Below are 57,671 nucleotides of genomic sequence, written 5' to 3'. Positions count from 1 at the left end.
ATCAAAAACATAACTGTTAGGTGCTTTAGTCCAGTCTCTGCAGTCTACAGCATTAATAGTTGCACTTGTCACAGAGGTACACCCATCGCTATTTTTAATCATAATCTGATAAGTTCCTGCCTGTAAACCATTCTTTGTATTTGAAGTCTGGTAAGTTACACCTCCGTCAAAGCTATACTCCATGCCTAAAGCCGGAGAAGTTACCGTAATACCTCCTGTACTAACAGTACATGTAGGTTGGGTAATTGTAATCACCGGTATCATAGGAACGGCAGGAGCAGAATTTATAGTAACATTTGTAGCTTGTGAAACAGTACCCTGCTGATTTTTCACTTTTACCTGATAATTTCCTGAAGATAATCCTGAAATAGTATTTGATATCTGGAAAGTATTTCCATTATCAAAACTGTAAGTAACTCCCGAAAGTGGAGAGGTTACAGTAATAGATCCTGATGAAACACTACAATTAGGTTGTGTAGCAGAAACTACTGGTGCATCAATCTGGCTGGTCTGAACATAATTATCAATTTTCAATGATGAGATCAAACTATTGCCATAATCTGCACTTAATTCCGCATAATGATTCCCCACTGTAGAAAATGCTACAACAGGATTGTTTTGAGTTGAAGTAAGTACATTAGCTCCATCCCCGAAATTCCATAAAGTTGATATCGGCGTACCTTGTGAAAGATTAGTAAACTGCACATTACTTCCTGTAAAAGTGGAAGTAGGTGTTGCAGAAAACTCAGCAATTGGCGAAAACGTAAATCCATATCCGAAATTTACATTGGCATTAACATCTATAGCCTGTCTCTGACCTGTATTATTAGTATAGGACTTTACTTTTATATAGTATTTTCCAGGAGCCAAAGGATAATTAACAACTTCCGGGCTTCTGGAATTCAGCCAGCCCTTAGCTCCGTCACTCATCCAAGTGGTAGCTGTAATTTGAGTATCCGTTTCTGTTCCGTCTGCATTTTTTTTCACCAGATACGTCCAGTTTCTAACAAAAGATAATGATCTTAAGTTCAAAACGGCAGTTGACACTCCTGCAGGTATCTCAAACTCTTTACTTACATAATAGTGATCTCCGGTTATCACATTATTCCCTGTGATCCATCTTGTAATTCCTGCAATACCTCCTGTTGATGCCGAGGACCAGCCTGCTGCAGTTGCTGCATAACGTGTAACAGGTGTACTCACAACCCCATTCGGATCTGTATAAGTCCAGTCGGGATCAGGAATGCTTGCATCAGACATTAAAGTTCCGTCATCGTTTCTTCCGGAACCTAAATCTAGAATATTTGCTGCTGAAACCTTTATCGTTCTTACAGAAACTGAACTTCCTGAAGCATTGGTAACAGTAAGTTTAGCGGTATATATTCCTGCTGCGGAATATGACACATTGGGATTTGAAATGGTTGAGGAAAACGGGTTACCTCCTGTAAATTCCCATAAAAATGAGGTAGGATTCCCATCACTCGTACTTGAAAAATTCACCATATTGGCTCCTGAAGCCACGGCATTAAATCTGGATAACGGACTTTGTGCATAGATATGCCCTATCAACATTAATCCGAAAAGAAGAATAATTTTTTTCATATGTTTTTTTATTGATTTTTAATATTTCTACGAAAGAAGTATTTTTATTTAGACTTAAAAGTATTTAAGCCTTTGCTTTATTTTTTAAGGTGGTTTCCAGCAGAGATTTCCACCTTACGTTTTTAAGTTTTTTTCCATTTTGTTTTTTTATTTCTGTATAAATCCATATTGATCACGACAAAACATGTCGTAAAATTGCATATCATTACCTCACAAGATCAGAACAACCAGAGTGAAAGTTATAACTGCTTATATTACTACCAGCTAAAATATTTTATCGTCCGCTAAAAATTTTTGAAAAAACCATCTTTCAGAATAGAGAATTAGCAATTGATCTCGTTTCAAAGCTTCCAGTAAAATTTGATTGAAATTTGGTCTGCAAGAAAATAACCAATAGGTCTCCTGACTCCATTTTTGCGATAAGCAGCATGACTTAAATTAGAACCATCAGCAACAGTAAAAGGCATACTTCCTGCTATATTTTCTACATTATTAGTCGCTTTGTTGCTTCAGCCACGAGTTCTATAGCTGTGCTTGAATTTGTAGTGTAGCAATAATACCTCGGGAATGTACAGGATTTCCATTCTTGTTGTGGTCATAAAGACATGTTCCCCACCCAGTAAGAAGCCTTGGATTGACCTAAGCATTCAGGTTGCTTAAAAACAAGCAGACTGAAAGTAAATAAATTTTTTATCATTAGTTAATAGTTAATTCAAAATTGTGCAATTTATTTCATCGATGAAAATTTTATATGTGAGAAATTCAGAAATTATTTTCAAAATTGAATAAATTGGTAAAAGTGATAGGTAATGAATAATGTGATTTTAAGTAACAACTAGATAAACAAAATATACACATCTATGCGACTCTTTTAGCTTTGTTTCGTGAAAAAACTATATTAAAATTTACAATGAAGCTAGAGACTCTTTGCGATGGCAAGGAAAAGAGAAACAGAAATATTATAATGTATGATTTATAAATCATAACTATCATGATAAGTTTTCATCTAGGAGCTCACAACAGATTAAGTATTGATTAATTCAATTAATTATCAGAACTTTGAAATAAAATTAATATTCTACCTATGAAAAAAAATAATTTCTTGGTATTTGTCGTATTAAGCATTATATCTAATTTTTTAACCGCACAGGAATACCGTAAACTTGCTGTTAATAATTCAGCTTTTCAGGACGTAAATGATAACGGGGTTGCTGTTTCATTCGGACTTATTTATAATTGGTCAACTAATACTTATGTAGTAAAAGAGCCTATAGTTTATCGATTGAGAGGTACTAATAATAATGGAGACTTTATAGGAAGTATAACAAGCGGAGGCTTTAGATTACCTGCCTATAAATTAAATGGCAGCACTACATGGACTACTATTCCATTTCCGGCAAATACAACCACTACCTCCACATTTCCGGAAAGTGTTCCTTACCAAATATCTGACAATGGCAGATATATTGCCGGACAAATGGGAGTCTTCGACCAAATTGCTAATAGTAATTATGTAATTCCCTTTGTTCATGATATACAAACAGGTATCACAACCAGGGCCAGCAACAATGATTTTGTAAATGGTACTTTTTATACCGTTAATAATACAGGTAAAGTTGCGGGATGGGTAGATATTCCAACACCGTCAACCAGACGTGTACCAACATTGTTTAGTGAAACGGGCGTTTTTAAATATATTACAAAAAATGGTAATTTGCCGGTATCTACCAGTAGCGAAGTTCGGGCCATAAACGAAAGCGGTGTGGCAGTGGGTACTTTTGATAATCTCCCTTTCATATATGATCCTGCTTCAGATTCTTACACCGAATTTGCAAACCCCGATCCGTCTATATACGCCGGAGGATCGTTTGGAGGAATATCAAATGACGGAACAGTAGTGGGAATGTGGTATAAACCAGCCAATACGAATAGATATACAATAATATACAATCCTGCATTAGGCACAGTTCCCATAGATTTCAAAACCTATCTTACAAATTTGGGAGTCACGGTTAATTCAACCTTAGATTCTATGGGAGCAGCTTACGCAATTTCTCCAAATGGTAAATACATAGCCGGGTTTGAAGATGGCCCGGCAATAGTTGCATATGGCTGGATCGTCTATCTTCCAACCTTGGTTTTGGCTAATAATGAGATCAAAAGTGAGTCCGCTGTGCAATTTTACCCTAATCCCGTCATTGATGATATCCATATTTCATTAAAAACATCAAAAACCGGAACTGCTAACATGCAACTGTACGCTATGGACGGGAAATTATTAAAGGCTGAAAATATAACTTTAAACAAAGGCAGTAACAAGTTCACATTCAATATTAGCAATTCAGTGAAAGGTACGAAGAACGCAATTGTTGTAATTATTACCCCGGAAGGTAACAGAATCACAAAAAAAATAATGTTGAAATAAGCAAATGAATGTACTTGATGTACGCCATTCTTTTGTTTAAAGTTTATTTATTAGTTTACTTATAAATACAATTCAGTACACCAAATTATAACACCTAGATTTTTTAGACCGTAAAATAGAACAAGTTAACTATATGGTCAACTTGTTCTATTAAAATTGTTTTTATTAGGAAATTATTTTAAGTGATTTTAAAAAGAGTATTATCACTAAATCTGACCTGTAATCTGACTATTGCCACCAGTTCCAAATTGGAGTACGGAAAAGATGGTTCTATTAATCTTATTTGAATTTAGAATTATATTATACCAACGATAACAATTTCTATCGAATCAAGGGACTAGTGGAATTTGTTTATAATTATTATTTTTAGATATGAAGAAAAATTACAACCTTTTAACAAATTATAATTCTTTTTTGAAAAACATTATCATTATTTTCTTTTCTGTTCTGTCTCAATTTTTATATGCTCAAATAGACGAAAAGCGGCAACAAGAGATTCAGAATTTATGGAATAATTCTGATAAGTATATACTTAGGGATGCTGTAAGCTCAATGAGATATGCCAAGCAGGCTTCCATACTCTCTGAAAGATATGGAGATTCCTTTAATAAGGCAAAATCCTACCTGATACTAGGCAAGTGCCTTCTTTCGATTGATATGCACAGTGAAAGTTTATTTTATTTGGACAAGGGACTCAAAGAACCGGCAACTGCTGACCATCATGTTTTAAAAGTTCTTTTTAAAGAATTTAAAGGCGACAATTATGGGAAAATGGGCTTACCTGAACAAGAATTCAATGAATATTCTGATATTTTATCTTTTGTTCCTAAAGATGAAAAAAATCATGAATATCAGAGAATGCTATCCCGTACCTATGCAAGAATGTCTGCCAACCTTGGCGGAAGGAAGCAATATGATAAAGCTGATAAATACATTAATAAGGCAATAAAAATACAAGAAAAGTTTTCAGATTCTGAAGGGGAAATATATAATATTTACATGATAAAAGGAGATATATGCCTTAAAAGAAAAGTGTATGATTCTGCTTATTATTTTTTTAATAAAAGTTATAATCTAGTCAGAAAAGATCTGGAATATCAATATATGAGTTTGAAATCATTTGGAGATTATTATAGAGCGATTGGAAATAAATCTAAGGCAATTTCATTTTATCAACAAGCTCTGGATGATATAATAAAATTCAAAATAGATAATGTCTCAAATAAGGCGGAGCTCTACAAAAATCTGTCCCAGCTCTCAGGGGAAACTGGTAATGATCTCAGGAAAAATTATTATTCAGAACTTTATCAAAAAGAGTATGAAAAACTGCAAAATAAAAATAATAAAGATATTCAGTTTGCTGTTAAATCCATATTGAATCAGGAAAAACAGGAGAAAAAATTGTTAGAAAAACAAAATTCCACTACGGTGCTTTCTATTCTGGGAGTTTTCTCTGTACTTTCAGCGATTTTTTATTTTCAGTTTATTAAAATGCGTCGGAAGAAAAAAGAATTAAAGATAAGGTTTGAAGAAATTGTAAATGAATTGGAAGAAAGAAAAAAAAGACAGGAAGAAAATAATTTGGGGAATGCTGGTCATTCATTATCAGGAAAAGGTGAAGATTTTAAAATCTCCATTAAGACAAACACAAAGTTAATTTCTAATGAAACTGAGAAAGACCTTCTGTCTAAATTAATGAGTTTTGAAAATGGAACAGCGTATACCGAAAAAGGCTTTACACAATCCAATCTTGCGACAATCCTTGAAACCAACACAAAGTATCTTAATTATATACTAAAAATTCATCGCAACAAAAGTTTTAATGACTATATAAACGGACTTAAAATAAATTTTATTGTAGATAAGATTTATAACCATCCGGAGCATTTGAATTATAAAATCAGCTATTTATCAGAAATATCAGGATTCTCATCTCAAAGTCGTTTTACACATATCTTCAAACAGGAACAAGGTATGTCCCCATCAGAATTTATAACCCAACTTTCACAAAAACAAAACAAGAATACAACTAAATGATTACCAACAATATAAAAAATAAATTTTGTTGTTTTCCGGAATTCTGCCAATGAAAATTTAGGATTCGATATTGCTCGCAGATATCTTTGTATAGAATTAAAATCATATTAGAATGATTATTTAGGTCTGGAGTTTTATTACAGTAAAACAAGCTACAATCATCTAATCTTAGCGTATTATGAACAAACAGAAGTTTACCTATACGATTTATAACGGCGTGATCTCAATGAATTTCAGCTAAGAATTCAAATTTAAGGATCGTCACGATATGGATATATTCAACTGCAATATAAAGCTCTGGGAATTTATGTACTTAAACTTGTATTTGAAAAAAGTATTTAAATATTAAAACACAATGTCATTATAAATAAGTAGATAGGAATATAAAAATCCTGATCGAAAAAATTACAGAAAATGGGACAGAGCTGTCCCGATCTGTAATTTGTCACAATAAAAACTGAAGCAAAATAAAACGTTTAAGTACAAATTCTGTTTGTTTACTTTGCCATCTTGTACGTTTCAATATTGAATTTTCATAACAAAGATTCTAAACCAAAATAACCAACTATTTAAAGTGATCATCTTAGGATTTATATTTTGATAGATTTTTACAATAGAAACAATTTTGTCACCTCAATAACAACCTCTACAAAAAATGGATCAGGAAGAGTTCTTCTATTCATTGCTAAAATTTTGGATCTCACAATTCAAAGTGAAAGAATGTAGAAAAAGCATATTCTTGCAAGGTAAAAAGCATAATGCTCTAGAATCAATTTTTGATCTTTTCAAGTCCTGGAATAAAGCATTAGATTTAAATACTTTTTTTAACAATGTTAGAAAATACTTGGAAATAAAACTGCTTCTCATTTAATCACATTGATATATGAGGTCTTTTAGCAAATTCAAATCCCCACTCATCCACAAAACATATAAAGCCCTATATATCAAAATATTAATTAAAAACAGTAATACTTAAGTAGTGCTTTTTTTGTAGCTAGACAGATAAATCTCAGTAATTTGTATCCAGATTATTTAGATGGAAAATCGAAAGTCAGTCAGATAGTATTAAGAATTTTTTTATTTATTCTGTCCTTAACTGGATCAACTACCATTTTAGATCTTTCTTAGAATAAATACTGAAGTAATACCATGATTTATATGAATTGTGATTTCTCTATATCGTCATCCATATAAGTTAATTATTCAGAGTAATAACCCAAACAATTACAACTAGAAAATTTAAGATAATAATTAAAATATACTAAATAGAAAAACAATGAGAAAAACAATTATTTTTACATTTACGCTACTTTCATCTATTGTATTTGCTCAAGTAGGCATCAATACAGAAAATCCAAAACAGGTATTTCATGTCGATGGAAACAAAGACAATCCAACTACAGGAATGCCTAATTCAACCCAGCAAATTAATGATGTGGTGATTACTAGTAATGGACAAATAGGAGTAGGAACTGTAACTCCTGTTGCAAAATTGGATGTCGCAGGAAACATTTCTGTGAACACAAACTTGACTGGAAGTGCTTCATCCATTAACTTCTACGAAGATTCCTCAAATGGTACAAACTCGGTATCTTTGAAAGCCCCCTCCAATTTGAGTACCGACCGTTCAATTATCTTGCCTTCCAATGCGCCTTCAAACGGTTATGTATTAAAAACTAATGATTTAGGAGCAACAGAATGGGGACCGGTCAATCCTGCTTCTGCAACATTGGCATCAATCTCTTTAAGCAACGCATCATCAGGTATCACTTTTATAAACAATGGGGGAATAAGCGGAACAGCAGTAAATCAAAGATTTTTTCAAAAATTTGATAACACAGTTACCGACCCTAATAACAGATTTGAAGTCAGCACAGGTACCTATACGGTATCTCAGTCAGGCATCTACCTCATAACCGCCTACATTATGCCAAATGCAGCACCCGACAGGAATGAGACGGGATTTTATTATCCTGTAAACCTTGAAATCAGAAAGAACTGTGGAGGAAACCCTTCAGGAGGCACCAATATAATGGACAATGCAACAATCAGATGGGCAACACCAGGACAAGCAATCCTACGTTATTCCGTGGTAGTGACCGGCATGGTTACACTAACATCAGGTGATACATTAAATACAGTCATTTATCTGAACGGAACCAATGCCTTTGCATCAAGCAGTGCAGGCATATCTTATCCATCAAATTTTACATATGCGAATATTTCCGACTTTAAAGCTTTATTTAGTGTTACAGCTCTGTAAGATCACTATAAAAAAAATACCATGTGCAACGGTTTCAGGTTGAAATAGTAGTGAGATCAATAAAAATGGAAAGGTCCGGAAAAAGTGTATTTTAACCTTATCACTTAAACTCCGGGCTTCCATTTTCTACAACAGTAGAAATATGGTTGCGATGTAGATATTTTTTAATACTCAAAAAAGCGGTATTTAAGTGTCTGCTTTTTTTAAGAAGAAAAGCCTTTCAAATTTTGATTGACGATTAATTTTTAGATGACCATCATCTAATCCAAAAGCTGTTAATTAACAACATCATTTTTTTCAGCAAAATGGCAGCTCTTATTTTAAATTACTTGGGAATCGCCCTATGCACACTATGACAACAATATTGAAAATCATATTTGGTATTCTTTGTAATGAATGTATATATCGTTTCATAGCTCAGGAAGAAGATAAAATGTTTATTTCTATTAGAAGTGCATCTTTAAATCAGACTACGACCTTTCTAAATTGAGAGAACAGCAAAAATTAAAAAATAAATAAATAGCTAAAAATCAATGTTTTAAATTTTAAGTTTTTGCATATTTCCAGAATTCTGCCAATGTAAGTTTAGGATAACACCTTTTAATCATCATAGTTTTGCAGTATTAAAGTCAAGAGTTAGACGAATTAGTTTCGTGATAAATTTCTGGACTGCATAAAATTGAATACTAATTTTAAAAATTTATTTTGATGAAAAAAATGCTTATCGTCTTAGCTTATGGAGTAAGTTTGATGATGTTCGGACAGGTAGGAATCAAGACAGAAACACCACATGCAAGTTCAGATCTAGAACTTGGCTCCAACAATAAAGCTCTATATCTAAATAGAGTGGAAAATCCTGAGAATAATATATCTTCTCCCCAAAATGGGATGATACTGTACGACACTACTAAGAAATGCGTACGTGCCTATCAGGCTGATGCTTGGTCCAACTGCCTTGGTCTTCCAGTTGAAAATGAGGGGACAGTTCTATCTTTGGAATGCAGTTCGGCTACTCATTCTGGAACTATTTACAATGGTACAGTATACAGTTCTGGAATAGAAACAAGTGTTCCATACTCAGGAGGAAATGGAGGATCATATTCTGCCATGGCAATCAATTCTACAGGAGTTACGGGATTGGTCGCAGGGTTACAGGCCGGAACTTTCAACAATGGTTCTGGAAATCTAGTCCTTCAGATTACAGGCACTCCATCAGGAGCTGGCAATGCATTATTTACTCTCAATATAGGAGGTAGAAGTTGTAGTTTTACCCGTATTGTGGAGCCGTCTTCATCTACTATCGGGACGGTAACTTCCCTGGACTGCAATGCAAAGCTAAATCCAGCCAACTTGTTTGTGGGCGAAAATTACTCTGGCGTATTAAGAATCCCGTATACAGGTGGTAATGGGGGATCATATGATGCAGATACATTTACTGTAAAAGGACTTACATTCACACGCAGTGCAGGTAATTTTTCTGTAGGAAATGGCGAAATTATTTACAATGTCTCAGGGATTCCTGATTCAACAGGTAGTATAATAATCACCGAACTAATCATTGGCGGACAATCGTGTACATCATTGAATGTCGGTATGATAACAGGGCTTACTTTATATTGTGGCACAGGGGCATACCAACCGGTTTTAAACCCTGACAATCTGATAGCAGGCCAAACTTACACTGGAACTTATACCATAAAGTATTTTACAAATTCCGGAGGTTTTTATGATGGGACAGCCTATCCCGGGGAGAGCTTCACAGCCAACGGACTCACTTTTTCCCGTTCGGCAGGTACTTTTACAGGAGGATTAGTAACGGATATAGTTTATAGTGTAACCGGAACTCCAACCACTAGTGGAAATATGGACATCACCGTCAATTTAGCTGATAAAAATTGTACAAAACCTGTAACTGTAACAGCAACACCAACAGCTTGTATAAATAATGATTACATAATACATAACGGACAAAAATCAGTAAGGATTTGTGGACAAATATGGATGCAGCATAACCTAGGAGCGAATACCAACCTAGATCCCAATGCCAATCCTCAATCACAAGCTCTGATTGGTAATTACTATCAATATGGAAGAAATGCGGTAGTTGCTACTGGATATACTTCTCCAGGTCCTATAACAGGTTTTGATACTACCTGGCCTGTACCAGCAAATCCTACTCAAAGATGGAATACAGGTACAGAAACCTCACCTGTAAAAAATACAACTTATGATCCTTGTCCTTCCGGATTTCGTTTACCTACTTTAACGGAATTTCAGGAATTAGCTGCAAATACAACGCTGGAAGCCTATGGGAATGACTGGAGTGCAAATGATAATAATTATAATAATGCTACAATTTTCAAAAGTGGAAGTGTACAAGTTACTTTTCCTGCAGGAGGATTTAGAACAGTAAATGGTCCGGGAAATCTTCAAGGAAGAGGTCAAGGGGGGGCTTATTACACAAGCACTATAGGTAATGTAAAACCTTATAATACAAAACCTGCTTCTTTTGGTCAATCAGGTCTCGGGGGTGGAATGCAGGCTGGTAATAGAGCATTTAATGTAAAGTGTATTGCGCAATAACTATTAATAAATGCAATTACATAAAAGAATAGCAAAGCCCGGATATTATTATCTTAAAAACGGATCCATCCTATGAGCAATCCGGGCTTCCATTTTGCTCAGATAAAAACTAATAATTATCACAAAATTCATATTGGCACTTTAATTAGCCAAAAGGTTACAGAGCTCGGGATAGATTCATCCCGAGTTCTGTTTTTTTTAAGGTTAAGCAATGACAATTTCCAACACTTTGGATAACCAAACATTTCTAAAAAGAACTTTTCAGGATCTTTTAAAAGTTTCTTTGGATTCCTCAAAACAAGGCCTTCGTAATTTTTTCTTTGTGCTTAAGTTTTTTTTTCAAATAAGAATTTTCAAAGCAATTAGAACAATTGAAGTCCAATGGTATAACCTATTTGGAAAGTAAATCTTTTACCAAAAATAGATTTCTGTATATGTTTTGATATTTAAATACTCATAATCAATTGTTTAAAGAAATAAAGTAGTCGTTAAGTAGTTGTTTTTTTGTACTTGACTGAAGAAATTTGGTCATTTGCAGCCGGATTATTTCTGAAAAAAAATGCCAAAAAGATTCAAATAATTTTTCCATCAACAACATACTTGTTGGATAGATCATTATTCTTTGTCTTGGGGGCTATTTTAAAAAAAAGAACACAATAAAAACAACATAAATTTTTACACAAATGAAAAAATACGTTATTGCCTTATCTGCATTTACCTCTTCTTTGGTTTTCTCCCAAGTTGGTATAAATACAGAAAATCCACATGCCACATTAGACGTCAGCTCATCTGCCTCTGATCCTACCAAGACTGATGGTATTATTGCTCCAAGACTAACAGGAAATGAACTGAAAGCCAAAGACAGGCTTTATACGAGCCAACTGCAGGGAGCTATTATCTATGCAACATCCGCGGCAAATCCTACCACCATCAAAACCGTGAACGTCACTCAGGAAGGATACTATTATTTTGATGGAAATATCTGGATCAGATTCTCTTCCGAATCACCAGTCGGAAGTGGTGATGACATTAGCATCTATAAGGATAATGGCAGCCTGACAGGTAACCGTAATGCAAACCTGAACGGATTTAATCTGGCATTCACCGGAACGGGGAATTTCGGAATTGGAACTACCGCCAATCCTGTGGAAAAGTTGGAGGTTGTCGGAGATTCCCGTATAAAAGGTAAAGTTGTCATCGGGTCAAGTTCAACCAACAGTAAAAATGCGGCTTTGGCTGTACGTAACATAGATTCAACGGAACCTATAGTCCGATTTACGAATGTGAATGGCTTCAGACAATTTTCAGTTACGGATGCCGGGAATGTTGGAATTGGACTGGGAACAATTGAACCCACTGAAACACTGGATGCAAGCGGGAACGTAAGATTTAGAAATGTGCCTCTAGAGACAGCCATCGATACGACAGACAGAATAATGGTTTTGAGAAGTGACGGAACGGGTAAGAAGGTATCTTCCTCCACCCTTAGATCCGAGATTGACACCAACACAAATATCTACACCAACAACGGAAGTTTGTCCGGGGACAGGACTGTAACGTTAGGCGGAAATAATCTGAATTTTGCAGGAAACGGTTCAGTTGGCATTGGCGTGGCGACGCCCACACAAAAACTCGATATCGCCGGAACGGCACGTCTGAGGAATGTGCCCAATGGCAATGTAGATGACAATAAAATACTGGTAATAGACAATGACGGGATTGTCAAGAAAAGTTCACTTCCTCCAGCTAGTTCTTTTGTCTTGTATGATACTACAGGTAATACTGTTACTCATAGTACAGATAATACACACAGACCTTTGGCCTTTCAAGGAGAACCTGATAGAATCTACACCGACTACATTGAAAAATTGAATAATACCACTTACCGTGTGAAAAAGAGAGGCGTGTATACGGTTGATTTAGTTACAATTTTTGAAGATATTGCGATTGGAGATAATGGTACTGTAGGTTGCATCACAGCTCTAAAAACTGGAAATAAGTCATTAAACAGAATTGGAGATCGTTGGAATGGTGGTAGTGGGACAACTTCAATTACTCGAAGTGTGATTCTGGATTCAGGAGCTGAAATACGTGTATCAACTGCATGTTTGAAACCAGGAAATACAACTTATAAAACAAGTTCAGGGTCTACAATTTTTATAACCTATATGCCTTTGTGATATTACTTTTAAAGATTGGCATAAAAACGTTTGCAAGATTACGCTATGTGTTATGCTGATTTTATTCTTTCATTTATAAGTATTGTTTGAAAAAGAATTAAAGGCAAATACAACTTCAGGATTGTCTAATCTAAACAAATCCTTATGCTTGCGGATATGTTCTAAATTTCAATTGGTAAGAACTACTTGATGTACTAATTTTGGTCTGAAGCTGTCTTCTTAGACGGCTTCTTTTGATAGGCTAAAAATAAAATTATAATTGGAAGAAATCGAAATAAATAATAACATATTTTAGTTTCCACTGTATTTGCCAGTGCCCTGATTTTGGGTTATTGCAAATATTATTAACATTAGCCATAGTATAAATATATGAGAAAGTCTTCAATCTCAATATTTGTATTGCACCTTGTTGGTCGTACTAGTTATTTTTTAATAATACATTGTTTGCAAATAAAATGCTATATGATTGATATAAAAATCAATTAAGAACAAACAGTAGAAGGTAAAGCGAAATTTTAAAGAACTATATTTGCAACAAATGAATTTGAAAAAAAATCTCAGAATTGCTATGAAAGTACCTATCTTATTTTTATTCTTCTGTTTTTTTTCTGGACTTGTCTTTGCGCAAAAGAGTAATTCAGATTCCTACATTACTTATATTGATAAATATGATAGATCATACTACAAATATGAATATTTAAAAGCACTGGAATATGCTAAAAAAGCAAATCAATTGGCCGTCAGGGCTAATAACTCGAAACAGATAGCTAATTCCTATCAAAAATTAGCGACAACTTGCTTACGTCTAGGACTTTTCAACGAGAGTTTAATCTATGCTAACATGGCGTTAGATCAAGACTATATCAGGTCCGATCTTAAGATGCAATTAGATCTTCAAGAAATAGTTGGACTTGTATATTCTAACTTGAACCTTAAAGACCAGGCTATTAAAAGTTTTACGGAAATACTCAATACAATACCAAAAGAAACAAGAGATGTTGATTTAAAGAAACGACGGGCCGCGACATATTTTTACATTGGTACAAGCTTCGATTATGAGCCTGAATATGTTGATTCCATTGAGAAGTACATGAGAATATCGACAGGAATATATGAAGAATGTCCACAAAAAGATGTGTATGAAGACCTGTACTTTTCCTATTTGGCTATGGGGGGCAATTATCTTGAATTGAAAAATGATAAAGATTCCGCAAAATTCTACCTTCAAAAGGCATATGACATTATGCAAAAATATGATCCAGGTTACTTGATGATCGATTACAATATTCTTCAAGGACGCTATTATTTTCTCGCAAAAAATTATAAAATAGCCTTGATCTATTATATGATGGCGGTAAACGAATTAGAAAAACTACCTCATGACAAAGACAATAATATTAGCGTGGTTTATAAAAATATATCTGAAATTTATGATATTCTTGGAGACTATACCAAATCAAAAGAATATTTGGAAAAGTTTTCACAAGTAAGCATTAGAATTCTTGAAAAGAATAAAAAAAGTACTGAATATGCTTTAAAGCATATTTTGAATATAGAAAATAAAAAAAAGAATACAAAAATCAGAAATTATATATTTATTTTAGTTTTAATTGTTCTAGCTCTGTCAGTAGTTGCTCTAAATTATTATTTTAAAGAAAAAAAGAAAAATCATAAAGTATATAGAAAAACACAAGATGTATTAAATGAGAAAGAAAATATAATAATACTACAAGAAAAGGAAGCCATAGAATTAAAGCAAAAAGCCAATACGTCCTTCAATGAGATACTTGAGCTCGCAAAGGAAAATAATCCGCATTTTTTGAAAAGATTTCAGGAAGTTTATCCAGAATTTTACAATAAGATTTTAAAGATCAATCCAAATCTTAAGCCTTCGGAAATTTCCCTCTCCGCTTACATTTCTCTTGGTTTTTCAAATAAGGAGATAGCAGAATATACTTTTAAATCTATAAGAACAATCGAAAGTAATCGGTATAACCTACGCAAAAAATTAAATCTTTCAACAGAAATAGATTTCTTTGTATGGCTGAATTCAATGAAAGACCTCTAATTTAATACATTCTTCATTGAATGTTTTTCTATACTCTGAAGATCACCTCCTCCCCCCTTGCTGGAAATTTTCACTCCCGGGAGAAACTGATATTTCCGGTGATATGGTTCGCTTACCAGCAAAACATATCCCATTATGGGTAGGTCATACTTTATTCGTAACATACTTTACTCTTTCAAACCCATATTGGCGGATCATCAAATGATCCAAATTCCCCGCAAGAAGACAATCCTTGAATGAAAGGCAGGCAGATCTTGCAGAAATTTCCCAGCACAAGGAGTTTATATCAAAAGCAAGAAGATACTTACTTGCTGGAAAAATAGACTTTGGAGATTTTAGAGATACAAAAAAACATAATTTGATTATGTTTTTTTTAAATGATAGATTACAACATCTTACTAAAAAATTGAGTGCATTTAACTCTGAACACGCAGATGTATGGTCACATAAAAGGATTAATATTTAATCCTATAATACTATAAATTTCGCAGGGAAAAGGTTCATCACAAGCATGTTTACACCCGTGGAAATAAGTATATCCAAAGCAGGCTTTAAATCTATCCAAATAAATCCTGCTCTAAAAAAATAGTGCAAGATGGCACAGTCAAAAATAAAATTGACAAACCATTAAAAGAAGCACCAATGCTGCTGCTGAATCTTTCAATGCTAAAATTAAAAATTCAGGATGCAACTCAGAGGCGTGAAAGACAGAACATTTTTTCTCTTCAGATTAGCGAATCTTTTTGCTTAGCCCCCAACTTTTGCTCTTGATCCGAAAAAGGTCATATAAATCATGACCTTTTTTGATTTTTTTTGATACTAGCGCAAAAACAAAAAACGCTGTAAACATTGATGTTTACAGCGTTTTAGCTTATTTTTGGCCTCTGACCTTGCGGAGAGAGAGGGATTCGAACCCCCGGACCTGTTACAGTCAATAGTTTTCAAGACTATCGCAATCGACCACTCTGCCATCTCTCCTGAATAACGGCTATACCGTTGTTTTCAGTGGTGCAAATATAAAACGATTTTACAGTTCTGCAAAACTTTTCCGGAAGAAATTTTAACGAAACTTAATAATAGACTTAAAATCAGACAAATTATTTTTCTAGAACACCCTAACCTCTTCCCTGTCTACTATGGCAATAAAACTGTTTTTTATAAGATCTGATGGATACACAAACTGATCCCCATTTTCTCCCTTCACTACAATGGCCGCCTGTTCATCGTTCAGGCATTTGTCCAGTTGGCTTTGCATTTCATTCAATCTTCCATCCGGAATATCAATAGTGTAGGTTCCTGTGACGTGTTTTATTTTTATAATTTTGTTGTGCATATTATTTTTTTTGATTGGGATTTAAATTTAAGGATTTTACTTAAAGTAGCTAAGTGTTTAACGAGCTTTTGTAACTTTTGTGGTAAAAAAGAAGCCAAAATACAACAAAAAAAGCGCACCCACCGGGTACGCTTGTATGATAACAAACTGAATATTAATGTAATTCAGCAAGATATTTTTCTGCATCCATAGCCGCCATACATCCGCTTCCCGCAGCGGTGATTGCCTGCCTGTAGATATGATCCTGAACATCTCCTGCAGCAAAAACTCCCGGAAGATTCGTTCTTGTAGATCCTTTTTCAGTAAGGATATATCCGTTTTCATCAAGATCAATCTGTCCTGCGAAAATATCTGTATTCGGCTTGTGTCCAATGGCTATGAAGATACCTTCTACATCAACGGTAGAGATTTCCTTTGTTTGATTGTTGATGATCACAGCTCTTTCTACAAGGCTGTTTTCACCTTCAATACCAATCAGCTCATGATTGAATTTCACTTCAATATTCGGCGTGTTTTCTACTCTGTGGATCATTGCTTTAGAAGCTCTGAACACATCTTTTCTTACCAGCATCGTTACTTTTCTCGTAAGCTTTGCAAGATAAGTCGCTTCTTCTGCCGCTGTATCTCCTGCTCCTACTACTACCACGTCTTTTCCTCTGTAGAAGAATCCGTCGCACGTAGCACATGCAGAAACACCGCCACCTGCATATTTCTTCTCATCGTCAAGACCCAGATATTTTGCAGTAGCTCCTGTAGAGATAATCACTGTTTTAGCCAAAATCTCCTTATTTCCTGCATATAATTTGTGAACACCACCGTTTTCCTTAGAGAATTCAGCTTTGGTGATCATTTCATAGTGAACTTTAGTGTCGAATCTTTCTGCCTGCTTCTGCAGGTCCATCATCATTTCAGGTCCTGTAATCCCTGCCGGATATCCTGGAAAGTTATCCACCTCCGTAGTTGTTGTTAATTGTCCGCCCGGCTCCAAACCTGTATAAAGCTCAGGTTTTAAGTCTGCTCTTGCTGCATATATTGCCGCTGTGAAACCAGAAGGTCCGGATCCAACGATCACACAATCTAAAATATTTTGTTCCATAAATTTACTTTGTTCAAAAAGATTTTAATTCAGTCCGCTAATTTCGTAATTTTTAATGTTTTATTAAAGTATTTTTAATGATACTTGTCAATATCAAATATGTGAACTGTCGATGAATTGTTCGCTTATTCTCCAATCCTAAACTCTCTTACTCTCCCACTCCACTTCATTACACCTTCATCTTAATCTTATCCACATTGATAATCTTATACACCAGCTCCTTGATCAGTTCAGCTTCTCCCATATTAACTGCGCCAAGCCCCTTCCCTTTCATATCAAACTCCCTTAAAATAGAAATGACCCTTGTAGCATGTTTTAAAGGATATAATCTTGCACTTTCTGCATAATCTTTGATAAAATAAGGATTAACCCCCATCTGCGAAGCAATAACCTGTGGAGGCTGTCCCGTCATGGTCTGGTAAATGATCACATTGGAAAAGTAGCTGTACAGATTGGCCAACATCATGACAAATGGGTTGTTTTTTGGATTTTTACCCATAAAATGGGCAATCCTGAAAGCGGCATCAGCATTTTTGGTTCCTAAAGCTTTCTGAAGCTCAAAAACATTGTACTCTTTACTGATTCCGATATGATTTTCTACGATCGTTCCGTCCAGGATTTCGCCTTCTTTAAGGATGATCTTTAGCTTGTTCAGCTCGTTGGCAATTCTTGAAAGGTCGTTTCCGAGATATTCTGCAAGAAGGTGGGCAATATTCGGAGCCGTTTTGATTTTCAATTGTGTGCATTCGTCTGCGATCCATTTGGGAAGATTGGAATCTCTTACCGATTCGCTTAAGAAAAGTGCTTTTGCTTTGTCTAAAGCTTTTGTCGCCTTTTTCCTACTGTCCAATTTCTTATGCTTATGAGCAAAAACCAGCACGGTAGACGGTACGGGATTTTCAACATAGGTTTCCAGAACCCTGTTTTCCTCTTCATTAAACTTCAGATCCTGAGCTTCCTTGACGATGATCACCTGCTTGTCCCCCATCATCGGGAACTGTCTTGCCAGGGAAAGAATTTCCTGATAGGAAGTATCTTTTCCGTACACCACAGTCTGATTAAAAGCTTTTTCATCTTCCTCCAGAAAGTCATGTTCCAGCACTTTTACGGCAGCATCAATAAAGTAGGGTTCTTCTCCGTGGAAAAAATAAATAGGTAAAACTTCTTTATTTTTAATATTTTTGAGGATTAAATCTAATTCTTTCATCTTATTAATGGAACTTCCAAAACTGAATTTTCAGGAAACTTTTGATTTTAAATTCAAGAAAGACAAAGATAAGTTTTTTATTTATGACTTGATCCGTAAAACTTATCTTCTCCTTACCCCCGAGGAATGGGTAAGACAGCACTGGGTACACTATTATCTTACCGTAAAGGCCTATTCTCCGTCCGCTCTTATTACCGAAAAAAAGATCCTTCTGAACGGCCTTACCAAAAGAATCGACCTGCTGGTTACCGAGAAAACAGAACCCATTATCCTGATTGAATGCAAAGCGCCCCAAATTAAGCTTACAGAGAAAACATTTGAACAGACGGCGCGGTACAATTCCATTATCGGAGCGAAAGAAATTATCCTGACCAATGGCCTGCAGCACATCAATGCGTATTATGAAAACGGGCAGTATCAGTTTTATAAACCGGAGTAAACTTTCTAACCACCAATTTTTAATTGACCGGGATCACATTCCCCTCCACTGGAGGGGTGGCGAAAATTTAAAGAATTTTTGACGGGGTGGATTAAAAAAATACATATAAGTCACAAAAGCTTTTGAAACACTTAAGTGTATTTAAGTTGAATACATTGCGCAAAGAAGTACACTTAAATTTTCATGAAAATCTCTGATTTTCTCCTTATATGATCTTATTATTTTCAGCCTGCTAAAACTAAAGTGCTTTAAAGTGTTTAAAATTAAAAACTTTTGCGACTTTTGTGGTTAAATAAAATTAAAAAAGTTTAAAACATATATGGAAATTAAGAATATCATCTTCGATTTTGGAGGCGTACTAATGGATTGGAATCCCAGATATTTTTTCAAAGATTATTTCAATGATGATGAAAAAATGGAATACTTTCTTGAAAACATTGCCCAGCCGGAATGGAATGAAGAACAGGACCGCGGAAGAAGCCTGGCAGAAGGCACCAATATCCAGGTGAAAAAATTCCCTGAATGGGAAAAAGAGCTCAGAGCTTATTATGATAACTGGACCGTGATGCTGAAAAGTGATATTCCGCAGAACGTAGAGATTTTAAGACGTTTAGGAAATACAAATTATCAATTGTTCGGGCTGACGAACTGGTCTGAGGAAACTTTTCCTTATGCACTGGAAAATTATGACTTCTTCCAGCTTTTTAACGGAAAGATCGTGGTTTCGGGAGCGGAAAAAATGATCAAACCAGATCCAAGAATATGGCATGTTCTGCTGGAAAGATATAATCTTAAGGCCAGCGAATCTGTCTTCATCGATGATAATCTTAAAAATATCGAAATGGCCAATTCACTTGGATTTATGACCATTAAAATAGACCCGGATACTGATCTGGAAAAAGAGTTGGCAGATCTGGGAATCCAGCTCTGATCATCTTTGTTTTTACAATATTTTCATCCTCAATATAAGTTATTTCTGTAATTTAGTTGAGGATTTAATTCACCTGAATTCGGGAATAAGAAAATGCCTGAAAACAATTGTATTCTTATCGCAAAGGCAGACAAAGTAAATTTTCTTGCATGTCAATAAGGAAAATAAGGATTTATTCAGAAAGGTAATACAATAAATATACAGTGATACGGCTTTTGTTTATCTTAAAAATCAGCTGAATGCTTTGTAAAAGCCTTGTTTATCATTGCGTTTAATCTTTATCGCGAACTTAGGTGAATTCATAATAAATCCTTCTTTACTAAATTACAGAATATGATACGCAACCTTTTATTAACAGCATGCATGATAAGTGCAGGAACCGTTTTTAGTCAAAAATTAAAACCTGTTTCCTATCAGGACGGTTCTCAGAAACTCAACGGATTAGTCACTTCGAATGCCGGAAAAAAACTTCCGGGTGTCCTGATCCTTCCGGCCTGGAAAGGGATCGACGATGAAGCTAAAACTGCTGCTGCCGATCTTGAAAAGCAAGGTTATATTGCCTTTATTGCTGACATTTACGGTGAAGGAAATATTCCGGCTGACAATGCTTCTGCCAGCAAAACTTCCGGATATTATAAACAGAATTATGATGCTTATCAAAAACGGATTTCCCTGGCTTTAGAACAACTGAGAAAGAATGGAGCAATTGCTGATAAAATTGCCGTGATCGGATACTGTTTCGGCGGAACGGGAGCTTTGGAATCTGCGAGAGGAAGTCTTCCGGTAATGGGCGTTGTTTCCATCCACGGAAGTATAGGAAAAGATCAGACCAGAAAAAACAGTCCGATTTCCGCAAAAATATTAGTCGAAAATCCTGCAGATGACCAAGGAGTTACCCCGGAAGATTATAACAATTTAGTCAAAGAGATGAACGAAGGCAATGCAGACTGGCAGATCATCACTTATGCCCATTCAAAACATACATTTACCGATCCGAAATCGCCAGATTATAATGAAGTAATGGCCAAAAGAGCCTGGAATCATACATTGCTATTCCTGAAAGAAATACTTAAGTAAATTTATTTTAATGTAACAGTATAGCAGTGTAACAATATAACAATAATTAAACCGAGTGATTGGTACACTGTTACACTGCTATATTGTTATATTTATTCTTCCTCCCTGTTTACCAGATCCATCGAAAACGCTGGAAGACAGATGGCAATATATTCACAAGATTCTGAAAACGGGTTGCTGTAACGTACTCTTGCTCCTTTTTCTATCAAAATACTCTGTCCTTTTTCAAGAATGATGATGTCTCCGTCTATCTCAAACTGCTTTTTCCCTGAAACAATAAGGGTAAACTCGTCGAAATCCGGAGTCTGATGCGGCTCACTCCAGCCCGGTGGCGCTACCATGTGGGCAATAGACACGTTTGAATTTCCTGTAGAATTTCCCCAGTGCTCTTCAATCAGCTTTCCGTCTGTAGTAGGCACTATAAATGGTGATTTCTGGATTTTGTATTTCATGAATGTTCTTCTTTTTTTATTTCATATACAAAATTAGTTCTTGTAGGCTCTGCAAAATAAGCTACCTCCTCTTCTGCAATCTTCTTGCCACCGATTCTTTCCAAAGCAGTCTGGGAACGGAAATTCTCTTTTCCGATATGGAAATGAACCTTATCTACATACTGGAAGATATAATCAAGCATCAGCTTTTTCACTTGAGGATTAATTCCCTTTCCCCATGATTTTGTTCCATAGAAAGTATAGCCAATAAAAATGCGGCTCTCATTTTCATCAAAATCGTAAAAACGCGTACTGCCCAAGACGTCACCGGAGGATTTTTCTACTATTTTAAAAGCACCTCCGCTTTCCATGGCTCCTCTGAAAAAGCTTTCAAAAACCTCTCTCTGATATCGCTCTTTATTAGGATGCTGCTCCCAAACTCTGGGATCGGAAGCTACTTCATATAAAGACTCAAAATCCCCTTGCTGTAAGGGGATTAATTTATACTCCTGATTTTCTAAAACAGGTTGAATAGAGAATTTCATCGCTTAGCTTTTTGTTTTTGCAGCGTCAGCTTCTATTTTCTTAATTTCTTTCAGTTTATCTGCAATCTTGATAACAGCATCTGGTTTTGCAGGTTTTAAAGCAACTTCTGCCTGAGCCATATCCCACTTAATCACCAGGTTCCCTGAATTTTCATCAGTTGGGTTCAGGGTAATTTCAAACCACTCCTGCTTGTCAGCCAGTTTGTTCACCGGTACGGTTACATCTACTACATCCTGTTTTGGATCATAGGTGTAAGCGCCCCATTGCTGGAAATCTTTATTTAATATTACTTTCCATTCTTTTTCCGTAGGAACGATAAAAAGCCCGTACGTTCCTGCAGGAACCGTTTTTCCACCGAAGTTAACAGACTGTCCGAATGTGATTTTTGTAGAAGAGTTAGCGCCTGCTCTCCAAACCTGTCCGTAAGGAACCAGTTCTCCGAAGATCTTACGTCCTTTCACTCCCGGTCTTCCATAATCAATGCTGATTTTGGACATAGAAAACTGCTGTTCTACCTTCTGACGCGGACTTGCTGCCGGTACTGAGTAATCCTGAGCAAAACTTAAAGCCGAAGCTGATATGCAAAGTGCAAATAGTAACTTTTTCACGTGTAAATTTTTGCCTAAATTTACAAAAATCAAAATAAAATAGCCTTCTCTAATTCCAATAATTTTTGCTTTCTCAAGATTCCGCATACATAGCCCACCAGTTCTCCATTTGGGTCCATTAACAGGGTGTCGAAATAGCAATTTTATTGATGCCATTTGCTGTTCCCACCGCATGTGATATTTTTTCAATGAAGGCTGGTATTAAGCAGTTTTGGATTCTCTGATTTTAGTTTTTGCTGTTCCAAAGATAATGGGTAATTTTAAAATTCCGAATTTAACCCATAATCACATCAGAATGTTCAGAAAACCAAGCATTATCTTACTGCTTTCTGCAGGCCTTTTCAGCATCAGTGCTCAGCAGACGATCCCGTTCAGAATTACAAAGCATAATAATATTATTGTAAAAACACTGGTGAATAAGAAGGATTCTCTGGACCTGATGTTCCAGATTGCTATGGAGGATGCGTCAATTTCTCCGGAAAGACACCACAAAGCGGATCATATTATTTTTGATAAAGATGATGTCAGCAATGATAACACGGTACAGATTGGAAAGATGAATTTAAATAAAGTACGTTTTTTCAATAATGAACTGACGGGTCATGAAGCAGATGGAAAGATAGGAACAGGAATGTTCACTGGAAAGTCTTTCAAAATAGATTATGACAACAACAGGTTTGAAATTTACGATAAAGAACCTGATCTAAATGGTTATCAAGGCATTATGCTATTCCATGAGAATGGACAGTTTTTTATTAATGCAGATAATGTCATTGATGGTAAGCAACAGCAGGAAGCCTATTTTCTGCTGCAGTCCGGATACTCCGGAGCTATTCTCTACAGCAACGCTTTTGCGGAAGAAAAAGAGCTGGATAAGCTTTTAAAGACAACTTCGGAAAAAACCATGAAGAATTCTTCCGGAGAAAGTATCGTAACCAAACAGGGAATTCTTCCTTTCTTCAAGCTGAATAATTCTGTTCTGAAGGATGTACCAGCAGGCTTTTTTACAGGAAAACATAAAACACAAACAGTCAGTTATTTGGGCGCAGATATGTTGAAGAGATTCAATTGGATCTTCGATGCTGATAGAAAAAAAGTATACATTAAGCCCAGCAAATATTTTTCCGAGCCTTATTATAAAATGAACTAACAGAGCTATTTAAAATAAGATAGCCCCTTCCAGTTCCAGAAGTTTTTGCTTTCTCCATATTCCTCCGGCATACCCTACCAGTTCGCCATCTGAACCTATTACCCGGTGACAGGGAATGATGATTGCGATTTTATTAATCCCGTTTGCCGTTCCTACAGCGCGTACGGCTTTAGGATTGCCCAAAAACTCAGATTGCTGTTTGTACGTACGGGTTTCTCCTAGGGGTATTTCAGTCAAAAGCTGCCAAACTCTTTTCTGAAAATCTGTTCCGGTGGTATAAATCGGCACATCAAATTTCGTTCTTTTTCCCTCAAAATATTCATTGAGTTCATCTTCCAGCTGCTTAAAGTGTTTATTCTCACCCTGAACGATTTCTGCATTCATCACTTTGGACAGCTGGCTGAACTGGCGGTCTATATTTTTTCGGTCTGTAAATTCTAGCAGGCATATTCCTTCTTCGCACGAACAGGCGAACATAGGACCTAATGGTGTCTCCAGTCTTTTCAAATCAATAATTTTCCGGCGGACTGTATTTTTGGGTGTCGTACCAATGACATCTTTAAAGCGTTCATTAAAGCCGCTTAAACTTTCGTACCCTGATTCCAGTGCTGTTTCCATAATGTTTCCGCCATTTTTTATTTTCTTAAATGCTTTATTCATTCGGAATTCTCTCTGAAAAGCCTGAAAGGTCATCCCGTGATTTTTCAGGAACCAGCGTCTTAGGGTTACCGGTTCAATGTTTCTTTTCAGAAGGTCTGCATCTTTGATTTTTAATGATTCGTTCTGCTGAAGTTCGTCCAATAAATCCTGAATATACCGGGGTGTTTCATTCAGTTTTTCAAGCGGCCTGCAAATTTTACATGGCCTGTAGCCATTTTCTATCGCCTTTTCTGTATTAATAAAGAATTCAACATTTTCTCTTTTGGGCTTTCTGGCTGTACAGGTTGGACGACAAAATATACCCGTAGTTTTTACAGCCATCCAGTAAATGCCTTCAAATGAGGAATCTTTCTCTAAAGATGCCTGATACATTCTTTCTTCTGTAAGCTTTATCATGTTTAAAAAATTGGGGAAAAGCTCCCGGTCTCACCGATATTTTTTAATGCAGTTTCTAATTGTCCATAAATATAACCATTTAAGAAATTCCCGGATGAAATTCTTTTAACGCCCAGCCTTTTAAGGGTGCTAAAATCTGGAAGTTCAGGCATAGCCATTACACTGAACGGAAGTTTTGCAGCATCAGTAAGGCGTTCAATATCCTGTGTTTCAGTGATACAAGGAACAAAAATCCCGTCCGCTCCCACTTCTTCTATGATTTTCATCCGCTGCAAAGCTTCTTCTGCTGCATTTTCTACACCGAGCAGAAACGGATCTATCCTGACATTGACGAAAATCTCAATATTCTGCTCTTTCAGCTTTTGAATAACTGCATTTAATTTATTAAAAAACTCGTCTGGACTTAATAATTTTCTGCTACCGTCAATAATGACACTATCTTCAATATTGATCCCGACAACACCTGCCTTTGCCAGTCTGGAAATGTTTAAAACTATCTCGTCAGTGGTTTTTCCATAGCCGCCTTCCAGGTCTACGGATAACGGAATTGATACGGATTTTAAGATTCTTTCAATGATATAAAAGTATTCATCAAAGCTTATGTTTTCACCGTCTTCATATCCCAGGCTAAATGCTACTGCCGAGCTTGAAGTCGCCACTGCTTTATAGCCTAGTTTTTCATAAACCTTAGCACTCTGGACATTCCAAACGTTTCCTATCAATAAGGGATCATTCTGCTGATGCAGCTCTTTGAATCTCTGAATTGCTGTCATTTTAATTTTTTATCAAAAGTACTATAGATCCTGTTTTTTTGCAACCGAAAAACGGACAAGTATTTTTTTTGTTAACAAAACCCCGCAAGAAAACTTACGGGGTTTGGAATATATTCTTTGGTTCCGAAATTACATCGTCTCCATTTTAAAGCTCATGCTTTCAATAACTTTCAGGATGGCTTCTACCGTATCCATGGATGTTAAACAAGGAACACCGTTTTCCACACTCATTCTTCTGATCTGGAATCCGTCTCTTTCTACCTGCTTACCTTTGGTCATGGTATTCACTACATACTGAACTTTACCTTTCTGAATCAGGTCGATAAGGTTCACATCATCTTCTCCTATTTTGTATCCTATTTTACAAGGTATCCCTTTTTCTTCAAAGAATTTAGCGGTTCCTTCTGTTGCCCAGATTCTGAAACCTACCTCATGGAATCTTGATGCCAGATCTGCTGCTTCCTGCTTGTGTTTATCTGCAACAGTGAACAAAATTGAACCGTGCATCGGAACTTTTCTTCCTGCTGCGATTAATCCTTTGTAAAGGGCTTTTTCCAGAGTAGTATCTTTCCCCATTACCTCTCCTGTAGACTTCATTTCAGGTCCCAGAGAGATATCTACTTTCGTCAGTTTTGAGAAAGAGAACACAGGAACTTTTACATAAACGCCTTCTTTTGCTGGAACAAGACCGTTTTTGTATCCTAAATCTTTCAGTTTCTGTCCTAATATTGCTTTTGTTGCCAGATTAGCCATCGGAACTTCTGTGATTTTAGAAAGGAATGGAACTGTTCTTGAAGAACGTGGATTCACTTCAATCACATATACATTTCCTTCAAAAAGAACATACTGGATATTCATTAAACCAATAACATTCAATCCTTTAGCCAGTCTTTGGGTATAATCTACCAGAGTATCTATTTCCTGCTGTGAAACATTCTGTGTAGGATATACTGCGATTGAGTCTCCTGAGTGTACCCCGGCTCTTTCGATATGCTCCATAATTCCCGGAATCACTACGGTTTCGCCGTCACAGATGGCATCGATCTCTATTTCTTTTCCGACCATGTATTTGTCGACCAAAACAGGGTGCTTAGGGCTTGCATCTACTGCATGCTCCATATAGTAAGCCAGCTCTGCTTCTGCATAAACAATTTCCATCGCACGTCCTCCCAATACGTAGCTTGGACGTACCAAAACCGGATAGCCGATCTCGTTGGCAATTTTTATTGCTTCTTCTTTTGAAGTGGAAGTTTTTCCTAAAGGCTGAGGAATTCCCATTTCCTGAAGTGCTTTTTCGAATTTGTCTCTGTTTTCAGCTCTGTCAAGATCTTCAAGTGAAGTTCCAAGGATCTGTACACCGTGTGAAGCCAGTTTATCTGCAAGGTTAATCGCCGTCTGTCCTCCGAACTGAACGACAACCCCTTTTGGTTTTTCAAGCTCGATGATGTTCATTACATCTTCTTCCGTCAATGGCTCGAAGTATAATTTGTCTGAGATTGAGAAGTCTGTAGAAACGGTTTCAGGATTGTTATTAATAATGATGGCTTCGTACCCCATTTCTTTGATCGCCCAAACCGAGTGAACCGTTGCGTAGTCGAATTCTACTCCCTGCCCGATTCTGATAGGTCCTGAGCCTAAAACGATGATCTTTTCTTTATCTGAAACTACACTTTCATTTTCTTCTTCGTAAGTTCCGTAGAAATATGGAGTTTCACTTTCAAATTCAGCTGCGCAGGTATCTACCATTTTGTAAACCGGCATTACCCCGTTTTCTTTTCTGAAATTGAAAACTTCACGCTGCTTTACTTCCCAAAGGTGGGCTATGTTCATATCTGCAAACCCTAATTTCTTAGCCTGAATTAAAATTTCTTTATCAAATTTATTGGCAGCGATCACTTTTTCGAAATCAACCAGCTTTTTTAATTTCCAGATGAAGAATTTATCGATTTTGCTCCATTCTACAATCTGTTCCCAGTCGTATCCTTTTCTTAAAGCATCTCCAATGATGAACAGTCTTTCATCGTCACATACTCTGATTCTTCTTTCGATTTCTTCAGCCGTTAGTGCCTCAGCCTGCTTTGTTTTTAATCCTAAGTGTCTGATTCCGGTTTCAAGGGAACGGATGGCTTTCTGTAATGATTCTTCGAAGTTTCTTCCGATGGCCATTACTTCTCCGGTCGCTTTCATTTGTGTAGACAGTCTTCTGTCTGCTGTTTCGAATTTATCGAACGGGAATCTCGGGAATTTTGTTACCACATAGTCAAGGGCAGGCTCAAAACATGCGTATGTTTTTCCTGTGACCGGGTTCATGATCTCGTCAAGCGTTAAACCTACCGCAATTTTTGCTGCAATTTTCGCAATCGGATATCCTGTCGCTTTACTTGCCAATGCTGATGAACGGGAAACCCTAGGATTCACCTCTATAATATAGTAGTCGAATGAATGTGGGTCTAAAGCCAGCTGTACATTACATCCTCCTTCAATTCCCAGGGCCCTGATGATCTTTAGAGAAGCATTTCTCAGCAGCTGATATTCTCTGTCAGAAAGCGTCTGGGAAGGCGCCACTACGATAGAATCCCCTGTGTGAACTCCTACCGGATCTATATTTTCCATGTTACAAACCACAATCGCATTGTCGTTGGCATCACGCATTACTTCATATTCAATTTCTTTGAACCCGGCAATTGATTTCTCGATAAGACATTGTGTAACAGGGCTATATTTCAGTCCCAATTCTGCAATTTCTTTCAGCTCAGCCTCTGTGGAAGCGATACCACCTCCGGTTCCTCCCATCGTAAAGGCAGGACGAACAATCACCGGATACCCAATCTCATCAGCAAAACGGATCGCTCCTTCTACTGTAGTCACAATGTCCGATTCCGGAACCGGCTCATTCAGCTCTCTCATCAGTTCACGGAAAAGATCTCTGTCTTCCGCTCTGTTGATGGCAGAAAGTGTAGTTCCTAATACTTCTACCTTACATTCTTCAAGAATTCCTGATTTTTCCAGTTCTACCGCCATATTCAGACCTGTCTGACCTCCCAGTGTCGGTAACAAGGCGTCCGGGCGTTCTTTTCTGATGATATGACTTACAAACTGAAGGGAAATCGGCTCGATATATACTTTATCTGCGATTTCCACATCCGTCATAATGGTTGCAGGGTTTGAATTGATCAAAATCACCTTGTAGCCTTCTTCTCTCAAAGACAGGCAAGCCTGTGTTCCTGCGTAATCAAATTCAGCTGCCTGACCAATGATGATGGGTCCTGAACCGATTACTAAAATTGTTTTTATATCTGTACGTTTTGCCATTTTTCTTTTTATTGTAGAGTCAAGATTCTAGAGCCAAGAGCCAAGATTCCAGACTTTTATTTTAAATTATTTTTAAACGAATAAATCATTCTCTGAATTTCAGAAACTTCACTTAGTAAAGCATTTATTTTTTCTTCTGATAAGAGATTTAATTCCCTAACCAAGATCAGCTGTGTCTGCAGTTCAAAAGCTGAACCCAGAGCAACTGCCAGAAAATGATTAAACTCTTTACTTCCATTTCTGCCAGAACCTTCCGCAATATTCGAAGGAATAGAAACTGCAGATCTTTTAATTTGAGAAATTAAGCCATACTTTTCATCGTTACTGATCTCCTGACAGATAATGTAAACATTTTTTGCCAGTACAATAGATTTTTGCCAGAAAAGTAGTTTCTCAAAATTGTGCATCTGTAGTCTATTATTCTTAATTCTTACGTCTTGGTTCTTGTGTCTTGATTCTTGGTTCTTATTTTTTAAATTCCTCCATTAAATCCAGGAACTCATCAAACAAATAATTTGCATCTTCTGGGCCCGGGCTTGCTTCCGGGTGGTACTGAACGGAGAAGCATGGGTGGATCTTGTGTTTAAGACCTTCGTTGGTTCTGTCGTTTAGGGCGATGTGGGTTTCAACCAGGTCTGTTCCTTTAAGACTTTCCTGATCTACTGCATATCCATGGTTTTGAGAAGTGATGGATACTTTGTTTTTTTCCAGATCCAGTACAGGGTGGTTTCCTCCTCTGTGTCCGAACTTCAGCTTGAAAGTTTTTGCTCCGCAAGCCAAACCAATCAGCTGATGTCCTAAACAGATTCCGAAGATGGGAACTTTTCCTAATAATCCACGGATCATTTCTAATGCCTTTGGGTTGTCTTCAGGGTCACCGGGACCGTTTGAAAGCATAATTCCGTCCGGATCCATCAATAGGATCTCTTCTGCTGAGGTGTCATGGGAAACTACAGTGATATCACAGTTTCTTTGAGACAGCTCTCTGATAATCCCTAATTTGGAACCAAAATCCACCAACACTACTTTAAATCCTCTTCCGGGATTGGCATAAGCTGTTTTTGTAGAAACAGTTTCCACCTGATTAGTTGGGAAACTGGTACCTTTTAACTCTGCAACAACTTCGTTTTCATCAGTTTCAATGTTTACAATTTTGCCTTTCACAACGCCTGAATTACGAAGAATTCTGGTGAGTCTTCTGGTGTCTATTCCAGAAATTCCTGAAAGGTTTTTCTTTTTAAATAATTCATCTAAAGTGATCTGGGTACGAAAATTGGAAGGAAGATCGCAAAGCTCTTTTACGATAAGTCCTTTAATAGCCGGCTCGATACTTTCATAATCATCACGGTTAATACCATAATTTCCGATAAGCGGATAGGTCATGCAAACAATCTGACCGCAGTATGACGGATCGGAGATCAACTCCTGATAACCTGTCATTCCGGTATTGAAAACTACTTCTCCGGCAGTTTCCAATTCTACTCCGAAACCTTCTCCATGAAACACTTCACCGGACTCCAGTATTAATTTTTTCTTCATTTTTAAAAATTAGATATTAGATTTAAGAAGTTAGAAGTTAGACTTCCTCGTTCTGTTTATTTTCTTTTTTCTTTACTATTTAATCCACTTTAAAGGTATATCCTTCTTTTTCCAGGGCTTCTTTCAAAATTGCCATTCTCGCGAAAACACCATTCTGCATTTGTTTGAATACTCTTGAACGTTCACATTCTACAAGGTCCGTATCAATCTCTACGCCTCTGTTGATGGGAGCTGGGTGCATAATAATCGCCCCCTCTTTCATTGCTTTTTCTCTTTCTTTCGTAAGACCATATTTTCTGTGGTATTCGGAAGCAGAGTAACTCATTTTTGCATCGTGTCTCTCATGCTGTATTCTTAGCAGCATCAGGACATCCACTTCAGATATTAGCTGATCAACCGGTAAGTAAGTTCCATTAATTAAAGCACCTTCATCAAACCAGTGTTCAGGTCCGGAGAAATATACTTTGGCTCCTAATCTTCTTAATGCTTCTGCATTGGAATTGGCTACACGGCTGTGTTTTACATCTCCAACAATGCCTATTTTCAGTCCTTCGAATTTTCCGAATTCCTGATAGATCGTCATCAGGTCCAGCATACACTGGGAAGGATGGTTTCCTGTTCCGTCTCCTCCGTTGATCACCGGAATATTAATGTTGTTCAATTCTTCAAAATACCTGTCTTTTTTATCTCTGATCACCACCAGGTTTACGCCTAAGCTTTCAATGGTTTTCACGGTATCATAAAGACTTTCTCCTTTGTTTACAGAACTGTGTGAAGCATCAAAAGGTACTACCTGCAGTCCCAGCTTTCTTTCTGCGATGTCAAAGCTTGTCTTTGTTCTTGTACTGTCTTCAAAGAAAAGGTTTGAGCAGAAAACTTCTCCTTCAATTTTTGCAGTTTTCCCGTTGGCAAAAGCCAGTGCTTCGGTCAGTATACTGTTGATTCTCTCGGTGCTTAGTTCTGTAATCGTAAACATAATTCTTAATTTTTGAGCATAAAAAAAGCGAAGACAACATCTTCGCTAATAATAATAAATATCGTAAAGGGCGCTTTCGCCCGGTAAATCTAATGATATAAACACTCTTTTATTCATTAGGTGCAAAGATACAGAAATTTAACGAATCTACAAAACCAAATTTTAAAATAAATTAAAACCTATTAATCATTCCTTATTTTCATTTATAATTGATATTTTTGTTAAAGTTCAAACCTATTCTATGGATTTAAAAGACAAAATGATTCTCAGCATTATTCAGGAAGACTCTACTCTATCTGTGAAAGAAATTTCAGAAAGGATAGGTCTTACATTTACTCCAACTTACGAACGTATCAAACAATTGGAGAAACAGGGCATTATTGAGAAATACGTTGGTCTTTTGAACCGTGAAAAGCTGGGCCTGAACATTGTCGTTTACTGTAATGTCCGTCTTAAAGAGCAATCTCAGAAAGTACTGGAAACTTTTGAAAAAAACATTATGAAACATGATGAAGTTCAGGAGATCATCAGCCTTTCCGGTGAGTACGACTACATGCTTAAGATCATTGCCAAGGATATTAATTCTTATAATGATTTTGCAGTGAATGTGATCTCAAATATTCCTAATATTGGCCAGTATCACAGTTCTATTGTCCTTCACGAGGTGAAGAAGTCTACTAAGTTTAAAATTGATCTGGACTAATCCTTTGCTAGATCTACCTTATATTAAAGATGCTTCGACTTCGCTCAGCATGATATCGCTACAAAATGACGTTTAGTATTAGATTGGTCATGCTAAGTGATCAAACTTTTAATCAACTTTAAAAATCCAAGTGATTAAAAATTATCAACCCAATAATTTATTCTTCAGTTTGTTGAACTGATATTCTATTTTATCCAGACAAAGATTTCCTATGCTTCCCTGATGGGTATGATTTAGATTTCCAACTTCAAACTCAAATTCATTATTTTCAATCTCCTGTCCTACTTTTACATAAGCATCACGGAATGAGCTTCCTTTTTTCACCTCTTCATTAATTTTCTCTACGCTGAAAAGATATTTATATTTTTCATCTTCCAGAATCCCTTCTCTTACCTGAATATTCGGAAGAGTATAACTTAATATCTCCAGACATTCTTTCAAGGAATCAATAGCAGGGAAAAGAATTTCCTTTGTCAGCTGCACATCTCGGTGATACCCTGACGGCAGATTGTTCGTTAATAATATCAGCTCATTCGGTAAAGACTGAATTCTGTTGCATCGTGCACGAACCAGTTCGAAAATATCCGGATTCTTTTTGTGCGGCATAATGCTGCTTCCTGTTGTAAACTCTTTTGGAAAACTGATAAAATCGAAATTCTGGCTTAAATATAAGCAGACGTCATAAGCAAACTTCCCAAGCGTTCCTGCTAAAGTAGCCATTGCCATAGACAGCATTTTTTCTGATTTCCCGCGGGTCATCTGCGCGTATACAGAATTGTAGTTCATAGACTGAAAACCTAAGTTATAAGCCGTACTTTCTCTGTCAATAGGGAAAGAGGAACCGTACCCCGCTGCTGAACCCAGAGGATTTTTATTGATAATATTTTTCACCGAAAACAACAGTTCAACATCATCCAGCAATGCTTCGGCATACGCTCCAAACCATAATCCAAACGAAGACGGCATTGCAATCTGAAGGTGGGTATAGCCTGGAAGCAATTTATTTTTGTGTTGATCGGCCAGCTTGATTAAAATCTGGAAAAACTCATCAGTCAAAGATGTTATTTCGCGGATCTCATCCAGCAGATAAAGTTTGATATCCAGTAAAACCTGATCATTTCTGGATCTTGCCGTATGGATTTTCTTTCCGGTATCGCCTAATTTTTCAATTAATATCGCCTCAACCTGAGAATGGATATCTTCTGCTTCTTTATCAATCTCAAAGTTTCCGTTCTCGATATCTTTTAAAATATCTGCCAAAACAGAAAGCATCTGTTCTGATTCTTCACCGGAGATAATTCCGGTTTCTGCCAACATCTGGCAATGTGCCATGGAACCTTTAACATCATATTTTGCTAAACGTTCGTCAAAGTCAAGATCTTTCCCGACTGTAAATTTATTGACTAATATATTGGTGGCCAGGTCATCCTTCTGCCATATTTTTTTCATAATATTCTTTTTACAATATTCAATTCGTTTCAACCTGCTCAGCAGAGCATCTTTATTAAACTATAAAAAAACATCTCCACATTCAAAAAGCCTTCGTTTTTAATTTTCTTTTTTGCATAAATCTTTATTAAAAACTGGCTTTATTGCCTGCTGAGCCTGGTTAAAACATTTATTTTTTTTAGATATTAGAAGTTAGAAATTAGATATTAGTATTTGTTAGTATTAAAGTGTATGTATAAATTTTCAGCATCTAACTTCTAACTTCTAACCTCTAACTTCTCTCTTTACAAAACTTTTTCTAAGATCCTGATATAGATCTCGATTCCTTCTTCAATCTCTTTTATATAGATATATTCATCTGCCGTGTGGGAGCGCCTGCTGTCACCGGGACCTATTTTCACGGATGTACATGGAATGATGGCCTGGTCAGACGATGTTGGTGAACCGTAAGTTGCCCTTCCGATTTCAAGACCTGCCTGTACAAAAGGATGATCCATTTTTATTTTTGAGGAGTTTAGCCTGAAAGACCTGGCCGTTAATGAAGATTTCATTTGTGACTGAATGATCTCAAAAGCTTCCTTATTGGAATATTCATCGGTAACCCTTACATCCAAAGTAAAAGTGCAGGCTTCCGGAACTACATTATGCTGAACACCTGCGTGAATGCCTGACAATGTAACTTTAACTTCGCCTAAATAATCGGAAACCTTCGGAAATCTAAAGTTCAGAATATTGTGAAGATCCTCCATACATTTTACAATGGAATTATCATCATTCGGATGAGCAGCGTGAGAAGGAGTTCCTTTCATTTCCCCGTCTATCACCAACAGTCCTTTTTCCGCGATCGCCAGATTCATCTGCGTGGGTTCTCCTACAATGGCGAGTTCGATGTCCGGAAGCTGTGAAAATAGGGTTTCAATTCCATCAAATCCTGAAATCTCCTCCTCAGCCGTCAAAGCAATCACTAAATTATATTTTAAATCTTCTTTCTCATAAAAATGTAAAAAGACCTGGACCATGGAAACCAAAGAAGCTCCGGCATCATTACTTCCCAAACCGTATAGTTTTCCGTCCTGCACAACCGGAAGAAACGGATCTAATGTATATGCTTTATTAGGTTTTACCGTATCATGATGGGTATTCAGCAAGATGGACGGCTTGGATGCATCAAAGTTTTTATTAACTGCCCAGATGTTGTTTTTAAAACGTTTTGCAGGAATATGATGTTTCTTAAAAAAATTCTCAATTTCTACGGACGTATTATATTCATCTTTGCTGAATGACGGAATTGCAATCAGTTTTTTAAGCAATTCAACTGCGTGAGTCAGTAGCTCTTCTTTACTATAAACAGATTTCAGTTCCTCCATGATGGTTTTCTATATGTTTTTTTAATTGGGTTTCTTTGATTAAGAACACCTTGTTTACATTATTTTTTACAGCTCCGAGAGCATTTTCAAGTTTGGGCAAAATTCCCTTATGAAGTTTTCCTGCTTCTTTTAAAACAGAAAACTCTTCTGCGGATACCCTTTTTATAACCGATCCGGGATCTTCAACATTTTCCAAAACCCCCTCTTTATCAAAACAATACAATAACTCTACATCATATTTTAAAGATAAAGCCTGAGCAATGACTGAAGCAATCGTATCTGCGTTGGTATTGAAAAGATTTCCTTTTTTGTCATGCGTAATCGCTGAAAAAACAGGGACAAGTTTAAGTTTAATCAATTTTGAAATCAGTTTCCTGTTCACGCTTTCCTTCTCAATGTCGCCTACAAATCCAAAATCTATTTCCGGATGTTCTCTTTTTTTGGCTTTAATTAAGTTTGCATCAGCTCCGGAAAAACCTATTGCCTTACATTTTTTCTGCTGAAGTTTTGCCACAATATTTTTATTGATGCTTCCTGCATACACCATCGCAACAATATCCAGCGTATCTTTATCCGTAATTCTTCGTCCGTTGATCATTTTTTGTTCAACGCCCAATTTATCTGCTAAAGTGGTTGCTAATTTTCCGCCTCCATGAACCAAAATCTTCTTTTCCTTAATTTCAGAAAACTGTTCTAAAAATTGGTTAAGCAACTCCGGATCGTCGATCAGAGCACCGCCTATTTTTATGATATATAATTTTTCTTTCATTGTCAACGTTTTTGAAATTCTTGCTCTTTTTCTGATCCTTGTCAAGGTTTAGAACCTTGACAAGGATTGATTTCCGTTATTTGGAATTCAATTCATTCAGAATTTCGCTAAAAACGGCTTGTGCAGAGAAAATTCTGTTTTTAGCCTGCTGATAGATAATGGAGTTTTCTCCGTCCATTACCTCATCACTTAATTCTACATTACGACGGACAGGGAGACAGTGCATTACCTTTCCGTTATTTGTACTTTTCAACTTTTCTCCGGTCAGCATCCAGTTATCCTTTACTTCCGGCATAGCTGCATAGTCATCGAAAGAGGACCAGTTTTTCACATAGATAAAATCTGCATCTTTTAAAGCTTCATCCTGGTTATGGATCACTTTAATATCTTTTGTAAATTTCTTATCGAGATCATACCCTTCGGGATTAGCGATTACAAAATCTACATCCATTTCCTGCATCCATTCTGCAAAGGAATTTCCTACGGCTTGAGCAATCGGCTTGATGTGTGGCGCCCAGGTAAGAACCACTTTCGGTTTACGCTCTTCTTTCCAGTTTTCTGTGATGGTAATACAGTCTGCCAGACTTTGAAGCGGGTGTCGCGTTGCCGATTCCAGAGAAATCACAGGCACTTTAGCATGCTGCTCAAACTGACTCAGGATACTTTCATTAACATCATCTTCCTTAGATTTCATTCCCGCAAAACAACGTACTGCAATGATATCACAATATTGGTTTAATACTTCTATTGCATCTTTGATGTGTTCAACGGTGTCACCGTTCATTACAGCTCCGTCTGCAAACTCCAGATTCCAGGCTTCCTGAGCAGCGTTTAAGGTCAGAACATTCAATCCTAAATTCTGTGCTGCGATCTGGCTGCTTAAACGTGTTCTTAAACTTGAATTCAAAAATACCAGACCTATTGTTTTTCCCTTTCCTTTTTCTGTTTCGGAATCGGGGTTTTCTTTAATTTGTAAAGCTTTTTTTATGATTTCCTGTAAGTTTTCTACATCGCTTACAGAGGTGAATTTTTTCATTTGATGATTTTTTTAATTAATTGTAATAATCTTAACCACAAAAGTTTCTTTTATTTAAACACTTTAGAACACATAAGTAAGTTTAAAATGATATCTATATTAAAGTTCACATAAGATGAAAATCAAGATTTTCAGAAAACTCAAGGGTTCTTTTTAAGCATTTAGTAGTTTCTTATCATTACTAAAGTGCTCTTTTCTTTTGTAGTTTAAATCTTATCTAAAACTACTTTCAAAGCACCAACAAAAAGATCTGTTTCCTCTTTGCCGATATTCAGAGCCGGAAGAATCCTCAATACATTTTTATCATTGGAATTTCCTGTAAAAATGTGATGATCATATAACAGACTTTTCCTCACTTCAGAACAGTCCTGATCCAACTCTATTCCGATCATTAATCCTTTCCTTCGGATGGATTTAATATGTGGAAGGCCTTTAATTTCGTTTTCAATATAATCACCCATTTGCTGAGCATTGGACATAAGATTTTCTTCCTTCATCACATCCAGAACAGCAATCGCTGCGGTACAAGCTAGATGATTTCCTCCGAAAGTTGTTCCCAGCAAACCATTGCTTGCCTGGAATTTTGGATGAATCAAAACACCTCCGATCGGGAAACCATTTCCCATTCCTTTTGCTGTCGTGATCATATCCGGTTCAATCCCAAATTCCTGATGGGCAAAGAAATATCCGCTTCTTCCGTACCCTGACTGAACTTCATCGAGAATCAATACTGCATCATATTTTTCGCACAGTTCTTTAATTTTGGATAAGAATTCTGCTGTTGGGATCATAATTCCACCCACGCCCTGAATTCCTTCAATAATGACGGATGAAATTTCATTTCCCTGTGTTTCAAAGATCTCTTCAAGCTGTTCGATATCATTCCATTCAGATTTGATAAATCTTTCAGAAAAATTAACCGGAGCAACAATTTTTGGATTATCTGTCACAGAAACCGCTGCCGAAGTTCTTCCATGGAAGGATCCTGAGAAATAAAGCACTTTACTTTTCCCGTTATGGAAAGATGCCAGTTTTAATGCATTTTCATTAGCTTCAGCTCCTGAATTACACAGGAAAAGATTGTAATCTTCATAGCCTGAAAGTTTCCCCAGTTTTTCAGCCAGCTCAGTCTGCAATTCATTCTGAACAGAATTTGAATAAAAAGATATTTTCTCCAGCTGCTCTTTTAATTGAGTTTGATAATGTGGATGATTGTGTCCGATGGAAATCACGGCATGACCTCCGTAAAAGTCAAGGTATTTTTCTCCTTTATCATCCCAAAGAAATGATCCCTGAGCTTTTACCGGATTTATGTTGAATAATGGATATACGTTGAATAAATTCATTTTTTTGTTTTAATTAATTTCTTTTGTCTTGAAACAAAAGAAACAAAAGTTCAAGACTGGAAAATTCCACTAAAAATTAAAATTGAATCCTAAAATCCTCAAAACTCGCACGAATTGACTATTTGTTCTTCGGTTAAAAATTTGTCTCGTGCTCAAACAGTGAGAATTTTTTAACGGATTAAATTTCAATTTTCTTAACGCTCCATTTTCCTAAGTCGAATATTTCGGTTTTTCAATTCACAATTGACTTATTGACCATTCACTTTAATGATCACTTTTTAAAATGCTATCGGCTTTAAGTTCAGTCCCAGGTTTTCTTCCCAACCCATCGCTATATTCATGTTTTGTACGGCCTGTCCGGAGGCTCCTTTCAACAAATTGTCAATCGCTGAGTGAATGACTGCTACATTTCCACTCTTTTCTATATGAATCACACAGCGATTGGTGTTGACAACCTGCTTTAAATCAATTGCATTTTCACTTACCTTCACAAAAGGCTCTTCTTCATAAAACTCCTGATACAACTGAATGATATCTGAAAGTACTAATTCCGTTTTCACTGTAGAACTTGTAAAAATTCCTCTTGCAAAATCACCTCTCCATGGAACAAAATTCAGACTGATCTCTTTATGGTTAGATGAAACTAACTGCTGTAAAACCTCATCCACATGCTGATGCGTCAATGTTTTGTATGCCGAAATATTATCGTTCCTCCACGTAAAATGAGTCGTTGCCTGTAAAGATTGGCCCGCGCCTGTTGATCCTGTAATTCCTGTTGTGTACACTTCATTCAACAAACCTTTTTCGGCTAATGGAATAAGAGCCAATTGAATAGCCGTTGCAAAACATCCGGGATTGGCAATACTTTTTGCTCTTTCCAGATTTTTTTTATTGATTTCAGGAAGTCCGTAGATAAAATTCCTGTTTCCAAATTTTCCATCCAGACGGAAATCGTTCCCTAAATCAATGACTAAAGTTTCATCTTTAACAGGATTCTGGCTCAACCAGTTCTGACTTTCTTTATGAGGAAGGCATAGGAATAAAATATCCACATCTTGCGGTCTGTCCGTTAAAACCTGCTCACAAACTGCCTCTAAATCCGGGTACAAATCTGAAATCTTTGTTCCCGAATTGGAACGACTATATAAAAAACTCAATGTTACATTGGGATGAAAAGCCAGCACACGGACCAATTCGCTTCCTGTGTAGCCGTTGGCGCCTACAATTCCTACTTTTTTCATATGATTTTTTTGATTGACAGGAGTTCATCCTATCATTGGTTAAATCCCTCTTTTAAAATTCTTTATTTTGAATTGATCTGGTGGTATATGTTTAAGGAATTGCTTACAATTTTTGTATATCCTTTTACATCTTCTCCCGTCCAGGCTCTGTTAGCTTCACCATAACTTCCGAATTTATCAGACATCAGATCATGTCTGGATTCAATTCCGTTTAAAATAAACCTGTATGGATAAAGGGTTACAAATACTTTTCCGCTAACCGTTTCCTGAGAATCCTTTAGGAAAGATTCAATATTTCTCATCACAGGATCCAGAAAAAGTGCTTCATGAAGCCAGTTTCCATACCAGTCGGAAAGCTGGGATTTCATCATCTGCTGATATTTTGAGAGGGTATGTTTTTCCAGTAAATGATGGGCTTTGATGATCACAGATGCTGCCGCCGCTTCAAACCCTACTCTTCCTTTGATTCCAACAATTGTATCTCCCACATGGATGTCACGGCCAATTCCGTAAGCAGAAGCGAGTTCTTCAATTTTCTGAATAGCATACACAGAATGTTCAAAATTTTCTCCATTTACAGCCACAACCTCACCATTTTTAAATTCAATCTCCAGTTCTGACGGCTGCGTTTCTTTAATTTGTGACGGAAAAGCTTCTTCCGGAAGGTAATTTCGTGATGTCAATGTTTCCTTTCCTCCAACTGATGTTCCCCACAATCCTTTATTCACAGAATACTGAGCTTTATGGAATTCCATTTTATATCCATGATTTTTCAGGAATTCAATTTCTTCTTCACGGGACAGGCTCATATCGCGGATTGGTGTGATGATCTCAACTTCCGGACACATTACCTGGAAAATCAAATCGAAACGGACCTGATCATTTCCAGCTCCCGTACTTCCGTGAGCAATAGCATCTGCACCGGTTTCAATTGCGTATTTTGCAATTTCCTGTGCCTGAACCGTACGTTCAGCACTTACAGATAATGGATAGGTATTGTTTTTAAGCACATTTCCGTAAATCAGATATTTTACACAAGAATTATAATAATCCTCCTGAGCATCAACGCACCTGTATTCTTTCACCCCAAGATTGAAGGCTTTTTTCTCCAGTTCTTTTTCTTCTTCTTTAGAAAAACCTCCGGTATTTACAGTCACTGCATACACTTCATATCCCAGTGTTTCACTAAGATATTTGGCGCAGTAAGAGGTATCCAAACCTCCGCTAAACGCTAAGACGACTTTCTTTTTCTCCATTGTACTCATCAATTTCGGACTGCTGAATTTCAGTCCCGTTTACTTTATTATTATTTTCAGGAACGAAAAGCATCGCTGTACACAGACAGTTTTTACGTTCCTTTTTCATTAAAATTTCATAGTTCACACAGTTCTTGCAACCGTTCCAGAATTCTTCATCCTGAGTGAGCTCAGAATAAATTACTGGCTTATAACCAAGATCGCTATTGATCTTCATGACGGCAAGTCCCGTGGTTAACCCAAATACTTTTGCATTGGGATATTTTTCTCTAGATAACTGGAAAACTTTATTCTTGATCAAAGTGGCGACTCCCCTGTTCCTGTAGTTCGGAGATACAATAAGTCCTGAGTTGGCTACGAACTGACCATGCGACCAGGTCTCAATGTAACAGAACCCCACCCATTTGCCGTTTTCAGTAGCAACCACAGCATTACCATCTGAAATCTTTTTCGTTAAGTATTCAATGGAACGTTTTGCGATCCCCGTTCCTCTGCGCTGTGCTGAATCATACATTTCCTGCTGTATTTCACTCACATACATGAGATGTTCGCATGAGGAAATTTCTATTTCCATTTATTTATCTAATTTTTTTGGCAAATTTAAAACATAATAACTTTAAAAACCAAATTAAAAAGATATTTTTTTTGTTTTAAAGAAATACACAGGTAATTTTATCTTTACAATAAAATATAATATTGCTAAATTATTATATATTTGCTAAAAACATATAGTTATGGAAAACAAATGCCCTAAATGCAATGGCGGTACAATTGTAAAAAGCGGGATCATAAATCAAAAACAGCGTTTTCTCTGCAAAGACTGCAACTACTATTTCACCGTCAAAAAAATAGGAAAACAGATCGACGATTATTACGTAACCAAGGCTCTACAACTCTATCTTGAAGGATTAAGCTTCCGCGAAATAGAGCGAATTATTGGGGTTTCTCACGTTACGGTCAGCTCCTGGATCAAAAAATACAATATCACAAGGCCACCCCATTCTGAATTCCATCCCGTCTATAAAATACTGAAACAAAATGAGTTGATAGAATATATTGCCAAGGAAGACAACATCAAAAACTCTGGACTTATCATTACTCAGTTTGCAGATAAATACATGCTGATTAAATGGGAGAGGTTTAAGAAGTAGTCCAGATATAAGATATAAGATTCAAGAACCAAGAACCAAGAATCAAGATGTCAGACATCAGATATCATATTTCAGACAATTGATTATTAACTCAGCTATGAACCAGCAACTAGCAACCAAGAATATATTCACTCTAAACCCCTCAAACTCTTCCACACTAAAACCCGAAACTCGTATCTGAAAAGCAGATCATTACGTAAAAACTATATTATTACCAATAATATATATTAAATTTTCGTAAATAAATTATTAATTACAATTTGGCTTTCGCAAAAAATAACGCCAAAAATTGATAATTTATGAAGAAATTACTTCCAATTATTGGACTAACCCTAATAAGCAGTTCTTTATACTCACAGGGTTCTCCTGATTACGGAGGCGGGTTAAAATTAAACCTCAATCCGGAAGGAGATAAGTACATCAGATTTATTTTATGGGACCAGTTTTGGCTCAGAAATACCCAAATGAATCCCGGTAGTATGGTTGCGGGGGAAGCTACCGATAATTCCTTGAGCCTGGGAAACAGAAGGTTACGTGCTTTAATGTACGCACAAATTTCTAAACGATACATGATTCTTGCTCACTTTGGGATCAATAACCAGACCTTCATCAACGGAGGAGCGACAGGTACCACGGGAACAGGAGGTTATGGAAATGGTAAGAAGCCACAATTATTTTTCCATGATGCATGGAATGAGTACGCAGTTATTTTACCTGGAGAAGCGGGAAAATTCAGTTTATCTTTAGGGGCAGGACTTCATTACTACATGGGGCTTTCACGTATGACGATGGCTTCAACATTGAACTTCCTTACTGTAGATTCCCCTATTTTCTCATGGCCTTTGATTGATAATTCTGACCAGTTTGCCAGACAGCTCGGGATGTTTACTAAAGGGAAATATGGAAAACTGGAATACCGTTTCAGCTTAAACAAGCCTTTTGCAACTGATATGGCTCCAGTCAATGTAATGGATCCATCAAGAGCCGCAGCGGTTGACAACAATGGAAATCCAAGCTTTTCTAAAGCCGGTTATGTTGAATACCAGTTCCTTGATGAAGAATCAAATACCCTTCCTTTCAAAGTGGGTTCGTATTTAGGAACGAAAAAAGTATTTAATGTAGGTGCAGGTTTTTACCATCAGGCGGACGGGACCAGAACTTCCGTGAATTCTAATATTGAGAAACACGACATTACACTTTTAGCAGTGGATGCATTTGCAGATATTCCTTTGGGAAATGCCAAACATAAGATGGCCGTTTCTGCCTATGCCGGATATTACAACTATAATTTTGGCCCCAACTACATAAGAAATCTGGGAACGATGAATATTGCATCCAATGACCCTAATTTTACAGGAAACAGAGCCATCGCGGGTCCTGGAAATCTACAACCGATGATCGGAACAGGGAATGTAGTGTATGCCCAAGCAGGCTTACTTCTTCCGAATCAGGCAGAAAAACCAAAAATCAGAATACAGCCTTTCGCGGCATATACACACAAAAACTTTGAAGCATTAGATAAATCATCTTCACAGTTTGACGTGGGTGCCAACTGGTTCATAGACGGCCATCACGCAAAGATCACTACGCAATATTCCACAAGACCGGTTTATACCAGTCCTACGGAAAGCCCTTCTTCAAAAGGCGAATTCATTGTACAGTTTCAAATTTACCTTTAAACACCGGATGAACTTAATATCTTAATCTATTAATATCAAAATCAATCAACATGAGCGAAAATCACCACGAAAACTACGAAAATATGACCGACCGGCAGAAGAACCGCACCATCTGGAGCGTGATCACTGCTTCATCACTTGGTACTCTGATAGAATGGTATGACTTTTATATTTTTGGAAGTTTAGCGATCGTTTTAGCAACCAAATTTTTCCCTGCTGACAATCCTACTGCCGCATTTTTATCTACATTGGCGACGTTTGCAGCCGGATTTGTGGTTAGGCCTTTCGGAGCCTTGTTTTTTGGGAGATTAGGTGATATTATCGGAAGAAAATACACCTTTCTTGTTACACTTCTTATCATGGGATTCTCTACTTTCCTGATCGGATGTATTCCCGGATATGAAACCATCGGGTTCATGGCGCCGGTTTTAGTTTTAATCTTAAGACTTTTACAAGGTTTGGCGTTGGGAGGAGAATACGGAGGTGCCGCAACCTATGTTGCCGAATATGCACAGCCTCACAGAAGAGGTTACTGGACTTCGTGGATTCAGACTACAGCTACCGCCGGACTTTTTATTTCATTAATCGTCATTTTAATTACTAAAAACTCGCTATCTGCAGCAGAATTTGATTCCTGGGGCTGGAGAATTCCATTTTGGATTTCAATTTTAATGGTGGGAGTATCTTATTTCATCAGAAAAAACATGAAAGAATCGCCGCTTTTTGCGAAAGCTAAGAGTGAAGGGAAAACATCAAAAAATCCGTTAAAAGAAAGCTTCGGAAACAAGTTTAATTTCAAATTTGTTTTACTGGCACTGTTTGGTGCTGCGATGGGACAGGGTGTTATCTGGTATACCGGACAATTTTACGCCATGAGCTTCCTCCAGAAAGTGATGAATATAGACTCGATGCAGGTCGATTATTTAATGGCTACTGCCCTGTTAATGGGTACACCGTTCTTCGTGTTTTTCGGCTGGCTCTCAGATAAAATCGGACGAAAAGCAATCATGATGACAGGCATGCTGGTTGCCATTTTGGCCTACAGACCTATTTACGACAGCATGTATAAAAGTGTAAATATTGAAGCTAAAACCGTTGCAAGTGATGGGATCAAAGAGACAAGAAGTGCTGCAATCCACAAAGATATTGCATCGGACAGCTTAATTACATTTCACAAAGAAACTACATATACAGACGGAACTTTCATTAAAAAAGACAGTATCGTGCACTGGTCTGCAGCCGGTCCCGCCATGAAAGACGGAAAAGCGGAAGAACCAAAAGTCACAACATCGATTACACTGAGCAACGATACAAGATGGTACCTGGTATTTCTGGTTTTCATTCAGGTGATTTTTGTAACAATGGTTTACGGGCCAATCGCTGCTTTTCTTGTTGAAATGTTCCCGGTAAGAATCCGCTATACCTCGATGTCATTGCCTTACCACATTGGAAACGGCGTATTCGGAGGATTACTTCCGGCCGTAGCAACGTACCTGGTAACTCAGGGAAAGGATGCGGGACATGCAACGTGGTACCTGGAAGGACTTTGGTATCCTATTGGAGTCGCTGGAGTCTGTTTAGTCATCGGATTGATTTATCTTAAAAATAAGAACAACAATATCCACGATTAATAGAGATAATCACTCAGAAATTTATTAATTTTAAATCTACTAAAAATGAACGGATTAAAAAAAATATTAGGCATTGTATGGATTCTGGTGGCATTGGTTGTTGCATACTTCGGAATTACCGTAATGGGAATCCCTAAAATAACCTCAGGAAAACAGGAAGATCTGGTTTTCGGCATTATTATACTTTTTATACTGGTGCCGATTGTTTCCGGTGGAATGGCTATTTTCGGATACTATTCGCTGACAGGAGAATATTCAGACGATAAAATTTAATTTATAAACGATTAATGATAATTGATGGGTATAGGTAACTCATCAATTATCTTTTATCCATCATCATGTATGAAGAAAAGACACGAACAAAAGCTGATTATCCTGAGCATCGGATTGATGATGGCTTTCAGCATTCCTATTTCACTGCTTTTTAACAGTGAAAAAAATGTTTTCGGCTATCCGATGATTCTGGTCTACCTGTTCGTTGTGTGGATAATCTCAATCATTATTTCTTTTGTAATCGTAAAAAGGTATGATGAGTAGTTTTGCGTTATTTATTGTTGTTTTAGTCTATCTCGCCCTTTTGTTCTTCGTTGCCCACCTGGCAGAGAAGAGAAAGAGCAAGCGGTGGATCAATAATCCGTATATTTATGCACTGTCTCTGGCAGTGTACTGCACAGCCTGGACCTACTACGGAAGCATTGGTGTAGCTGCCATTAGCGGACTGAATTATCTGCCGATTTACATAGGACCGATTATGATTATTCCCGCATGGATTTACATCAATACGAGAATTGTAAGAATTTCCAGAGTCAATAAAATCAGCAGTCTTGCCGATTTTATTTCTTTACGATATGGAAACAGCAGAAATTTCAGTGCTATTATCACAATTGTATGTCTTCTGGCTATCGTCCCTTATATAGGACTTCAGATCAAAGCTATTTCCGAAACTTTTCACTTGGTTACCGAGACTTCAATATCCAATAATATACTGACCGATAACGCAACGTTTGTGGTTGTTTTAATCGCTTTGTTTTCATCCTATTACGGAACACGATATGTGGATGCATCAGAAAAACGTCTGGGAATTATTTCCGCCATTGCCCTGGAAAGTTTTTTAAAGCTTTTGTTTATTATTATTTTAGGTATTTTTGTCATTTACTTCGTATTCGATGGCTTTTCAGATATCTATGAAAAGGCTAGTAAATTTCAAGATTTTAAAGAAAAAAATACATTCAACGGAATTGAAGGTGCTATGAACTGGATGGTATTATGTATGATTTCCGCAACAGCCATCTGTATTCTTCCAAGACAGTTTCACACGGCAATTATTGAGAACCGGCAGGAAAAACACATCAGAACAGCGATCTGGTTTTTCCCTTTATATCTATTGATTTTCACCATATTTATCTTCCCGATTGCTTGGGGAGGAAGGCTTATTTTTGATGGAGAAAAGGTAAATCCGGAGTTCTACTCCATCCTGATTCCTCAGCATTTTGACAATACTTTAATTACAGTTTTTGTGTTTCTGGGTGGACTGAGTTCGTGCATTTCCATGATCATTATTTCAGCCATTACTTTATCCATCATGCTTTCCAATAACCTCATCATTCCTTATGGTTTGTTGGGAAAATTCAAATCCGAAAACGAGGTTCAGAATACAAGAAATATTACAAACATTCGAAAATTCAGCATTTTTGCTCTGATCATCATGGCTTTTGTTTTCTATAAGTATTTTATTCTGAAAACATCGCTGGATTCCGTAGGGCTTATCTCGTTTGTTGTAATTGCACAGCTTGCCCCTTCATTTTTTGGAGCAATATTCTGGAGAAGAGGAAGTTATAAAGGCGCTGTAGCAGGACTGCTTGCAGGGCTGGCAATCTGCTATTTCGGACTGATTATTCCGCAGTATTACTTCTCATACAACCAGGAGTTCAAAGGTGTCATCCGTGAGATGTATGATGCGTTCACATTTTTTAATATTCCTTTTTTAAGCAGAATCCCACAGATCTTCTTCTGGTCTATTTTCACCAACACAGCCTTGTTCACTATTATTTCTGTAAGCGTTAAAGGGAATTACCGGGAAAGAAATTTCGCAGAATTATATGTAGACATCGACAGGTATATCCAAAACCATGAGAATGCTTTTATCTGGCGCGGAACTGCTTATGTTTCGGACATTAAAAATATTCTGGAAAGATTTTTAGGAAAAAATAAAACGGATCAAGCCCTAAGGATATTTAATTTAAAATATAATATAGATTCTAAAACTGAAACTGCGGATTCAAGATTTATCAAGTTTTCTGAAAACCTTCTGGCGGGAAGGATCGGGACCGCATCTGCAAAAATTCTGATTGAGGGAGTCACCAAAGAAGATAAAATATCTTTAAAGGAGGTTTTGAATATCTTAGAGGAATCTAAAGAAAACATTACCCTTAATAAAAAATTGACTGAACAGTCCGAAGAATTACAGAAACTTTCCAATGACCTGAGAACCGCCAATGAAAGCCTGATCATTAAAGACCGCCAGAAAGACGATTTCCTGGATTCTGTAGCCCATGAATTAAGGACCCCAATCACCGCCATCCGTTCGGCAGGGGAAATTTTAGCTGACGATGACGATATTCCAACGGATATCAAGCAGGAATTTTTAAACAATATCATTACGGAATCTGATAGATTAAGCGAGATCATCAACGATATTCTCTACCTCGACAAACTGGAACACGGAGAAATTGCTTTAAACATTAAAGAAAATAATATTCTTGAAACCTACAAAAAAGCTTTAAATCCTCTACTCCATCTGATACAGCAAAAAAACATTCATTTAAGTGAAGTGAATCTCCTGAATCAAACTGTATTTGAATATGATGAAGCGAGAATGATCCAGCTTTTCCAAAATATTCTCGGGAATGCTTTAAAGTTCACCGATGACCAGGGAACCATACAAACCAAACTCGCTGAAAAAGAAAATCACCTGATCATTACCATTTTCAATACCGGACAACATATTCCCGAAGAGGACCTGGAAATGATTTTCGATAAATTTTATCAGTCAAAAAACCAGAACATTTTAAAACCTACAGGAAGCGGACTCGGACTGGCTATTTCAAAGAAAATTGTACATGCACATAGCGGAACAATAAAAGCAGAAAACAGCGGCCTGGGTGTAACTTTTACGATAAGCATTCCTTACAGCATAACAAAAAATGAAGTTGAACAAAACCAATAACCATCTATGAGAAAGATTATTATTGCCGATGACGAACACAAAATATTAATGTCACTGGAATACAGTTTTAAGAAAAACGGCTACGACGTTTACATTGCAAGAGACGGAACGGAAGTTCTGGATTTCCTGAAAACAATGGTTCCGGACGTCATTCTTCTGGACATCATGATGCCCAATCTGGACGGATACAGCACTTTGGAAGCCATTAAAAAAGATGAAAGAATGAAAGATACAAAAGTCATTTTTCTGAGTGCAAAAAACAATCCTAAAGACATTGAAAAAGGCCTGAAAATGGGTGCTGATGCTTATGTAACGAAACCTTATTCCATTAAGAAACTGATACAGCAGATTGAGGAGATATTTGAGTAGAGTAAGAGAATCAAGACATCAGATATAAGACACGAGATATGAGACTTGAGATACTGGAAATTAATACACCGTCATTGCGAGCAAAGCGAAGCAATCTTAATAATCTTAATTCTTAAATAGACCTTAATGGTTTCAGTTTCAACCATTATGATTTTGTTAAAGTTGTTTAGAACATTAAGTCTTAGCATTGCTTTAAAGAGATTGCTTCGTCGCTTCACTCCTCGCAATAACAAGAAACATAAAACACAAAATTAATATGGACGCAGATACTCTATTTAAACGAAGTATAGAAGACAAAGAAAATTTCTGGAAGGAACAGGCCAAAGAAATTCAGTGGTTTGAGTTTCCTGAACAAATTCTTTCCAAAGGTAAAAATGATTATCCGCAGTGGTATGCTGACGGAAAACTCAATATGTGCTATCTGTGCATCGATAAACATATTGAAGACGGTTTTGGAGATCAGATCGCCATTATTTATGATTCTCCAGTTACTGGCCAGAAAATAACTTACACTTTTGATCAGGCTAAAGAAGAAATATCAAAACTCGCAGGTGGACTCGTCTCGTTAGGCTTAAAAAAAGGCGATACAGCCGTTATTTACATGCCGATGATCCCACAGACTCTGTTTGCAATGCTGGCCTGTGCAAGAATCGGGGTGATTCACAATGTCGTTTTCGGAGGTTTTGCACCGAACGAATTGGTGGTAAGAATTGATGACTGTAAACCCAAAGCATTGATCACAGCCACAGCAGGTGTAGAGATAGCCAAAAGAATTCCTTATCTGCCACTTGTAGAAAAAGCCATTGAACTGGCCCAGGATAAAGTCGATAATATTATTGTTTACAACAGAAAACTGGTAGACAACCAGCACGAAATGTTCGAAGGGCTGATTGATTACGAAGAACTGGTTCAAAAATCGGAGCCTGTAGATTGTGTTTCTGTGGAATCTATTCATCCGCTGTATTTGCTTTACACTTCCGGAACTACAGGAAAACCCAAAGGAATTGCACGTGACACCGGAGGTTATGCAACCGCATTGAAATTCTCCATGAAATATATTTACGGTGTTGAGCCCGGAGAAACGTATTGGGCAGCTTCAGATTTCGGCTGGGCGGTAGGTCACAGTTTTAGTGTCTACGGACCGCTTATCAACCGGAATACAACGATCATCTTTGAAGGAAAACCGATCATGACTCCAGATGCAGGTACGTTCTGGAGAATTATTTCAGAATATAAAGTTTCTGCAATGTTTACTGCCCCTACAGCCATCCGGGCTATTAAAAAAGAGGATCCAAACGGAGAACTGGTTAAAAAATACGATCTGTCTCATTTCAAAAAGCAGTTTTTAGCCGGCGAAAGATGCGATGTGGCCACTTTAGATTGGTTTACAGAGCATATTGGAGTTCCTGCTATCGATCACTGGTGGCAGACAGAATCCGGATGGCCTATGTTAGGCTTAATGACATTCGATGATCAGTATAAAATCAAAAGAGCTGCAGCCGGAAAACCTATTCCCGGATATGACATTAAGATCTTTGATGAAAATGGATATGAACTCGACGCTCATCAGGAGGGTTACTTAATTATCAAACTTCCACTTCCACCCGGGGCGCTTTTAGGCATCTGGAATGACAATGAACGTTTTCAGAGCAGCTACCTATCCCAATACAAAGGCTATTATTTCTCCGGAGATGGTGCCATTCAGGATGAAGACGGTTATATTTTCATTACCGGGAGAGTAGATGATGTCATTAATGTAGCCGGACACAGGCTTTCCACCTCAGAAATGGAGGAAATTGTTTCGTCACATCCCGATGTTGCCGAATGCGCTGTCGTAGGTATCGATGATGAACTGAGAGGACAGGTTCCTTTTGCCACGGTTGTTTTGAAAAACGGAACAGGAATATCTGAAGAGGAAATAGAAAAAGATATCATCAGAATGGTTCGTGAAAAGATCGGGGCTGTGGCTTTTTTAAAAAACGCCATGGTTGTCAAACGCTTACCCAAAACCCGCTCCGGAAAGATTTTAAGAAAACTGATAAGAACCTTGCTGGATGGAAAAGATTTTCAGATTCCGTCAACCATCGATGATGAAAAAATCATTGAGGAAATTCAGGAAAAAATCAATGACTATAGGGCCTAAGCCATAAATTAAATATATATTTAATATTAATAAAATTCAAATTTCAAAAAACGAAGGGATATGAGAAATTACTTAATTGAAGATCTGCCACATTATTTTGAAGAGTATAAAAAGTCTATTAAAAATCCTAAAAAATTCTGGGATAAGATAGCCGATCAAAATTTTGTGTGGTACCAAAGATGGAGCAAGGTGGTTAAGTATGATATGAACGAAGCCAAAATCACATGGTTTAAGAATGCTAAATTAAATATCACTAAAAACTGTATCGACAGACATCTTGCAGTAAGAGGTGATAAAACTGCCATTATCTGGGAGCCCAACGACCCGAAAGAGGAAGCACAGCATATTTCCTATACTGAATTGTATAACCGTGTCAACAAAACAGCCAATGTTTTACGTGAAATGGGCATTGAAAAAGGAGACAGAGTATGCATCTATCTTCCGATGATCCCCGAATTAGCTGTTACCATGCTTGCCTGTGCCAAATTAGGCGCTGTACATTCCGTTATTTTTGCAGGATTTTCAGCTTCCGCCGTGGCTTCAAGGGTGAATGACTGTAATGCCAAAATGATCATCACTTCTGATGGCAGCTACAGGGGAAACAAAGTTCTTGATCTGAAAAGCATTGTAGACGAAGCATTGGAAAAAACACCAAGCGTAGAATCCGTTCTGGTTGTGAAAAGAACACACAACGAAATTAAAATGAAAGAAGGCAGAGACCACTGGATGGCGGAACTGTATGAAAAAGCCTCCGCAGATTTCGTTACTGTAATCATGGATGCCGAAGATCCTCTTTTCATCCTGTATACCTCAGGTTCTACCGGAAAACCGAAAGGAATGCTTCACACTTCTGCAGGATACATGGTATACACCGCCTACACCTTTAAAAATGTATTTAATTATAAAGAGAATGATATCTATTGGTGTACAGCAGATATCGGATGGATTACGGGACATTCCTACATTTTATACGGTCCTCTGCTTAACGGAGCAACCACTGTGATTTTCGAAGGGATACCTACTTATCCTGAACCGGACCGTTTCTGGGAAGTTATTGAAAAACATAAAATCACCCAGTTCTATACCGCTCCTACCGCCATCCGTTCATTGGCCAAAGAAAGCACGGAATGGGTAGATAAACATGACCTGAGCTCATTGAAGGTGATCGGTTCCGTAGGTGAGCCTATCAATGATGAAGCCTGGCATTGGTTCAATGATCATGTTGGAAATAAAAAATGTCCTATTGTAGATACATGGTGGCAGACGGAAACAGGAGGAATCATGATCTCCCCACTTCCTTTCGTTACCCCAACCAAACCCACTTATGCCACACTTCCTTTACCAGGCATCCAACCAGTACTGATGGATGATAAGCGCAATGAAATTACAGGAAACCAGGTGACAGGAAATCTCTGCATCCGATTTCCGTGGCCGGGAATCGCAAGAACGATCTGGGGCGACCACCAACGATATAAGGAAACCTATTTCAGCGCTTTTCCCGGAAAATACTTCACAGGTGATGGTGCTTTAAGAGATGAGGTCGGGTATTACAGAATTACTGGCCGTGTAGATGATGTGATCATTGTTTCCGGGCATAATTTAGGGACTGCTCCTATTGAAGACAGTATCAATGAGCACCCAGCTGTTGCAGAATCTGCTATTGTTGGTTATCCTCATGACATCAAAGGAAATGCTTTATATGGCTTTGTGATCTTAAAAGAAACCGGAGAAGGCCGTGACAAGGAAAATCTTAAAAAGGAGATTAATCAACTGATATCAGACCAGATAGGACCTATTGCCAAGCTTGACAAAATACAGTTTGTTTCAGGGCTTCCGAAAACACGTTCCGGAAAAATTATGCGTAGGATTCTGAGGAAAATTGCAGAAGGAGATTTCAGTAATTTCGGAGATATTTCCACCCTGTTGAATCCTGAAATTGTAGAGGAAATTAAAAATGAAAGGATTTAAAATTTAATAATATTCAATGGAAACGGGCTTTGGTCCGTTTTTTTATGTTTTATTCCGAATGGACTTTACGGATATGGCAGATTTAAATATATTCAATAGAAATATTTTGCCCCGTTCCACCCAAACGTACAGATTATTTCATCATTAAAATCAAACAGGTGTTCAATAGACATTTTCAAATATTTTAACATTATACTATAGATAAAATAATAAATTGTAAAATTTAATAAATTAATAGCAACAATATTGAAAAATATTTATTATCTTTAAGTACAATTTAAAAACTATTGCTTATGTCAAATATATTAGCTGGATTATTTGCACACCACAGCGATTACAAAAAGCTTGAAGCCGATCTGGAAAATTCAGGATTTGAAAATTCAGATTACATAGTATATCTTCATAACGGCTCTGAAACCTCTCAGTATCTCGCGAGTGTTGCGGTAAAAGATAATAACCAAACTGATGGCGCCCGAAATATTTTCAGCCAGAATTCAGTACTGAAGACCTATTTATTCGAGAATATGGGTATTGGAGAGGCACATTACGATCACATTAAACGATTTATTGATGCCAGAAACAGAGCCGACATCCATCCCAGTCCCGATGTGAGAATAAAGGCATCAAGCAGTGGCATGGATTCAGAAGTTAAATTCTGACAGAAAACACAAAATCTAATAACCGGAAATCCGCAGAGTATTCTGCGGATTTTTTATGGTGGAAAAGTTTAAAAAATTTCGTATTTTCGTTTAATTATAGGCATTAGCACAAATGAGTTACGATTTAGAACAGGAAAACAAAGAAATCCTTGCCCGGTATAAGGATCTGATTTCAAATACATACAGGACTCTGGACGAGGAAAATAACAAGCTTATCCGGAAGGCATTTGATATTGCATTGGATGCCCATAAAGATCAAAGGAGAAAATCCGGCGAACCATATATCTATCATCCTATTGCTGTTGCTAAAATTGTAGCAACAGAGATTGGTCTTGGAGCCACTTCTATTGCCTGTGCTTTGCTGCATGATGTAATAGAGGACTCCGACTATACTTATGAAGATCTTAAAAAGATTTTTGGAGAGAAAATCGCCAATATTGTGAACGGTCTCACAAAGATCTCCATTATGAATCATCAGAACATTTCCGTACAGTCGGAAAATTACAGAAAACTGTTATTGACGCTGTCTGAGGATTTCAGGGTTATTCTTATCAAGATTGCTGACCGCCTTCACAATATGAGAACACTGGAAAGCATGGCTCCGGACAAGCAGAAAAAGATTGCTTCCGAAACAGTTTATATTTATGCACCCATGGCACACCGTCTGGGGCTGTATAATATCAAATCGGAACTGGAAGATCTTTCATTAAAATACAACAATCCTGAGATTTACAGTGAGATTACAGAGAAACTGGAACTGGCTAAAGAAAGCCGTGAAAGATATATTGAGGAATTTAAGAAAGAAGCATCTGAAAGATTAAAAGAAGAAGGTTTAAATTTCACAATCAAAGGCCGTGCGAAAGCTATTTCTTCCATTTACAGGAAAATGCTGAAGCAGGGAGTTTCTTTTGAAGAGGTCTTCGATAACTATGCAATCAGGATCATTTATAAATCGGATGCAAAGAACGAAAAATTCCTGGCCTGGAAGATTTACTCTATCGTAACGGATGTTTACCACAGTAATCCTTCAAGAATGAGAGACTGGATTACTCAGCCACGTTCTACAGGATACGAAAGTCTCCATTTAACGGTTCTGGGACCGGACAGAAAATGGATAGAAGTACAGATTCGTTCAGAAAGAATGGATGAAATCGCAGAAAAAGGAGTTGCTGCTCACTACAAATATAAAGAAGGCTACAAACAGAGTTCCGATGACCGGAATTTTGAACGATGGGTTACTGAAATCCGTGATATTCTTGAACAGCAGCAAAACCTTTCCACATCTGAACTTTTAGATAATATTAAACTCAATTTATATTCTAAGGAAGTATTTGTTTTTACTCCAAAAGGGGAAATCAAGATCCTTCCGACGAATGCAACAGCTCTGGATTTTGCTTTTGCCGTTCACTCTGATCTTGGAATGAAATGTCTTGGAGCAAAAATCAATGGAAAGCTGGTTCCTATTTCTTATGTTCTTCAGAATGGTGATCAAATAGATATTTTATCATCGCAGAATCAAAAGCCTAAGTCGGACTGGCTGGAATTTGTAGTGACATCCAAAGCCAAGTCTAAGATTAAAAGTTACCTGAATTCCCAGAAAAACCAGCTGGTAGAAGATGGAAAAGAGATTCTTCAAAGGAAGCTCCGTCATGCGAAGATCAACTTTAATGATGAAGAGGTGAACAAACTTCAAAAGTTTTTCAATCTAAAATCTTCACAGGAACTGTTCCTTAAATTCCAAAGCAATGAGCTGGATGTCAGTAGCCTGAGAAAATATATTGAAAGCAAAAACGTATTTAATAATTTACTTTCAAGATTCAGAAAATCTCCATCGAAGAATGTTCATTTTGAAGATCCGAAAGAACAGAATCTTGATATGATCGTTTTCGGGAAAGATGAAGAAAAGCTGAATTACAGTTATGCAAAATGCTGTACAGTAATTCCCGGCGATAAAATTTTTGGATTTATCACAATTTCCGACGGTATCAAGGTTCACAGCGACAACTGTCCGAATGCCATTAATCTGAGAGCACAGTATGATTACCGTGTCATCCCTGCCAAATGGGTGAATGCAGAAAGCTTTAAGAACAGAGTTAAGATCGAAATTGAAGGTCTTGACAGGATGGGAATGATCAACGATATTACCACCGTTATCAGCGGCAGCATGGGAATGGATATGAAGAGTATGTCCATAGAATCTAACAACGGTGTTTTTATGGGCAATATCAATCTTGAAGTTAAAAACAAAGGCCAACTGGAAGAAACATTTAAAAAACTCAAAAATATTGACGGAGTTTCCAGAGTGAGACGATTACAATCATAGACATGAATTTATCTTTATATTTTAAAAAATTTTTTAGCAGCAATCAGTCATCGGGAATTATACTTATTTTCTGCGTACTTGCATCATTATTAATCGCCAATTCGTCTGCGGGTGAAGATTTTCAGAACTTTCTGGACAAAGAAGTGGGCACACACCTCTTTCACCTTACCTATCCTGTGAGCATATGGATCAATGACGGGCTGATGGCCGTTTTCTTTTTACTTGTAGGACTCGAGATTAAAAGGGAAATGATGGAAGGTGAGCTTTCTTCTTTCAAAAATGCCTCATTACCTATTTTTGCAGCGGTAGGAGGAATGCTGGTTCCTGCAGCAATATATACTTTCTTCAATTCCGGAACAGAGTATGGCAGCGGCTGGGGAATTCCTATGGCTACAGATATTGCTTTTTCACTCGCTATCATTTCAATGCTGGGAAAAAAGATCCCCAATTCAATTAAAATATTCCTTGCGGCACTGGCTATTGTGGATGATCTGGGTGCCATCCTGGTGATCGCTATTTTTTATACTGAACAAATTCACTGGACCTATCTCCTGCTCTCATTTGGAACGGCAGCACTGCTGTTTCTTTTAAACTTTTTGAAAGTTACCCGTATTATTTTTTATATTATTCCGGGATTATTTTTATGGTATTTCCTGCATCATTCCGGGATTCATGCAACGATAGCCGGAGTTTTGCTTGCTTTTTCCATTCCTACGAATGTATCTGATGTAGAAATCTCTCCTCTTGAAAAGCTGGAGCATCAGCTCCATTTTCCGGTAAGTTTTCTGATCATGCCTATATTTGCTTTAACGAATACTAATATTGCTTTTACCAGCGAAATGGTAACGGGAGTGACAAGTACGTTAGGTTTGGGAATTATCTGTGGACTGATATTGGGAAAACTGATCGGGATCAATGTGTTTTCTTTTATCGCCATTAAATTAAGGTTCAGCGAGCTGCCTCAAAACAGTACATGGCTACAAATGGTCGGTGTTGGATTACTGGCTGGAATAGGCTTTACTATGTCCATTTTTATTGCGCTTCTTTCCTTTAAAGATAATATCCCAATTCAGGATGAAGCTAAATTTGCCATTCTGATTGCTTCTTTCTTAGCAGCGGTTTTAGGGTTTGTAATATTAAGTATGAGCTCTAAAAAAGATATGAATGCTGTAGAAAATTAATCTTTTTTCTCTTCCAGCTTTCTTTTGTGTTCTTCATCGCTTTCTAAATTAGGCTCTGTCACCTGTGCGTGATAATGAGCTGCTTCTCTTTTGATCTCATCAGACAACAGCTTTTCGATTCTGAGTTTTCTGAGGGCCATATTAAGCTCGTTTCCGAACAGCAGAAGATACACATTCACATTTACCCAAACCATCAGCAGGATCATACTCCCTATGGACCCGTAAAGAACGTTATATCTTGCAATATCTTTCACATAAATCGCGAAGATAAAGGTAGTAAGAACAAACAAAACTGTCGTTAAAATAGCTCCTGGTACCGCTTGTCTGAATCTGGCAATTTTCACCGTTCCAAGCCAGTAAAAAAGTGCTAAAAGAATGAAATAAAACAGCGGAAAAGATACAAACCCAATGATTTTGGAAAGGTTATTCACGAGCCAGGAAATATCATAAGCCGGAGTAAAAAGCTTCATAACAACCTCTACATAGTATACTCCGAAAAGTGAAAGAAATACAATAGTAATAAAGCCTATTGTGATAAAAAA

46 protein-coding genes, 1 tRNA gene and 1 pseudogene (2 of these 48 running past the window's edge) are annotated in these 57,671 nt (G+C 37.1%); 24 read left to right on the top strand and 24 right to left on the bottom strand.

The annotated features are described in order from the left end of the window. Positions 1–1,602, bottom strand: partial view of a PKD domain-containing protein gene (locus tag DRF60_RS07945; RefSeq protein ID WP_116011560.1) — the 5' end (the start) only. The gene continues 3,330 nt to the left of window position 1, outside the view; the window shows 1,602 of its 4,932 coding nt (coding positions 1–1,602); the start codon lies at positions 1,600–1,602; the stop codon falls past the left edge of the window. 1,102 nt (positions 1,603–2,704) lie between these two features. On the opposite strand from DRF60_RS07945, the gene DRF60_RS07940 reads away from it, so the two are divergent. The 6 genes from DRF60_RS07940 (at position 2,705) to DRF60_RS07905 (ending at position 15,158) form a co-directional block, all read left to right on the top strand. After that, positions 2,705–4,027 (top strand): T9SS type A sorting domain-containing protein, encoded by a 1,323-nt coding sequence (locus tag DRF60_RS07940; protein ID WP_157967944.1) that lies wholly within the window; start codon positions 2,705–2,707, stop codon positions 4,025–4,027. A 414-nt stretch (positions 4,028–4,441) separates the two neighbouring features. After that, a complete protein-coding gene (locus DRF60_RS07935) occupies positions 4,442–6,064 on the top strand; it encodes an AraC family transcriptional regulator (protein WP_157967943.1) in 1,623 nt (540 codons plus the stop codon). Positions 6,065–7,340: 1,276 nt separating this feature from the next. Further along, complete coding sequence (locus DRF60_RS07925) at positions 7,341–8,327, top strand: hypothetical protein (protein ID WP_116011556.1); 987 nt, start codon at positions 7,341–7,343, stop codon at positions 8,325–8,327. 708 nt (positions 8,328–9,035) lie between these two features. Further along, complete coding sequence (locus tag DRF60_RS07920) at positions 9,036–10,910, top strand: autotransporter outer membrane beta-barrel domain-containing protein (protein ID WP_116011555.1); 1,875 nt, start codon at positions 9,036–9,038, stop codon at positions 10,908–10,910. A 683-nt stretch (positions 10,911–11,593) separates the two neighbouring features. After that, a complete protein-coding gene (locus DRF60_RS07910; protein ID WP_116011553.1) occupies positions 11,594–13,090 on the top strand; it encodes a hypothetical protein in 1,497 nt (498 codons plus the stop codon). Positions 13,091–13,658: 568 nt separating this feature from the next. Continuing rightward, entirely contained in the window at positions 13,659–15,158 is a 1,500-nt protein-coding gene (locus DRF60_RS07905; RefSeq protein ID WP_157967942.1) for a tetratricopeptide repeat protein, read from the top strand. On the opposite strand, the gene DRF60_RS21105 is transcribed toward DRF60_RS07905, so the two are convergent. Beyond that, positions 15,155–15,322, bottom strand: coding sequence for a hypothetical protein (locus tag DRF60_RS21105; protein WP_157967941.1), 168 nt, complete (start codon positions 15,320–15,322; stop codon positions 15,155–15,157). The genes DRF60_RS07905 and DRF60_RS21105 overlap by 4 nt on opposite strands. A 68-nt stretch (positions 15,323–15,390) precedes the next feature. On the opposite strand from DRF60_RS21105, the gene DRF60_RS20995 reads away from it, so the two are divergent. After that, positions 15,391–15,624 carry a hypothetical protein gene (locus tag DRF60_RS20995; protein ID WP_123902657.1) on the top strand — a complete coding sequence of 78 codons (234 nt, stop codon included), beginning with the start codon at positions 15,391–15,393 and terminating at the stop codon, positions 15,622–15,624. A 427-nt stretch (positions 15,625–16,051) separates the two neighbouring features. Here DRF60_RS20995 and DRF60_RS07895 read toward each other — a convergent pair. From DRF60_RS07895 to holA, 4 genes are all read right to left on the bottom strand, one after another. After that, positions 16,052–16,136 (bottom strand) — tRNA-Ser (locus tag DRF60_RS07895). A 127-nt stretch (positions 16,137–16,263) separates the two neighbouring features. After that, positions 16,264–16,491, bottom strand: a complete 228-nt coding sequence (locus tag DRF60_RS07890; RefSeq protein ID WP_116011551.1) for a glyceraldehyde-3-phosphate dehydrogenase — start codon at positions 16,489–16,491, stop codon at positions 16,264–16,266. Positions 16,492–16,645: 154 nt separating this feature from the next. Beyond that, positions 16,646–17,587 (bottom strand): thioredoxin-disulfide reductase, encoded by a 942-nt coding sequence (trxB, locus tag DRF60_RS07885; RefSeq protein ID WP_116011550.1) that lies wholly within the window; start codon positions 17,585–17,587, stop codon positions 16,646–16,648. A 169-nt stretch (positions 17,588–17,756) separates the two neighbouring features. Then, positions 17,757–18,794, bottom strand: coding sequence for a DNA polymerase III subunit delta (gene holA / locus DRF60_RS07880; RefSeq protein WP_116011549.1), 1,038 nt, complete (start codon positions 18,792–18,794; stop codon positions 17,757–17,759). Between the two features lie 7 nt (positions 18,795–18,801). Here holA and DRF60_RS07875 point away from each other — a divergent pair, with 7 nt between their 5' ends. From DRF60_RS07875 to DRF60_RS07865, 3 genes are all read left to right on the top strand, one after another. Further along, positions 18,802–19,233 carry a type I restriction enzyme HsdR N-terminal domain-containing protein gene (locus tag DRF60_RS07875; protein WP_111957522.1) on the top strand — a complete coding sequence of 144 codons (432 nt, stop codon included), beginning with the start codon at positions 18,802–18,804 and terminating at the stop codon, positions 19,231–19,233. 319 nt (positions 19,234–19,552) lie between these two features. Beyond that, positions 19,553–20,164, top strand: a complete 612-nt coding sequence (locus DRF60_RS07870) for an HAD family hydrolase (RefSeq protein ID WP_116011548.1) — start codon at positions 19,553–19,555, stop codon at positions 20,162–20,164. A 333-nt stretch (positions 20,165–20,497) separates the two neighbouring features. Continuing rightward, on the top strand, positions 20,498–21,241 hold the full coding sequence (locus DRF60_RS07865) for a dienelactone hydrolase family protein (RefSeq protein WP_116011547.1): 744 nt from the start codon (positions 20,498–20,500) through the stop codon (positions 21,239–21,241). A 92-nt stretch (positions 21,242–21,333) separates the two neighbouring features. On the opposite strand, the gene DRF60_RS07860 is transcribed toward DRF60_RS07865, so the two are convergent. Genes DRF60_RS07860 through DRF60_RS07850 form a run of 3 tightly spaced genes read right to left on the bottom strand, consistent with a single transcriptional unit; the run spans position 21,334 to position 22,826 of the window. Then, positions 21,334–21,693 (bottom strand): cupin domain-containing protein, encoded by a 360-nt coding sequence (locus tag DRF60_RS07860; protein ID WP_116011546.1) that lies wholly within the window; start codon positions 21,691–21,693, stop codon positions 21,334–21,336. Beyond that, entirely contained in the window at positions 21,690–22,217 is a 528-nt protein-coding gene (locus DRF60_RS07855; RefSeq protein WP_116011545.1) for a GNAT family N-acetyltransferase, read from the bottom strand. The genes DRF60_RS07860 and DRF60_RS07855 overlap by 4 nt, the downstream gene beginning before the upstream one ends. Before the next feature lie 3 nt (positions 22,218–22,220). Beyond that, positions 22,221–22,826, bottom strand: a complete 606-nt coding sequence (locus DRF60_RS07850; protein WP_116011615.1) for a DUF2911 domain-containing protein — start codon at positions 22,824–22,826, stop codon at positions 22,221–22,223. 250 nt (positions 22,827–23,076) lie between these two features. Between DRF60_RS07850 and DRF60_RS07840 the strand changes: the two genes are divergently transcribed. Next, on the top strand, positions 23,077–23,976 hold the full coding sequence (locus DRF60_RS07840) for a hypothetical protein (protein ID WP_238640095.1): 900 nt from the start codon (positions 23,077–23,079) through the stop codon (positions 23,974–23,976). 9 nt (positions 23,977–23,985) lie between these two features. Here the strand turns inward: DRF60_RS07840 and DRF60_RS21760 are convergent, their stop codons facing one another. The 6 genes from DRF60_RS21760 to DRF60_RS07810 form a co-directional block, all read right to left on the bottom strand. Next, positions 23,986–25,032, bottom strand: a complete 1,047-nt coding sequence (locus DRF60_RS21760) for a bifunctional transcriptional activator/DNA repair enzyme AdaA (protein ID WP_116011544.1) — start codon at positions 25,030–25,032, stop codon at positions 23,986–23,988. A gap of 2 nt (positions 25,033–25,034) precedes the next feature. Then, positions 25,035–25,805 (bottom strand): isocitrate lyase/PEP mutase family protein, encoded by a 771-nt coding sequence (locus tag DRF60_RS07830; RefSeq protein WP_167443718.1) that lies wholly within the window; start codon positions 25,803–25,805, stop codon positions 25,035–25,037. A 129-nt stretch (positions 25,806–25,934) separates the two neighbouring features. After that, positions 25,935–29,117: a carbamoyl-phosphate synthase large subunit gene (gene carB, locus DRF60_RS07825; RefSeq protein WP_116011543.1), complete on the bottom strand. Its 3,183-nt coding sequence runs from the start codon at positions 29,115–29,117 to the stop codon at positions 25,935–25,937. A gap of 56 nt (positions 29,118–29,173) precedes the next feature. Then, the gene (locus DRF60_RS07820; RefSeq protein WP_116011542.1) at positions 29,174–29,524 is read right to left on the bottom strand and encodes a four helix bundle protein; all 351 of its coding nucleotides are present in this window, start codon (positions 29,522–29,524) and stop codon (positions 29,174–29,176) included. Between the two features lie 58 nt (positions 29,525–29,582). Further along, entirely contained in the window at positions 29,583–30,656 is a 1,074-nt protein-coding gene (locus DRF60_RS07815; RefSeq protein WP_116011541.1) for a carbamoyl phosphate synthase small subunit, read from the bottom strand. 79 nt (positions 30,657–30,735) lie between these two features. After that, positions 30,736–31,632 (bottom strand): aspartate carbamoyltransferase catalytic subunit, encoded by an 897-nt coding sequence (locus DRF60_RS07810; RefSeq protein WP_116011540.1) that lies wholly within the window; start codon positions 31,630–31,632, stop codon positions 30,736–30,738. 241 nt (positions 31,633–31,873) lie between these two features. Here DRF60_RS07810 and DRF60_RS07805 point away from each other — a divergent pair, with 241 nt between their 5' ends. Further along, positions 31,874–32,335 carry an Lrp/AsnC family transcriptional regulator gene (locus DRF60_RS07805; protein ID WP_111957554.1) on the top strand — a complete coding sequence of 154 codons (462 nt, stop codon included), beginning with the start codon at positions 31,874–31,876 and terminating at the stop codon, positions 32,333–32,335. Positions 32,336–32,479: 144 nt separating this feature from the next. Here DRF60_RS07805 and argH read toward each other — a convergent pair whose 3' ends face one another. The 8 genes from argH to DRF60_RS07765 form a co-directional block, all read right to left on the bottom strand. Further along, complete coding sequence (gene argH / locus DRF60_RS07800; RefSeq protein WP_116011539.1) at positions 32,480–33,784, bottom strand: argininosuccinate lyase; 1,305 nt, start codon at positions 33,782–33,784, stop codon at positions 32,480–32,482. Positions 33,785–34,068: 284 nt separating this feature from the next. Then, positions 34,069–35,151, bottom strand: a complete 1,083-nt coding sequence (locus tag DRF60_RS07795; RefSeq protein ID WP_116011538.1) for a M20 family metallo-hydrolase — start codon at positions 35,149–35,151, stop codon at positions 34,069–34,071. Beyond that, complete coding sequence (argB, locus tag DRF60_RS07790; protein WP_116011537.1) at positions 35,126–35,920, bottom strand: acetylglutamate kinase; 795 nt, start codon at positions 35,918–35,920, stop codon at positions 35,126–35,128. Before argB ends, DRF60_RS07795 begins: the two co-directional genes overlap by 26 nt. A gap of 76 nt (positions 35,921–35,996) precedes the next feature. Next, positions 35,997–36,956, bottom strand: a complete 960-nt coding sequence (locus tag DRF60_RS07785) for an N-acetylornithine carbamoyltransferase (RefSeq protein WP_116011536.1) — start codon at positions 36,954–36,956, stop codon at positions 35,997–35,999. Positions 36,957–37,162: 206 nt separating this feature from the next. After that, a complete protein-coding gene (locus DRF60_RS07780; protein ID WP_116011535.1) occupies positions 37,163–38,302 on the bottom strand; it encodes an aspartate aminotransferase family protein in 1,140 nt (379 codons plus the stop codon). Between the two features lie 278 nt (positions 38,303–38,580). Then, positions 38,581–39,543 carry an N-acetyl-gamma-glutamyl-phosphate reductase gene (argC, locus tag DRF60_RS07775; RefSeq protein WP_116011534.1) on the bottom strand — a complete coding sequence of 321 codons (963 nt, stop codon included), beginning with the start codon at positions 39,541–39,543 and terminating at the stop codon, positions 38,581–38,583. Between the two features lie 62 nt (positions 39,544–39,605). Then, on the bottom strand, positions 39,606–40,799 hold the full coding sequence (gene argG / locus DRF60_RS07770; RefSeq protein ID WP_116011533.1) for an argininosuccinate synthase: 1,194 nt from the start codon (positions 40,797–40,799) through the stop codon (positions 39,606–39,608). Then, positions 40,768–41,373, bottom strand: coding sequence for a GNAT family N-acetyltransferase (locus DRF60_RS07765; RefSeq protein ID WP_116011532.1), 606 nt, complete (start codon positions 41,371–41,373; stop codon positions 40,768–40,770). The genes argG and DRF60_RS07765 overlap by 32 nt, the downstream gene beginning before the upstream one ends. A gap of 160 nt (positions 41,374–41,533) precedes the next feature. Here DRF60_RS07765 and DRF60_RS07760 point away from each other — a divergent pair, with 160 nt between their 5' ends. The 12 genes and pseudogenes from DRF60_RS07760 to nhaA all read left to right on the top strand — a co-directional run bounded on the left by DRF60_RS07760 (position 41,534) and on the right by nhaA (position 57,129). Then, complete coding sequence (locus DRF60_RS07760; protein ID WP_116011531.1) at positions 41,534–41,950, top strand: transposase-like zinc-binding domain-containing protein; 417 nt, start codon at positions 41,534–41,536, stop codon at positions 41,948–41,950. Positions 41,951–42,249: 299 nt separating this feature from the next. After that, positions 42,250–43,629, top strand: coding sequence for a porin (locus tag DRF60_RS07755; RefSeq protein ID WP_116011530.1), 1,380 nt, complete (start codon positions 42,250–42,252; stop codon positions 43,627–43,629). A gap of 50 nt (positions 43,630–43,679) precedes the next feature. Continuing rightward, entirely contained in the window at positions 43,680–45,260 is a 1,581-nt protein-coding gene (locus DRF60_RS07750) for an MFS transporter (protein WP_116011529.1), read from the top strand. Between the two features lie 45 nt (positions 45,261–45,305). Continuing rightward, positions 45,306–45,533, top strand: a complete 228-nt coding sequence (locus DRF60_RS07745; RefSeq protein WP_116011528.1) for a DUF6814 family protein — start codon at positions 45,306–45,308, stop codon at positions 45,531–45,533. A 69-nt stretch (positions 45,534–45,602) separates the two neighbouring features. Continuing rightward, positions 45,603–45,797 carry a hypothetical protein gene (locus DRF60_RS07740; protein WP_116011527.1) on the top strand — a complete coding sequence of 65 codons (195 nt, stop codon included), beginning with the start codon at positions 45,603–45,605 and terminating at the stop codon, positions 45,795–45,797. Continuing rightward, a complete protein-coding gene (locus DRF60_RS07735; protein ID WP_167443719.1) occupies positions 45,790–48,486 on the top strand; it encodes an ATP-binding protein in 2,697 nt (898 codons plus the stop codon). Before DRF60_RS07740 ends, DRF60_RS07735 begins: the two co-directional genes overlap by 8 nt. Before the next feature lie 6 nt (positions 48,487–48,492). Continuing rightward, on the top strand, positions 48,493–48,855 hold the full coding sequence (locus DRF60_RS07730; protein WP_116011525.1) for a response regulator transcription factor: 363 nt from the start codon (positions 48,493–48,495) through the stop codon (positions 48,853–48,855). A gap of 256 nt (positions 48,856–49,111) precedes the next feature. Continuing rightward, the gene (locus DRF60_RS07725) at positions 49,112–50,998 is read left to right on the top strand and encodes an AMP-binding protein (RefSeq protein ID WP_116011524.1); all 1,887 of its coding nucleotides are present in this window, start codon (positions 49,112–49,114) and stop codon (positions 50,996–50,998) included. Positions 50,999–51,055: 57 nt separating this feature from the next. Continuing rightward, positions 51,056–52,966, top strand: a pseudogene (gene acs / locus DRF60_RS07720) (acetate--CoA ligase); the annotation flags it as partial. 293 nt (positions 52,967–53,259) lie between these two features. Continuing rightward, positions 53,260–53,625 carry a hypothetical protein gene (locus DRF60_RS07715; RefSeq protein WP_116011522.1) on the top strand — a complete coding sequence of 122 codons (366 nt, stop codon included), beginning with the start codon at positions 53,260–53,262 and terminating at the stop codon, positions 53,623–53,625. 112 nt (positions 53,626–53,737) lie between these two features. Further along, positions 53,738–55,948 carry a RelA/SpoT family protein gene (locus DRF60_RS07710; RefSeq protein WP_116011521.1) on the top strand — a complete coding sequence of 737 codons (2,211 nt, stop codon included), beginning with the start codon at positions 53,738–53,740 and terminating at the stop codon, positions 55,946–55,948. Between the two features lie 2 nt (positions 55,949–55,950). Then, positions 55,951–57,129 (top strand): Na+/H+ antiporter NhaA, encoded by a 1,179-nt coding sequence (nhaA, locus tag DRF60_RS07705; protein WP_116011520.1) that lies wholly within the window; start codon positions 55,951–55,953, stop codon positions 57,127–57,129. Here nhaA and DRF60_RS07700 read toward each other — a convergent pair. Continuing rightward, on the bottom strand, positions 57,126–57,671 hold the 3' portion of the coding sequence (locus DRF60_RS07700; RefSeq protein ID WP_116011519.1) for a YihY/virulence factor BrkB family protein. The gene runs 465 nt beyond the window's last position; 546 of the gene's 1,011 nt are visible here — the last part of the coding sequence; the start codon falls outside the window, past its right edge; the stop codon is at positions 57,126–57,128. The genes nhaA and DRF60_RS07700 overlap by 4 nt on opposite strands.

The organism is Chryseobacterium elymi (assembly GCF_003385495.1).
GTDB lineage: Bacteria > Bacteroidota > Bacteroidia > Flavobacteriales > Weeksellaceae > Chryseobacterium > Chryseobacterium elymi.
The sequence above is the reverse complement of the archived record's forward strand: the minus strand, read 5'-3'. Positions and strand labels throughout refer to the sequence as shown.

What these genes read in the sequence shown, in the direction of transcription:
- DRF60_RS07925 (WP_116011556.1), top strand. Translation starts at nt 7,341, where the DNA reads ATGAGAAAAACAATTATTTTTACATTTACGCTACTTTCATCTATTGTA.
- DRF60_RS07920 (WP_116011555.1), top strand. Translation starts at nt 9,036, where the DNA reads ATGAAAAAAATGCTTATCGTCTTAGCTTATGGAGTAAGTTTGATGATG.
- DRF60_RS07910 (WP_116011553.1), top strand. Translation starts at nt 11,594, where the DNA reads ATGAAAAAATACGTTATTGCCTTATCTGCATTTACCTCTTCTTTGGTT.
- DRF60_RS07905 (WP_157967942.1), top strand. Translation starts at nt 13,659, where the DNA reads ATGAAAGTACCTATCTTATTTTTATTCTTCTGTTTTTTTTCTGGACTT.
- DRF60_RS21105 (WP_157967941.1), bottom strand. Translation starts at nt 15,322, where the DNA reads ATGTTACGAATAAAGTATGACCTACCCATAATGGGATATGTTTTGCTG.
- DRF60_RS07890 (WP_116011551.1), bottom strand. Translation starts at nt 16,491, where the DNA reads ATGCACAACAAAATTATAAAAATAAAACACGTCACAGGAACCTACACT.
- trxB (WP_116011550.1), bottom strand. Translation starts at nt 17,587, where the DNA reads ATGGAACAAAATATTTTAGATTGTGTGATCGTTGGATCCGGACCTTCT.
- holA (WP_116011549.1), bottom strand. Translation starts at nt 18,794, where the DNA reads ATGAAAGAATTAGATTTAATCCTCAAAAATATTAAAAATAAAGAAGTT.
- DRF60_RS07875 (WP_111957522.1), top strand. Translation starts at nt 18,802, where the DNA reads ATGGAACTTCCAAAACTGAATTTTCAGGAAACTTTTGATTTTAAATTC.
- DRF60_RS07870 (WP_116011548.1), top strand. Translation starts at nt 19,553, where the DNA reads ATGGAAATTAAGAATATCATCTTCGATTTTGGAGGCGTACTAATGGAT.
- DRF60_RS07865 (WP_116011547.1), top strand. Translation starts at nt 20,498, where the DNA reads ATGATACGCAACCTTTTATTAACAGCATGCATGATAAGTGCAGGAACC.
- DRF60_RS07860 (WP_116011546.1), bottom strand. Translation starts at nt 21,693, where the DNA reads ATGAAATACAAAATCCAGAAATCACCATTTATAGTGCCTACTACAGAC.
- DRF60_RS07855 (WP_116011545.1), bottom strand. Translation starts at nt 22,217, where the DNA reads ATGAAATTCTCTATTCAACCTGTTTTAGAAAATCAGGAGTATAAATTA.
- DRF60_RS07840 (WP_238640095.1), top strand. Translation starts at nt 23,077, where the DNA reads ATGGGTAATTTTAAAATTCCGAATTTAACCCATAATCACATCAGAATG.
- DRF60_RS21760 (WP_116011544.1), bottom strand. Translation starts at nt 25,032, where the DNA reads ATGATAAAGCTTACAGAAGAAAGAATGTATCAGGCATCTTTAGAGAAA.
- DRF60_RS07830 (WP_167443718.1), bottom strand. Translation starts at nt 25,805, where the DNA reads ATGACAGCAATTCAGAGATTCAAAGAGCTGCATCAGCAGAATGATCCC.
- carB (WP_116011543.1), bottom strand. Translation starts at nt 29,117, where the DNA reads ATGGCAAAACGTACAGATATAAAAACAATTTTAGTAATCGGTTCAGGA.
- DRF60_RS07820 (WP_116011542.1), bottom strand. Translation starts at nt 29,524, where the DNA reads ATGCACAATTTTGAGAAACTACTTTTCTGGCAAAAATCTATTGTACTG.
- DRF60_RS07815 (WP_116011541.1), bottom strand. Translation starts at nt 30,656, where the DNA reads ATGAAGAAAAAATTAATACTGGAGTCCGGTGAAGTGTTTCATGGAGAA.
- DRF60_RS07810 (WP_116011540.1), bottom strand. Translation starts at nt 31,632, where the DNA reads ATGTTTACGATTACAGAACTAAGCACCGAGAGAATCAACAGTATACTG.
- DRF60_RS07805 (WP_111957554.1), top strand. Translation starts at nt 31,874, where the DNA reads ATGGATTTAAAAGACAAAATGATTCTCAGCATTATTCAGGAAGACTCT.
- argH (WP_116011539.1), bottom strand. Translation starts at nt 33,784, where the DNA reads ATGAAAAAAATATGGCAGAAGGATGACCTGGCCACCAATATATTAGTC.
- DRF60_RS07795 (WP_116011538.1), bottom strand. Translation starts at nt 35,151, where the DNA reads ATGGAGGAACTGAAATCTGTTTATAGTAAAGAAGAGCTACTGACTCAC.
- argB (WP_116011537.1), bottom strand. Translation starts at nt 35,920, where the DNA reads ATGAAAGAAAAATTATATATCATAAAAATAGGCGGTGCTCTGATCGAC.
- DRF60_RS07785 (WP_116011536.1), bottom strand. Translation starts at nt 36,956, where the DNA reads ATGAAAAAATTCACCTCTGTAAGCGATGTAGAAAACTTACAGGAAATC.
- DRF60_RS07780 (WP_116011535.1), bottom strand. Translation starts at nt 38,302, where the DNA reads ATGAATTTATTCAACGTATATCCATTATTCAACATAAATCCGGTAAAA.
- argC (WP_116011534.1), bottom strand. Translation starts at nt 39,543, where the DNA reads ATGAAAAAAGTAGGAATTGTAGGCGCCAACGGCTACACAGGAAGCGAA.
- argG (WP_116011533.1), bottom strand. Translation starts at nt 40,799, where the DNA reads ATGGAGAAAAAGAAAGTCGTCTTAGCGTTTAGCGGAGGTTTGGATACC.
- DRF60_RS07765 (WP_116011532.1), bottom strand. Translation starts at nt 41,373, where the DNA reads ATGGAAATAGAAATTTCCTCATGCGAACATCTCATGTATGTGAGTGAA.
- DRF60_RS07760 (WP_116011531.1), top strand. Translation starts at nt 41,534, where the DNA reads ATGGAAAACAAATGCCCTAAATGCAATGGCGGTACAATTGTAAAAAGC.
- DRF60_RS07755 (WP_116011530.1), top strand. Translation starts at nt 42,250, where the DNA reads ATGAAGAAATTACTTCCAATTATTGGACTAACCCTAATAAGCAGTTCT.
- DRF60_RS07750 (WP_116011529.1), top strand. Translation starts at nt 43,680, where the DNA reads ATGAGCGAAAATCACCACGAAAACTACGAAAATATGACCGACCGGCAG.
- DRF60_RS07745 (WP_116011528.1), top strand. Translation starts at nt 45,306, where the DNA reads ATGAACGGATTAAAAAAAATATTAGGCATTGTATGGATTCTGGTGGCA.
- DRF60_RS07740 (WP_116011527.1), top strand. Translation starts at nt 45,603, where the DNA reads ATGAAGAAAAGACACGAACAAAAGCTGATTATCCTGAGCATCGGATTG.
- DRF60_RS07735 (WP_167443719.1), top strand. Translation starts at nt 45,790, where the DNA reads ATGAGTAGTTTTGCGTTATTTATTGTTGTTTTAGTCTATCTCGCCCTT.
- DRF60_RS07730 (WP_116011525.1), top strand. Translation starts at nt 48,493, where the DNA reads ATGAGAAAGATTATTATTGCCGATGACGAACACAAAATATTAATGTCA.
- DRF60_RS07725 (WP_116011524.1), top strand. Translation starts at nt 49,112, where the DNA reads ATGGACGCAGATACTCTATTTAAACGAAGTATAGAAGACAAAGAAAAT.
- DRF60_RS07715 (WP_116011522.1), top strand. Translation starts at nt 53,260, where the DNA reads ATGTCAAATATATTAGCTGGATTATTTGCACACCACAGCGATTACAAA.
- DRF60_RS07710 (WP_116011521.1), top strand. Translation starts at nt 53,738, where the DNA reads ATGAGTTACGATTTAGAACAGGAAAACAAAGAAATCCTTGCCCGGTAT.
- nhaA (WP_116011520.1), top strand. Translation starts at nt 55,951, where the DNA reads ATGAATTTATCTTTATATTTTAAAAAATTTTTTAGCAGCAATCAGTCA.